This is a genomic window from Serratia sp. TSA_105.2 (genome assembly GCF_052692115.1).
Genome location: NZ_JBQZFT010000009.1, coordinates 1 through 57,005 on the forward strand (window position 1 = coordinate 1; position 57,005 = coordinate 57,005).

The 57,005-nt window shown below is 60.8% G+C and carries 53 protein-coding genes (1 of these 53 running past the window's edge); 25 read left to right on the forward strand and 28 right to left on the reverse strand.

Features of this window, described 5'->3' with window-relative positions; genetic code table 11:
* Positions 1-96 precede the first annotated feature (96 nt).
* A complete protein-coding gene (locus tag ACUTSC_RS20525; protein WP_443003496.1) occupies positions 97-1,365 on the reverse strand; it encodes a cytosine deaminase in 1,269 nt (422 codons plus the stop codon).
* Between the two features lie 303 nt (positions 1,366-1,668).
* Between ACUTSC_RS20525 and nirB the strand changes: the two genes are divergently transcribed.
* Genes nirB through cysG form a run of 4 tightly spaced genes read left to right on the forward strand, consistent with a single transcriptional unit; the run spans position 1,669 to position 6,812 of the window.
* Positions 1,669-4,218, forward strand: coding sequence for a nitrite reductase large subunit NirB (gene nirB / locus ACUTSC_RS20530; RefSeq protein WP_197773645.1), 2,550 nt, complete (start codon positions 1,669-1,671; stop codon positions 4,216-4,218).
* Positions 4,215-4,541: a nitrite reductase small subunit NirD gene (gene nirD, locus ACUTSC_RS20535; RefSeq protein ID WP_019456155.1), complete on the forward strand. Its 327-nt coding sequence runs from the start codon at positions 4,215-4,217 to the stop codon at positions 4,539-4,541. Before nirB ends, nirD begins: the two co-directional genes overlap by 4 nt.
* Before the next feature lie 16 nt (positions 4,542-4,557).
* Complete coding sequence (gene nirC, locus ACUTSC_RS20540; protein ID WP_197768519.1) at positions 4,558-5,358, forward strand: nitrite transporter NirC; 801 nt, start codon at positions 4,558-4,560, stop codon at positions 5,356-5,358.
* A 50-nt stretch (positions 5,359-5,408) separates the two neighbouring features.
* Positions 5,409-6,812, forward strand: a complete 1,404-nt coding sequence (cysG, locus tag ACUTSC_RS20545) for a siroheme synthase CysG (RefSeq protein ID WP_197768520.1) — start codon at positions 5,409-5,411, stop codon at positions 6,810-6,812.
* Positions 6,813-6,863: 51 nt separating this feature from the next.
* Here cysG and trpS read toward each other — a convergent pair whose 3' ends face one another.
* The 12 genes from trpS to pilM all read right to left on the reverse strand — a co-directional run bounded on the left by trpS (position 6,864) and on the right by pilM (position 16,890).
* Positions 6,864-7,871: a tryptophan--tRNA ligase gene (gene trpS / locus ACUTSC_RS20550; protein WP_063991688.1), complete on the reverse strand. Its 1,008-nt coding sequence runs from the start codon at positions 7,869-7,871 to the stop codon at positions 6,864-6,866.
* A gap of 2 nt (positions 7,872-7,873) precedes the next feature.
* Entirely contained in the window at positions 7,874-8,572 is a 699-nt protein-coding gene (locus ACUTSC_RS20555) for a phosphoglycolate phosphatase (protein WP_004930322.1), read from the reverse strand.
* Positions 8,565-9,242, reverse strand: coding sequence for a ribulose-phosphate 3-epimerase (gene rpe / locus ACUTSC_RS20560; protein ID WP_004930320.1), 678 nt, complete (start codon positions 9,240-9,242; stop codon positions 8,565-8,567). The genes ACUTSC_RS20555 and rpe overlap by 8 nt, the downstream gene beginning before the upstream one ends.
* A 50-nt stretch (positions 9,243-9,292) precedes the next feature.
* Positions 9,293-10,105 (reverse strand): adenine-specific DNA-methyltransferase, encoded by an 813-nt coding sequence (gene dam / locus ACUTSC_RS20565; RefSeq protein ID WP_063991690.1) that lies wholly within the window; start codon positions 10,103-10,105, stop codon positions 9,293-9,295.
* A gap of 84 nt (positions 10,106-10,189) precedes the next feature.
* Positions 10,190-11,203, reverse strand: coding sequence for an SPOR domain-containing protein (locus tag ACUTSC_RS20570; protein ID WP_197768521.1), 1,014 nt, complete (start codon positions 11,201-11,203; stop codon positions 10,190-10,192).
* 156 nt (positions 11,204-11,359) lie between these two features.
* A complete protein-coding gene (aroB, locus tag ACUTSC_RS20575; RefSeq protein WP_197768522.1) occupies positions 11,360-12,460 on the reverse strand; it encodes a 3-dehydroquinate synthase in 1,101 nt (366 codons plus the stop codon).
* A gap of 106 nt (positions 12,461-12,566) precedes the next feature.
* Positions 12,567-13,088, reverse strand: coding sequence for a shikimate kinase AroK (aroK, locus tag ACUTSC_RS20580; protein ID WP_004391482.1), 522 nt, complete (start codon positions 13,086-13,088; stop codon positions 12,567-12,569).
* A gap of 349 nt (positions 13,089-13,437) precedes the next feature.
* Complete coding sequence (gene hofQ, locus ACUTSC_RS20585) at positions 13,438-14,682, reverse strand: DNA uptake porin HofQ (protein ID WP_197768523.1); 1,245 nt, start codon at positions 14,680-14,682, stop codon at positions 13,438-13,440.
* Positions 14,679-15,038: a HofP DNA utilization family protein gene (locus ACUTSC_RS20590; protein WP_197768524.1), complete on the reverse strand. Its 360-nt coding sequence runs from the start codon at positions 15,036-15,038 to the stop codon at positions 14,679-14,681. The genes hofQ and ACUTSC_RS20590 overlap by 4 nt, the downstream gene beginning before the upstream one ends.
* Complete coding sequence (locus ACUTSC_RS20595; RefSeq protein ID WP_197768525.1) at positions 15,031-15,525, reverse strand: hypothetical protein; 495 nt, start codon at positions 15,523-15,525, stop codon at positions 15,031-15,033. Before ACUTSC_RS20595 ends, ACUTSC_RS20590 begins: the two co-directional genes overlap by 8 nt.
* Positions 15,518-16,057, reverse strand: coding sequence for a PilN domain-containing protein (locus ACUTSC_RS20600; protein ID WP_445653531.1), 540 nt, complete (start codon positions 16,055-16,057; stop codon positions 15,518-15,520). The genes ACUTSC_RS20595 and ACUTSC_RS20600 overlap by 8 nt, the downstream gene beginning before the upstream one ends.
* Positions 16,057-16,890: a pilus assembly protein PilM gene (pilM, locus tag ACUTSC_RS20605; RefSeq protein WP_197773642.1), complete on the reverse strand. Its 834-nt coding sequence runs from the start codon at positions 16,888-16,890 to the stop codon at positions 16,057-16,059. Before pilM ends, ACUTSC_RS20600 begins: the two co-directional genes overlap by 1 nt.
* Before the next feature lie 121 nt (positions 16,891-17,011).
* Between pilM and mrcA the strand changes: the two genes are divergently transcribed.
* Positions 17,012-19,570, forward strand: a complete 2,559-nt coding sequence (mrcA, locus tag ACUTSC_RS20610) for a peptidoglycan glycosyltransferase/peptidoglycan DD-transpeptidase MrcA (protein WP_197768528.1) — start codon at positions 17,012-17,014, stop codon at positions 19,568-19,570.
* A gap of 51 nt (positions 19,571-19,621) precedes the next feature.
* Here mrcA and nudE read toward each other — a convergent pair whose 3' ends face one another.
* Positions 19,622-20,176 (reverse strand): ADP compounds hydrolase NudE, encoded by a 555-nt coding sequence (gene nudE, locus ACUTSC_RS20615; RefSeq protein ID WP_015379304.1) that lies wholly within the window; start codon positions 20,174-20,176, stop codon positions 19,622-19,624.
* Between the two features lie 445 nt (positions 20,177-20,621).
* On the opposite strand from nudE, the gene ACUTSC_RS20620 reads away from it, so the two are divergent.
* From ACUTSC_RS20620 to ACUTSC_RS20650, 7 genes are all read left to right on the forward strand, one after another.
* Positions 20,622-22,757 (forward strand): intracellular growth attenuator family protein, encoded by a 2,136-nt coding sequence (locus ACUTSC_RS20620; protein ID WP_443003482.1) that lies wholly within the window; start codon positions 20,622-20,624, stop codon positions 22,755-22,757.
* 98 nt (positions 22,758-22,855) lie between these two features.
* Positions 22,856-23,536: a GMP/IMP nucleotidase gene (yrfG, locus tag ACUTSC_RS20625; RefSeq protein ID WP_197768530.1), complete on the forward strand. Its 681-nt coding sequence runs from the start codon at positions 22,856-22,858 to the stop codon at positions 23,534-23,536.
* Complete coding sequence (gene hslR / locus ACUTSC_RS20630) at positions 23,533-23,940, forward strand: ribosome-associated heat shock protein Hsp15 (RefSeq protein WP_015379306.1); 408 nt, start codon at positions 23,533-23,535, stop codon at positions 23,938-23,940. Before yrfG ends, hslR begins: the two co-directional genes overlap by 4 nt.
* 25 nt (positions 23,941-23,965) lie before the next feature.
* Positions 23,966-24,844 (forward strand): Hsp33 family molecular chaperone HslO, encoded by an 879-nt coding sequence (gene hslO / locus ACUTSC_RS20635; protein ID WP_063991700.1) that lies wholly within the window; start codon positions 23,966-23,968, stop codon positions 24,842-24,844.
* Positions 24,845-25,038: 194 nt separating this feature from the next.
* A complete protein-coding gene (gene pckA / locus ACUTSC_RS20640; RefSeq protein ID WP_015379308.1) occupies positions 25,039-26,658 on the forward strand; it encodes a phosphoenolpyruvate carboxykinase (ATP) in 1,620 nt (539 codons plus the stop codon).
* A 126-nt stretch (positions 26,659-26,784) separates the two neighbouring features.
* A complete protein-coding gene (locus tag ACUTSC_RS20645) occupies positions 26,785-27,048 on the forward strand; it encodes a FitA-like ribbon-helix-helix domain-containing protein (protein ID WP_004930730.1) in 264 nt (87 codons plus the stop codon).
* On the forward strand, positions 27,045-27,524 hold the full coding sequence (locus tag ACUTSC_RS20650) for a type II toxin-antitoxin system VapC family toxin (RefSeq protein WP_197768531.1): 480 nt from the start codon (positions 27,045-27,047) through the stop codon (positions 27,522-27,524). Before ACUTSC_RS20645 ends, ACUTSC_RS20650 begins: the two co-directional genes overlap by 4 nt.
* A 34-nt stretch (positions 27,525-27,558) precedes the next feature.
* On the opposite strand, the gene envZ is transcribed toward ACUTSC_RS20650, so the two are convergent.
* The 4 genes from envZ to cbpA form a co-directional block, all read right to left on the reverse strand.
* Positions 27,559-28,929, reverse strand: a complete 1,371-nt coding sequence (gene envZ / locus ACUTSC_RS20655; RefSeq protein WP_038881686.1) for a two-component system sensor histidine kinase EnvZ — start codon at positions 28,927-28,929, stop codon at positions 27,559-27,561.
* The gene (gene ompR / locus ACUTSC_RS20660) at positions 28,926-29,645 is read right to left on the reverse strand and encodes an osmolarity response regulator transcription factor OmpR (RefSeq protein WP_004709363.1); all 720 of its coding nucleotides are present in this window, start codon (positions 29,643-29,645) and stop codon (positions 28,926-28,928) included. The genes envZ and ompR overlap by 4 nt, the downstream gene beginning before the upstream one ends.
* Positions 29,646-29,902: 257 nt before the next feature.
* Positions 29,903-30,208 carry a chaperone modulator CbpM gene (locus ACUTSC_RS20665; protein ID WP_197768532.1) on the reverse strand — a complete coding sequence of 102 codons (306 nt, stop codon included), beginning with the start codon at positions 30,206-30,208 and terminating at the stop codon, positions 29,903-29,905.
* Positions 30,209-30,213: 5 nt separating this feature from the next.
* Positions 30,214-31,176 (reverse strand): curved DNA-binding protein, encoded by a 963-nt coding sequence (gene cbpA, locus ACUTSC_RS20670; RefSeq protein WP_197768533.1) that lies wholly within the window; start codon positions 31,174-31,176, stop codon positions 30,214-30,216.
* A 230-nt stretch (positions 31,177-31,406) separates the two neighbouring features.
* On the opposite strand from cbpA, the gene greB reads away from it, so the two are divergent.
* The 5 genes from greB to ACUTSC_RS20695 all read left to right on the forward strand — a co-directional run bounded on the left by greB (position 31,407) and on the right by ACUTSC_RS20695 (position 37,820).
* Complete coding sequence (greB, locus tag ACUTSC_RS20675) at positions 31,407-31,880, forward strand: transcription elongation factor GreB (RefSeq protein WP_038878177.1); 474 nt, start codon at positions 31,407-31,409, stop codon at positions 31,878-31,880.
* Between the two features lie 158 nt (positions 31,881-32,038).
* Positions 32,039-34,372, forward strand: a complete 2,334-nt coding sequence (locus ACUTSC_RS20680) for a Tex-like N-terminal domain-containing protein (protein WP_197768534.1) — start codon at positions 32,039-32,041, stop codon at positions 34,370-34,372.
* Between the two features lie 606 nt (positions 34,373-34,978).
* The gene (feoA, locus tag ACUTSC_RS20685) at positions 34,979-35,203 is read left to right on the forward strand and encodes a ferrous iron transporter A (RefSeq protein WP_025304553.1); all 225 of its coding nucleotides are present in this window, start codon (positions 34,979-34,981) and stop codon (positions 35,201-35,203) included.
* Positions 35,204-35,265: 62 nt separating this feature from the next.
* Positions 35,266-37,581 carry a Fe(2+) transporter permease subunit FeoB gene (feoB, locus tag ACUTSC_RS20690; protein ID WP_197773636.1) on the forward strand — a complete coding sequence of 772 codons (2,316 nt, stop codon included), beginning with the start codon at positions 35,266-35,268 and terminating at the stop codon, positions 37,579-37,581.
* Positions 37,581-37,820, forward strand: a complete 240-nt coding sequence (locus ACUTSC_RS20695) for a FeoC-like transcriptional regulator (protein WP_197768536.1) — start codon at positions 37,581-37,583, stop codon at positions 37,818-37,820. Before feoB ends, ACUTSC_RS20695 begins: the two co-directional genes overlap by 1 nt.
* A 43-nt stretch (positions 37,821-37,863) precedes the next feature.
* Here ACUTSC_RS20695 and ACUTSC_RS20700 read toward each other — a convergent pair whose 3' ends face one another.
* Both ACUTSC_RS20700 and bioH read right to left on the reverse strand, forming a co-directional pair.
* Complete coding sequence (locus ACUTSC_RS20700) at positions 37,864-38,148, reverse strand: YdgH/BhsA/McbA-like domain containing protein (RefSeq protein WP_004930765.1); 285 nt, start codon at positions 38,146-38,148, stop codon at positions 37,864-37,866.
* Between the two features lie 270 nt (positions 38,149-38,418).
* The gene (gene bioH, locus ACUTSC_RS20705) at positions 38,419-39,189 is read right to left on the reverse strand and encodes a pimeloyl-ACP methyl ester esterase BioH (protein WP_063991706.1); all 771 of its coding nucleotides are present in this window, start codon (positions 39,187-39,189) and stop codon (positions 38,419-38,421) included.
* A 40-nt stretch (positions 39,190-39,229) separates the two neighbouring features.
* On the opposite strand from bioH, the gene gntX reads away from it, so the two are divergent.
* Positions 39,230-39,913, forward strand: a complete 684-nt coding sequence (gene gntX, locus ACUTSC_RS20710) for a DNA utilization protein GntX (protein WP_445653532.1) — start codon at positions 39,230-39,232, stop codon at positions 39,911-39,913.
* Positions 39,914-39,971: 58 nt separating this feature from the next.
* Positions 39,972-40,547: a Fe-S biogenesis protein NfuA gene (gene nfuA, locus ACUTSC_RS20715; protein WP_025304558.1), complete on the forward strand. Its 576-nt coding sequence runs from the start codon at positions 39,972-39,974 to the stop codon at positions 40,545-40,547.
* 68 nt (positions 40,548-40,615) lie between these two features.
* On the opposite strand, the gene malQ is transcribed toward nfuA, so the two are convergent.
* Together malQ and malP are read right to left on the reverse strand one after the other, a co-directional pair.
* The gene (gene malQ / locus ACUTSC_RS20720) at positions 40,616-42,706 is read right to left on the reverse strand and encodes a 4-alpha-glucanotransferase (protein ID WP_197768538.1); all 2,091 of its coding nucleotides are present in this window, start codon (positions 42,704-42,706) and stop codon (positions 40,616-40,618) included.
* Positions 42,707-42,715: 9 nt separating this feature from the next.
* Entirely contained in the window at positions 42,716-45,121 is a 2,406-nt protein-coding gene (malP, locus tag ACUTSC_RS20725) for a maltodextrin phosphorylase (protein ID WP_197768539.1), read from the reverse strand.
* A 460-nt stretch (positions 45,122-45,581) separates the two neighbouring features.
* On the opposite strand from malP, the gene malT reads away from it, so the two are divergent.
* A complete protein-coding gene (gene malT, locus ACUTSC_RS20730) occupies positions 45,582-48,296 on the forward strand; it encodes an HTH-type transcriptional regulator MalT (protein ID WP_197768540.1) in 2,715 nt (904 codons plus the stop codon).
* A gap of 3 nt (positions 48,297-48,299) precedes the next feature.
* On the opposite strand, the gene ACUTSC_RS20735 is transcribed toward malT, so the two are convergent.
* The 6 genes from ACUTSC_RS20735 to ulaA are packed head-to-tail and all read right to left on the reverse strand — an operon-like array spanning position 48,300 to position 52,722.
* Positions 48,300-48,986: an L-ribulose-5-phosphate 4-epimerase gene (locus ACUTSC_RS20735; protein WP_197768589.1), complete on the reverse strand. Its 687-nt coding sequence runs from the start codon at positions 48,984-48,986 to the stop codon at positions 48,300-48,302.
* Between the two features lie 4 nt (positions 48,987-48,990).
* Positions 48,991-49,845 (reverse strand): L-ribulose-5-phosphate 3-epimerase, encoded by an 855-nt coding sequence (locus tag ACUTSC_RS20740; RefSeq protein ID WP_197768541.1) that lies wholly within the window; start codon positions 49,843-49,845, stop codon positions 48,991-48,993.
* A 9-nt stretch (positions 49,846-49,854) separates the two neighbouring features.
* Positions 49,855-50,511: a 3-dehydro-L-gulonate-6-phosphate decarboxylase gene (locus ACUTSC_RS20745; RefSeq protein WP_197768542.1), complete on the reverse strand. Its 657-nt coding sequence runs from the start codon at positions 50,509-50,511 to the stop codon at positions 49,855-49,857.
* 12 nt (positions 50,512-50,523) lie between these two features.
* The gene (ulaC, locus tag ACUTSC_RS20750; RefSeq protein WP_197768543.1) at positions 50,524-50,991 is read right to left on the reverse strand and encodes a PTS ascorbate transporter subunit IIA; all 468 of its coding nucleotides are present in this window, start codon (positions 50,989-50,991) and stop codon (positions 50,524-50,526) included.
* A 10-nt stretch (positions 50,992-51,001) separates the two neighbouring features.
* Positions 51,002-51,310 (reverse strand): PTS ascorbate transporter subunit IIB, encoded by a 309-nt coding sequence (gene ulaB, locus ACUTSC_RS20755; RefSeq protein WP_047729673.1) that lies wholly within the window; start codon positions 51,308-51,310, stop codon positions 51,002-51,004.
* Between the two features lie 14 nt (positions 51,311-51,324).
* A complete protein-coding gene (gene ulaA / locus ACUTSC_RS20760) occupies positions 51,325-52,722 on the reverse strand; it encodes a PTS ascorbate transporter subunit IIC (protein ID WP_197768544.1) in 1,398 nt (465 codons plus the stop codon).
* 354 nt (positions 52,723-53,076) lie between these two features.
* Between ulaA and ulaG the strand changes: the two genes are divergently transcribed.
* From ulaG to ACUTSC_RS20785, 5 genes are all read left to right on the forward strand, one after another.
* Complete coding sequence (gene ulaG, locus ACUTSC_RS20765; RefSeq protein ID WP_073532364.1) at positions 53,077-54,141, forward strand: L-ascorbate 6-phosphate lactonase; 1,065 nt, start codon at positions 53,077-53,079, stop codon at positions 54,139-54,141.
* A 112-nt stretch (positions 54,142-54,253) separates the two neighbouring features.
* Entirely contained in the window at positions 54,254-55,009 is a 756-nt protein-coding gene (gene ulaR / locus ACUTSC_RS20770) for an HTH-type transcriptional regulator UlaR (RefSeq protein WP_197768545.1), read from the forward strand.
* A gap of 84 nt (positions 55,010-55,093) precedes the next feature.
* On the forward strand, positions 55,094-55,420 hold the full coding sequence (gene glpE, locus ACUTSC_RS20775) for a thiosulfate sulfurtransferase GlpE (RefSeq protein ID WP_004930790.1): 327 nt from the start codon (positions 55,094-55,096) through the stop codon (positions 55,418-55,420).
* A 171-nt stretch (positions 55,421-55,591) separates the two neighbouring features.
* Positions 55,592-56,428, forward strand: coding sequence for a rhomboid family intramembrane serine protease GlpG (glpG, locus tag ACUTSC_RS20780; RefSeq protein WP_197768546.1), 837 nt, complete (start codon positions 55,592-55,594; stop codon positions 56,426-56,428).
* Between the two features lie 50 nt (positions 56,429-56,478).
* A protein-coding gene (locus tag ACUTSC_RS20785) for a DeoR/GlpR family transcriptional regulator (RefSeq protein ID WP_004930797.1) crosses the window boundary here: on the forward strand, positions 56,479-57,005 show its 5' portion. It continues 232 nt past the right edge of the window; the window shows 527 of its 759 coding nt (coding positions 1-527); its start codon is at positions 56,479-56,481; its stop codon lies beyond the right edge, outside the window.

The following is a 57,005-nucleotide window of genomic DNA, read 5'->3' on the forward strand; positions in this document are numbered from 1 at the left end:
GGCAGTAAAAAAGAAGCCGCAACGTTATACGTTGCGGCTTCCTCAAAAGCTTAACTGACAAGCATTACGCCCGCAAGGCGCCCTTTTTTTTGCGCCTTAGCGCCGAAAATCCACCGTCTCATCCTGCTGCAAATGCAGCGTGGTTTCCGCCGGCCGCGTTTCGGCGATCACCGCCCCCTGGCGAATCGAATAACGCACCGGCGTCTGGCGGCGCACCGCGTCGAAGCCGCTTTCCGCCGGCAGGATCACCAGGTTGGCGCTGTTGCCGGCCGCCAGGCCGTAGTCGCTCAGGTTAAGGGTACGCGCGCTGTGGTGGGTGATCAGCTTCAGCCCATCGTCGATCTGGCCATAGCCCATCAGCTGGCACACGTGCAGCCCCATATGCAGCACCTGCAGCATGTTGGCGGTGCCGAGCGGGTACCAGGGATCGAACACGTCGTCATGGCCGAAGCAGACGTTGATCTCTGCCTCCAGCATCTCCTTCACCCGCGTCACGCCACGCCGTTTCGGGTAGCTGTCGAAACGCCCCTGCAGGTGAATGTTCACCAGCGGGTTGGCGACGAAGTTGATGCCGGACATTTTCAGCAGGCGGAACAGCCGCGAGGCGTAAGCGCCGTTGTAAGAGTGCATCGCCGTGGTGTGACTGGCAGTGACTTTCGCCCCCATCTCCAGCTTCAGCGCCAGCGCCGCCACGGTCTCGACGAAGCGCGATTGCTCGTCGTCGATTTCATCGCAGTGCACGTCCACCAGCCGATCGTATTTTTGCGCCAGCGCGAACGCCTTATGCAGCGACTCCACGCCGTATTCGCGGGTGAATTCGAAGTGCGGAATGGCGCCCACCACGTCGGCCCCCAGCCGCAGCGCCTCTTCAAGCAGCGCTTCGCCGTTGGGATAGGAAAGGATCCCCTCCTGCGGGAAGGCGACGATCTGCAGCGTCACCCAGGGCGCCACCTCCCGTTTCACCTCCAGCATGGCACGCAGCGCGGTCAGCGTGGGATCGGAAACGTCGACGTGGGTGCGCACATACTGCACGCCATTGGCGATCTGCCACTTGAGCGTTTGCCAGGCGCGCTGTTTGACGTCCTCATGGGTCAGCAACGCTTTGCGTTCGGCCCAGCGCTCAATGCCCTCGAACAGCGTGCCGGACTGGTTCCAGGCCGGCTGGCCGGCGGTTTGCGTGGTATCCAGGTGAATATGCGGTTCGACGAACGCCGGCACTGCCAACCCGCCCTGCGCATCCAACACGTCGCTGCGCCACTCCTGGCCTTCCGGCTGCGGCACCAGATGCGCGATGCGCCCCTGCTCGATCGCCAGTTGCCACAACCCTTCATGCCCGCTTAAACGCAGGTTGTCGATAAACTTCAATGGACGTTTCGCCACCTTTCACCTCTGCCGTTGCACTGGTTTTCTTCATCATACTGGCAGCGGATCGCGCTGACAAAGTCGCCGTTGCCTGCCTACCCCCAACGTTTACTCCCTGCGGGGTAGTTTGCAGGCAAACTGACTCGCTTCAGCTAAAGGTGAATAAAATCCGCAACTTATCAAAAAACGTGAAAAATCATCCATATACCACGTTAGAGGTATATGAGGGTGTGATTGATTTGCATCAATAAATTGCCCATTGGGAGAGATAAGGTAAGCCTAGGAAACCAGAATTTTGAGGCAATAATGAGCAGAGTCAAACTTGCCGTCGTCGGCAATGGCATGGTCGGCCACCGGTTCATCGAAGATCTGTTGGATAAAGCAGACAAAGACCAATTCGAAATCACCGTATTTTGCGAAGAGCCGCGCATCGCTTACGATCGCGTGCATCTTTCCTCCTACTTCTCGCACCACACCGCCGAAGAGCTGTCGCTGGTGCGCGAAGGCTTTTACGAAAAACACGGCGTGAAGGTGCTGATCGGCGAACGCGCTATCACCATCAATCGCGACGAGAAAGTGATCCACTCCAACACCGGCCGCACCGTCTATTACGACAAGCTGATCATGGCCACCGGCTCCTATCCGTGGATCCCGCCGATTAAAGGCTCGGATAGCCAGGACTGCTTCGTTTACCGCACTATCGAAGACCTGAACGCCATCGAAGCCTGCGCGCGCCGCAGCAAACGCGGTGCGGTAGTCGGCGGCGGGCTGTTGGGGCTGGAAGCCGCCGGCGCGCTGAAAAGCCTGGGGGTGGAAACGCACGTGATCGAGTTCGCTCCGGTGCTGATGGCCGAACAGCTCGACCCGATGGGCGGTGACCAGCTGCGCCGCAAGATCGAGCGCATGGGCGTCAAGGTACACACCGGCAAAAATACCCAGGAGATCGTCAACGGAGGCGACACGGCGCGCAAAACCATGCATTTCGCCGACGGTAGCCTGCTGGAAGTGGATTTCATCGTGTTCTCCACCGGCATCCGCGCCCAGGACAAGCTGGCGCGTCAGTGCGGGCTGGAGATTGGCCGCCGCGGCGGCATCGCCATCAACGACAGCTGCCAGACGTCGGATCCGGACGTCTACGCCATCGGTGAGTGCGCTGCCTGGCGCGGTCGCACCTTCGGCCTGGTGGCGCCGGGTTACAAAATGGCGCAGGTGGCCGTCGATCACCTGCTGGGCCGCGAAAACGGCTTCCAGGGCGCCGACATGAGCGCCAAGCTGAAGCTGCTGGGCGTGGACGTCGGCGGCATCGGCGATGCCCACGGCCGCACCGAGGGCGCCCGCAGCTACGTTTATCTGGATGAAAGCAAAGAAGTCTACAAACGCATCGTGGTCAGCGCCGACAACAAAACCCTGCTCGGCGCGGTGCTGGTGGGCGACACCAGCGATTACGGCAACCTGCTGCAGCTGGCGCTGAACGGCATCGAGCTGCCGGAAAACCCGGACGGCCTGATCCTGCCGGCCCACGCGGGCAGCAAACCGGCCATCGGCGTGGATTCGCTGCCGGAAAGCGCGCAGATCTGCTCCTGCTTCGACGTCAGCAAAGGCGACATCATTCAGGCGGTCAACAAAGGCTGCCACACCGTAGCGGCGCTGAAGGCCGAAACCAAAGCCGGCACCGGCTGCGGCGGCTGCATCCCGCTGCTCACCCAGGTGCTGAACGCCGAGCTGAGCAAGCAAGGCATCGAGGTCAACCATCACCTGTGCGAACACTTCGCCTACTCGCGCCAGGAGCTGTTCCACCTGATCCGCGTCGAAGGCATCAAGTCGTTCGAGGCGCTGCTGGCTAAATACGGCAAAGGCTACGGCTGCGAAGTGTGTAAACCGACCGTCGGCTCGCTGCTGGCCTCGTGCTGGAACGAGTACATCCTCAAGCCGCAGCATACGCCGCTGCAAGATACCAACGACAACTTCCTCGGCAATATTCAGAAAGACGGTACCTACTCGGTGATCCCGCGCTCCGCCGGCGGCGAAATCACCCCGGACGGCCTGCTGGCCATCGGCCAGATCGCCAAGGAATACAACCTCTACACCAAAATGACCGGTTCACAGCGCATCGGCATGTTCGGCGCGCAGAAAGACGACCTGCCGGCCATCTGGCGCAAGCTGCTCGCCGCCGGCTTTGAAACCGGCCACGCTTACGCCAAGGCGCTGCGCATGGCGAAAACCTGCGTCGGCAGCACCTGGTGCCGCTACGGCGTCGGCGACAGCGTCGGCTTCGGCGTCACGCTGGAGCATCGCTACAAAGGCATCCGCACCCCGCACAAAATGAAGTTCGGCGTCTCGGGCTGTACCCGTGAATGCGCCGAAGCGCAGGGCAAGGACGTTGGCATCATCGCCACCGAGAACGGCTGGAACCTGTACGTCTGCGGCAACGGCGGCATGAAACCGCGCCACGCCGACCTGCTGGCCGCCGACCTCGATCGCGAGACGCTGGTGCGCTACCTCGACCGCTTCATGATGTTCTATATCCGCACCGCCGATAAGCTGCAGCGCACCTCGGTGTGGCTGGAGAGCCTGGAAGGCGGCATCGATTATCTGCGCAAGGTGATCGTCGACGACAAGCTCGGCATCAACGACCAACTGGAAGCGGAGATCGCCCGCCTGCGCGATGCGGTGATTTGCGAGTGGAAAGAGACCGTCGAGCATCCGGAAACGCAGCTGCGCTTCGCCCACTTCATCAACAGCCCGCTGCGCGATCCGAATGTGCAAGTGGTGGCCGAACGCGACCAGCACCGCCCGGCGCGCCCTGACGAACGCATTCCCGTCACCCTGATCGATACCGAGGAGAGCCACGCATGAGCCAGTGGATTACCGTTTGTCCCGTCGCCGACATTCTGCCCGGCACCGGCGTGTGCGCCCTGATCGGCGATCGGCAGGTGGCGGTGTTCCGCCCCTATGCCGACGAGCAGGTGTTCGCCATCAGCAATATCGACCCGTTCGCCCAGGCCAGCGTGCTGTCGCGCGGCCTCATCGCCGAGCATCAGGGCGAGCTGTGGGTCGCCAGCCCGCTGAAGAAACAGCATTTCCGCCTGTACGACGGCCACTGTCTGGAAGACGACAGCCGTTCCGTCGCCAGCTTCGCCAGCCGGGTGGTCGACGGCATCGTGCAAGTCGCGGCATAACCTTTCGGGAGGCAACATGTTTACCGACACGATCAGCAAATGCGCCGCCAACGCGGCGCGCATCGTCCGCCTGGCGAAGGAGAGCCCGCTCGGCTTCTGGATCAGCTCGGCGATGGCCGGCGCCTACGTCGGCCTCGGCATCATCCTGATCTTCACCCTCGGCAACCTGGTCGACCCAAGCGTACGGCCGCTGGTGATGGGCGCCACCTTCGGCATCGCGCTGACGCTGGTGATCATCGCCGGTTCCGAGCTGTTCACCGGCCATACGATGTTCCTGACGCTTGGCGTCAAGGCAGGCACCATCCGCCAGAGCCAGATGTGGGCGGTATTGCCGCAAACCTGGCTCGGCAACCTGCTCGGCTCGGTGCTGGTGGCGCTGATGTATTACTACGGCGGCGGCAGCCTGCTGCCGGTGGATACCAGCCTGGTGCACAGCGCCGCGCTGGCGAAAACCACCGCGCCGGCCGAAGTGCTGTTCTTCAAGGGGGTGCTGTGCAACTGGCTGGTTTGCTTGGCGATTTGGATGGCGATCCGCGTAGAAGGCGCCGCCAAGTTCATCGCCATTTGGTGGTGCCTGCTGGCCTTTATCGCCTCGGGTTACGAACACTCCGTCGCCAACATGACGCTGTTCGCCCTCTCCTGGTTCGGCAACCACAGCGAGGCCTATACCCTCGCCGGCATCGGCCACAACCTGCTTTGGGTGACGCTGGGCAATATCCTGTCCGGCTCGGTGCTGATGGGTCTGGGGTATTGGTACGCTACGCCGCGCGCCGAACGCCCGCAGGCGGCGAAAGCCGCCGCACGTCAGACCGCCTGAGTTTTCGGGGGCGCATTTCGCCCCCACACTGATTACCCCGAGGAGTGCCGATGGACTACCTGCCGATTTTCTGCCAACTGCAACATAAAGCCTGCCTGCTGGTGGGCGGCGGCGAGATCGCCGAACGCAAGGCGCGCCTGCTGCTGGACGCCGGCGCGGCGCTGACCGTCAACGCCCTGGCATTCAGCCCGCAGTTCCACCAGTGGGCGGCAGAAGGCCTGCTGACGCTGATCGAGGGCGAATTCAGCCCGGCCCTGCTGGCGGAAAAATGGTTGGTGATCGCCGCTACCGACCGGCTGGAAGTCAACGCACTGGTGTACCAGTGCGCCAACCAGCAACGGGTGTTCTGCAACGTGGTGGACGATCCGAAACGCGCCAGCTTTATCATGCCGTCTATCATCGATCGGTCACCGATCATGGTCGCAGTGTCCTCCGGCGGCAAAGCGCCGGTGCTGGCGCGGCTGCTGCGCGAGAAGCTGGAAGCGATGCTGCCGCAGCACCTCGGCAAGCTGGCCCAGTTGGGTGGCTCACTGCGGCAGCGGGTAAAACAACGCTTCAGCAGCCTCGGCGCGCGCCGTCGCTTCTGGGAACGGTTATTCGCCCACGATCGGCTGGCGCAGTCGCTGGCCAACGACGACGCCGCGCTGGCCGAACGCCAACTCGAGCAGCTGTTCAGCGAACAGCCGGAAGATCGCGGTGAAGTGGTACTGGTGGGCGCCGGGCCGGGCGATGCCGGCTTGCTGACGCTGAAAGGGCTGCAACAGATCCAGCAGGCCGACGTGGTGGTTTACGACCGGCTGGTCTCCGAAGAGATCATGACGCTGGTGCGCCGCGACGCCGAGCGTATCTTCGTCGGCAAACGCGCCGGCCACCACTGCGTGCCGCAGGAGCAGATCAACCAAATCCTGCTGCAGCAGGCGCAGCAAGGCAAACGCGTGGTGCGCCTGAAGGGGGGCGATCCCTTTATCTTCGGCCGCGGCGGCGAAGAGCTGGAGACGCTGGCAGACGCCAACGTGCCGTTCTCGGTGGTGCCGGGCATCACCGCCGCCTCCGGCTGTTCCGCCTACAGCGGCATCCCGCTCACCCACCGCGACCATGCACAGAGCGTGCGCCTGGTGACCGGGCACGCCAAGGCCGACGGTGGATTGGATTGGGCGACGCTGGCCGCCGGGCAACAGACGCTGGTGTTCTACATGGGGCTATCTCAAGCGGCGGAAATCCAGCGCCAGCTGATCGCACACGGCCTGCCGGCCGCCACGCCAGTGGCGCTGGTGGAAAACGGCACCTCTTGCCGCCAGCGGGTGATCGAAGGCAAGCTCTGTCAACTGGGCGCCTTGTCACTACAGGCCGCCAGCCCCAGCCTGATCGTCGTCGGCAGCGTGGTCAGCCTGCGCAGCAAGCTCAACTGGTTCGCCAGCGAGGCATCGCCCGCCGGCCTGGCACAAATGGCGTGATACCGACGTAAAAAAAGCGGCCTTTGGCCGCTTTTTCTATTCGCGCTGGCGTTACGCCTGCGGCGGCACGAAACCGACGGCCTGATAGACCTTCGCCAGGGTTTCCTGCGCGCGTGCGCGGGCCTTGGCGGCGCCGTCGCGCATCACCTGCTGCAGATAGGCTTCGTCGTTGCGGAAGCGGTGGTAGCGCTCCTGCAGCTCACCCAGCATGCCGGAGACGGCGTCCGCCACCGCACCTTTCAGGTGGCCGTACATCTGGCCTTCGAACTCGGCTTCCAGCTGCGCGATGCTCTTGCCGGTCACGCCGGCAAGGATATCCAGCAGGTTGGAGACGCCCGCCTTGTTGACCACATCGTAACGCACGACAGGCGGCTCTTCCGAGTCGGTCATTGCGCGTTTGATCTTCTTGGTCACCGCTTTCGGATCTTCCAGCAGGCCGATCACGTTGTTGCGGTTGTCGTCCGACTTGGACATCTTCTTGGTCGGCTCCTGCAGCGACATCACCCGCGCCCCGGATTTAGGAATAAACGGCTCCGGCACTTTGAACACGTCGCCGTACAGCGCGTTGAAACGCTGCCCCACGTCGCGGCTCAGTTCCAGGTGCTGCTTCTGGTCTTCGCCCACCGGCACCTGGTTGGTTTGATACAGCAGGATATCCGCCGCCATCAGCACCGGATAGCTGAACAGCCCGGCGTTGATATTCTCCGCGTAGCGCGCGGATTTGTCCTTGAACTGCGTCATGCGGCTCAGTTCGCCGAAATAGGTGTAGCAGTTCAGCACCCAGCTCAGCTGCGTGTGCTCAGGTACGTGCGACTGCACGAAGATGGTGCTTTTTTCCGGATCGATGCCACAGGCCAGGTACAGCGCCAGCGTATCCAGCGTGGCCTTGCGCAGCTTCTCGGCGTCCTGGCGCACGGTGATGGCATGCAGATCGACGATGCAGTAGATGCAGTCGTAGTCGTCTTGCATCTGCACCCACTGACGCAGCGCACCCATGTAGTTGCCGATGGTCAGTTCGCCGGACGGCTGCGCGCCGCTAAATACGATGGGCTTACTCATGTTTAAATTTCCTGATTCTCTAAAGATGACAGCCCAAGAGCGGGCAACAAATCGGCGAAGCGCTCCAACACCCGATCGGGGTGGCTCAGGGCGATCGATTCGCCGTAGTTATAACCGTAGGTAAAGCCGACGCTTGGGCAACCGGCGCCCTGCGCGGCTTGAATATCGTTGCGCGAATCGCCGACGAACAGCAGCTCATGCGCCCGCAACCCCAGCTTGCCGAGCACCAGGTACAACGGCGCCGGGTGCGGTTTCTTTTCCGTCACGTCGTCGCCGCCGATCACCAGCGAGAAATAGTCGCCAATGCCCAACGATGCCAGCAGCGGCGCCACGAACGGCGTCGGCTTATTGGTCACCAACGCCATCGGGTAACCGTGCGCGGCCAGTCGGGCCAGCGTCTCCTGCACCTGCGGGAACAGGCGGCTGCCGCTGTCGACGGTCTGCGCGTAGAAATGGTCGAAGCGTTCACGCAGCCGGCTGCACTGCTCCGGCGTGCCTTCCGCTTCCGCCCAGCGCAGCGCGCGCTGCACCAGCACGTCGGCGCCGTTGCCGATCCAGGTGCCAACCCGTTCTTCACCCGCCTGCGGCAAGCCCGTCTCTTCCAGCGCCATATCGATGGCGGCCGCCAGGCCCGGCGCGCTGTCGACCAGCGTGCCGTCCAGATCAAAGGCCAATGCGCGGATCGCGCCGAAATCAGCCATGAGTAACCTTCGCCAGCTCGCTGCGCATCTCGTCGATCACCTTGCGGTAGTCCGGCTGGCCAAAGATGGCGGAACCGGCGACGAACATATCGGCGCCTGCGGCGGCGATTTCGGCAATATTATCCACCTTCACGCCGCCGTCGACTTCCAGGCGGATATCGCGACCGCTGTCGTCGATCAGCTTGCGCACCTGGCGCAGCTTGTCCAGGGTACCGTGGATGAACGACTGGCCGCCGAAGCCCGGGTTGACCGACATCAGCAGGATCACGTCGATTTTATCCATCACGTAATCGAGATAGCTCAGCGGCGTGGCCGGGTTGAACACCAGGCCGGCTTTACAGCCGTGCTCTTTGATCAGCTGAATGGTGCGATCGACATGCTCGGAAGCTTCGGGGTGGAAAGAGATATAAGACGCGCCGGCCTTGGCGAAATCAGGCACGATGCGATCCACCGGCTTGACCATCAGGTGCACGTCAATCGGCGCAGTAATGCCGTAGTTGCGCAGCGCTTCGCACACCATCGGACCGATGGTCAGATTGGGCACGTAGTGGTTGTCCATCACGTCGAAGTGCACCACGTCACCGCCTGCGGCCAGCACGTTAGCGGTATCTTCACCTAACCGGGCAAAATCTGCCGACAGAATGGACGGGGCAATCAAAAACTTTTTCATCCGCTTCTCCAAACGTAGGGTCGAGTTGTTATGCGCCGGGGTGCCCCGGCTTAGCGATACAGCGCCAAAAGCTCGTTCACTTTGCTGCGGCCGAGAATGTTGCGGCTGATTGTGCGGCGCGCTTTCACCACATACAGCGCAGCATTCTGGTACCAGTCGCGCGTCAGCTCGGTATCGTGATTGGAGATCAATACCGGTACCTGACTCTCTACCGAGAGCTGGTGCGCCAATTTCGCCAGGCTTTGCTGATCGGCGATGCTGAAGCTGTTGGTGTGGTAAGCGGTGAAATTCGCCGTCGCCGACAGCGGCGCATAAGGCGGATCGCAATACACCACGGCACCGGCCACGGCCTTCGCCATGGTATCGCGGTAATGCTCGCAGACAAAAGTGGCATTGCGCGATTTTTCGGCAAACCAGTAGAGCTCTTCTTCCGGGAAGTACGGTTTCTTGTACCGGCCAAACGGCACGTTGAACTCGCCGCGCAGGTTATAGCGGCACAGGCCGTTATAGCAGTGGCGGTTCAGGTACAGGAACAGCAGCGCCCGGCGGTAAGGCTCGGTGCTAGTATTGAACTCTTCTCGCAGCAGGTAAAACTGATCCGAGTTATTGAATTCATCGGCGAAAAGCGTGCGGGCATCGCGCACGAAGTCATCCGTGCGCAGCTTAACGATGTTATACAGGTTGATAAGATCGCTATTGATGTCGGCGAGAATGTAGGCGTCGTAATCCGTATTCAGAAAGACGGATCCCGCACCCACGAAGGGCTCGATTAAGCAGTCTCCCGCCGGCAGATGGCGACGAATCTCATCTACCAGCGGGTATTTTCCACCAGCCCATTTTAAAAAAGCGCGGTTTTTCTTCATGCCGTCAATTAGCTACTTATACAATTCAGAGCGGCGGATTGTACTCTGTTTCAGACAGCACATCAGCGCACAAATTTAAATGATTTATTTTTTAAGATCTTGCTGCACTTGGTGTACAGGTCGGACCCACGGTTTTTTCGCCTGCACATCCGCCGGCAACGAAGCAATGGCGCGCTTCGCTTCCGCAGAAGACGCATAGTTGCCGCTCACCAGCACGAACCACGGCTTGCCGTCACGTTTGGTAGCGTACACCAGGTAGTTCTGCAACTTCTGCTGCTTGGCATAGGCGTTCAGCGTATCGGAACGCGAAGCGCTGCTCAGTTGCAAGGTATAGTGGCTACCCGGTGCAGACTGCAGCGAACTGCCGCTGCTGCTGACCGCTCCCGCTTTCGCGGTGGAAGACGGCTTGGCCGGCGGCGTATACACCGTAGTCGGTGATTTATGCTGCGTCGCGGTCGGTTTGGTGGCGGCGGTTTTCGCCGGCGTTTTATGCTGTTGCGGCGCGGTGCCCTGCACAGGACGCGTCGCTTCACGCGCCGCGGCGCCGCTCATCACCGTCGCCGGTGCGGTCGGCAGCGTCGACGCTGCGCCGGTCATGCCCTGGGTCGCGGCATCCACCTGCCCCTGCTGCTGCGACAGCGCGTCCGCCATGTTGCCCGGCAGATCGACGCGCTGCTGCGCACCGCCTTGCTGAGGCTGAGTTTGCGCTTCGGTCGGCGTGCCGGAAATCGGCGGAACGCTGACGTTCTGCGGTTGCTGTGGCTGAGTCGCGCTCACGCCATTGTTGTCGTGGGTATCCGTGGTGCCGCCCGGCACGCCGTTGTTGGCGGTAGTCAGCGACGAAGAACCGGACAGGTTAATATCGCGGGCCGCGCCGTTTTGCGCAGCGCTCTCCTGAGCCGCCTCATGCTTGGTTGGCGCCTTCAAGGCGGAACCGATGCCGATAATCAGCAGCAACAGCACCAAAATGCCGATGCCAATCATCAAATGCTGGCGCGAAACGGCGAAGCGCGGCGCGGCGGCCGGCTTGCGCGAACGCGTAGGACGACGATCGCTGCTATCAGGTCTGAGATCGTCTTCCGGTTTAAACTCGTCCATCTGAAACCCTCCAACTAGAGGCAAAAGCCCACCACCGTAGACCTACCGTGGCACGGGCAGATTAACCCGATGATGGCAAAGCGACACCCGTCGTGCTCTGCTCACTGTATTAATATAGATGCAAATGGCGGCTAAGCCACTGTTACTTGGTCCGATTTAATTACGCTGCTGCTCAGGCAGACAGGCGGCGATCGACGCCAGCACCAGCTCATGCCCTACGCCGCCGCGCACTTCCGCCGCACCGATCGCGGCCGGCAGCACCAGACGCAGTTCACCCGCCAGCACTTTCTTGTCGCGCAACATGTGCGGCAGATAGGATTCCGGCGTCATTTCCTGCGGCCCGCAGACCGGCAAGCCGGCGCGCAGCAGCAGCGCTTTGATGCGTTCGATATCTTCAACCGAGAACTGGCCGAGACGGTGTGCGGTTTCCGCCGCCATCACCATGCCTGCAGCCACCGCTTCGCCGTGCAGCCATACGCCGTAGCCCATTTCGGCTTCGATGGCATGGCCGTAAGTATGGCCCAGATTCAGCAAGGCGCGCAGGCCGCTTTCGCGTTCGTCGGCGGCCACGACCTCAGCCTTCAGTTCGCAGCAGCGGCGGATACAGTAGGCCAATGCCTGCATATCCAACGCCATCAGCGCATCAATGTTATTTTCCAGCCAGACGAAGAACTCGCGATCGAGAATGATCCCGTATTTAATGACTTCAGCCAGGCCGGAAGAGAGTTCACGCGTCGGCAACGTTTTCAGGCAATCCAGATCAACCACCACCGAAGCGGGTTGATAGAAAGCACCGATCATGTTTTTGCCGAGCGGGTGGTTGACGGCGGTCTTGCCGCCTACGGAAGAGTCCACCTGCGACAACAGCGTGGTGGGAACCTGAATGAAGCGCACGCCGCGTTGGTAGCACGCGGCGGCAAAGCCGGTCAGATCGCCGACAACGCCGCCGCCGAGGGCGATCAGCGTGGTATCGCGCCCGTGCGGTTTTTCCAGCAGCGCCGAAAATACCTGCTCCAACACCGCCAGAGATTTGTACTGCTCACCATCGGGAAGGATCACCTGATCCACCACGACGCCACCCTGCTCCAGCACCTGCCGGACACGCTCCAGATAAAGCGGCGCCAGGGTCTGGTTGGTGACCAACATCGCTTGCTCACCCGCCTTCAACGGCATAAAAGAAGCCGGATCGTTAAACAATCCGGCGGCGATGGTAATCGGGTAGCTGCGCTCCCCAAGCGTTACAGTAATTCTCTCCATGTCGCGCTCAGTTCTCTGTATGGTGCGGCGGTGGTTGATCCCCGCAACAGCGGGGAACACAAATCAGTTTTCCGCATTGGCCGACGGCGAACGCGAAAATCGGCAATCAGTTGCTTTCCAGCATGTTGATGATCTGGTTGGCAACCACTTTAGCGCTCTGATCGTCGGTGCGGATGGTGACATCGGCAATCTCTTCATACAACGGATTGCGCTCTTTCGCCAAGGCTTCCAGCACTTCACGCGGCGGAGAATCAACCTGCAGCAGCGGGCGCTTTTTATCACGCTGGGTACGAGCCAGTTGTTTCTCGATCGTGGTTTCCAGATAGACCACCACACCGCGCGCGGACAGACGGTTGCGCGTTTCGCGCGACTTCACCGAACCACCGCCGGTCGCCAACACAATCCCTTGTTTTTCCGTCAGTTCATTAATGACTTTTTCTTCACGATCGCGGAAACCTTCTTCCCCTTCCACGTCGAATACCCAGCCCACGTCAGCTCCGGTACGTCGCTCAATTTCTTGATCGGAGTCGAAGAACTCCATATTGAGTTGCTGAGCTAACTGACGGCCAATAGTGCTTTTGCCGGCACCCATAGGCCCAACCAGAAAGATATTGCGTTTCTCTGCCATGTTTTTCGGTATTACTAAGACAATTCGTTAATGTTAACCCGCCCCGCCAATCAAATCAGCGGCGGGACCTAAACTGAAACCTCATGAGCGATAGTGCGAGATCAGACGAAAAATTATCTCAACACTCTTGGTAGTTTGGCAACCGAATAAATCGCAATCCACGCCGCGGGAGGGAAACCATATGTTTTTAACGGCGTCTTGACGCTAACAAAAAACCTCGGTGCTCAATTCGGTAACCCTTGTAAGCTAAATCGGCCGCAGCGTCAAACGCAGATCCCCCCAAGGGGATAAAAAAGTGTATCTGCTCATCAACTTTAGGAGATTTGCCGTCCGGCTGACAAGCAGCCGCTTATCCCTTAATCAGGGTCGGCGTAATGAAGATCACCAGCTCGCGTTTTTTCTGTTGTGTGCCGCTTTGTCGGAACAAGCCTCCCAATAACGGCGCATCCCCCAATCCCGGCACCTTGTCCGCCGTCTTGCCGCTATGCCGTTGAAAAATGCCGCCGAGCACCAGGGTTTCACCGCTCTTCACCGTGATCTGCGTCTTAATCTCCTGTTTATCGATGGTCAATGCCTCCCCCGCCCCGCGGCTGATGGCGCGCCCCGGCATATTTTGGCTGATGTGCAAGGTCAGCGTGATACGCCCGTCCGGCAACACTTTCGGCGTCACCTCCATACCCAGCACCGCCTCTTTGAACTCGATGGCGGTCGCACCGCTGGCGCCGCTCGACACTTCGTAAGGGATCTCGGTTCCCTGCTTGATGCTGGCGGTTTGCAGGTGCGCCGTCAGCAAACGCGGGCTGGCGATGATCTCCACCTGATTCTCCTGCTCCAGCGCCGTCAGCTCGAGGCTCAGCAAACGCCCGCTGATGCGCGCCAGATGGAAACCGGCGTTCACCGCGCTGCGCTCCAGCGGCAGGTTGACGCCGAGATTGCCCGGCCGCAGCGGCTGCGCCGGCCTGTCGTCGGCCGCCAATCCCCAACGCACGCCGAGTTCACGCAGGCTTTCGCTGTTGATGGTCACGATATGCGCCGCCAGCTGCACCTGTGCCAGCGGCGCGTCCATTTCCGTCACCCGTTTTTTCAACTGCGCCAGGATTGGCGCCGTGTCGCGCAGCAGCAGCGTATTGGTGCGCTTATCCGCCAGCACGCTGCCCCGCTCGCTGAGCAAGGCACCGCGTTGGGCATTGAGGCTTTCAGCAATCTCCGCCGCATCGCCGTTCTGTAACGTCAGGGTCAGGCTGTGTAGCGGTTGCCGCTGCGCCAGCGCCTCTCGCTGTTGCCTTTTTTCCTGCGCGTCCGGCTCCGGCGAGATCAGCATCACGTTGCCCTCCCGCGTCATCGTCAGCTTGCCCATGCGCAGGGTCAGCGCCAGCGCCTGAGACCAGGGCACATTCTCCAGCCGCAGCGTCAGGTTGCCGCTCACGCCGGGCGCGGCGATCAGGTTCATCTGCCGATAATCCGCCAGCGCCTGCAGGATGATCGTGACCGGCGCATCCTGAAACTCCAGCGAAATAACCTGTTTATCCTGCGCCTGCGAGGCGCCAAGCGCCAGGCACCACAGCGCCATGCCCAGTCCAGCGCGTCCTTTCATGGTTTGCCATCCTTGTTGTCCATCATCAGAGAGATGTCGCCCTGGCTCGCCGGGCAATCCGGTTCGGCCGCCAGCGCCGTTAACGTCAGGCTGCGCGCCTGCACCTGCGTCACCTGCCAGCGCTCGGCCAGCACCCGCTGCGGCGGCCGCAGGCGTAACCATTGCCCCGCCGGCGTCACCACCCAGCCATAGCGCAGCGTCGGTTGCCCAATGACGCCTTTCAGTCGCCAGCCCGCCGGCGATGCCGTCGTTTGGGCACAAACAGGCAACGGAGGCGGCGCAAACGGGTCGCGCGGTTCAGCGCATAAGGCCCATGGCCATAGCAGCCACCACCAGCGGCCGGGTCTTTTACTCATCGGCCTGCTCCTCGGTGGCATCCTGCAAAACCAACCGCGCCGTCATGCCAAGGGGCGGTGTCTCCACGCTCAGTTGCTCGAGGCGTAAATCGGCGGGCAGCGCCTCCAGCAGCACCAGCAAACCGGCGTAGTCAATGCGCAAGCTCAGCGTTTGCCGCGGCGGTTTTTCCTGCCGCTGCCAGCGTAGCAAAGCGCCTCCTGCCCGTTGCAGCACGCTCGCCAGATCGCCGGTGGTGGTCGGCGGAAGCGCCGCCGCCGGGATAGCGCTTTCCGGCGCCTCGTCCAGTTGGCGTTGCACCATGGCGATCTGTTGCAACTGGCGCTGTTGCCGCTCCGCCGCGCTTTCCCGCTGACGCCATTCGTCCTGCAGCAGCCAACCGCCGCCCAACAGCGCCAGCGTGCCGATGCCCAGCCCTTGCGACAGCAGCAATAGCCAGCCCGGCAAGCTCAGCCAGAGGCGCAGCCCGGATGACAAACGGCTATCCATCACGCCCCCACTGCGCCGCCAGATGAAAGGAGTACAGGTCGACTTCGCGTTGCGCCACCTCAGCCAAACGCAGCCGAGGCATCGCAGGCATCCCCGCCAGCTGCCGTTCGAACTGCGTGATGGCCGCAGGAGAGCGGCTCAATCCACGCAGCCGCAGGCCGTTCACCGCATCGCTGTCCAACGCCGTGAGCCACAGCGGTGGAGGGATACTGGAGGACAATTGCTGCAGCAGCTGCAAATAACGCCGGTTGTGTTGTGCGTTGCTCGCCTGCCGTTCGGCGCGGGCGCGGTGCAGCACTCGTTGCGCCCGCTCTTGCTGCTGCTGACGGGCGAGCAACGTCAATGCCGCCAGCTCTTCATCCAGCATCGCCAGCCGCGCCTGCCGCTGCGCCTGTTGGTGACGCAACTGACCGGCGACCAGGAACAGTGCCAGCAGCAGCGCCGTTACCTGCAACAGCAGCACGCCCAGCCAGAAATAGCCGCACCGACGATCGCGGCGCTGGCGCCAGGGCATAAAGTTGACCTGATACATCAGCGATCCTCCTCACGCAGCGCCAGACCACCGGCCAACGCGAACGCCGAAGGATGCGCAGGCAACGGCGGACGCAGTTGCGTGAAGGCGCTGAGCGGCGACCAGGTAAGGCAACCGGCGGGCAAGGCTCCCACCAGTACGCTGCCGGCATAGACCGGCCGATCGTCGCCCGCCGGCATCTGGGCTTGCAGCGCCCGCAGCGCCTGCGCGTCATCGTCGCCCGGCGCCAGGCCAAAGGCGAATGCGCCGTCGGCCGGCGCCACCCACAGCCATTCTCGTTCGAGACGGTGCATAAGCCCCGCGGCGGGCGGCACGCCTGCCGCCATCGCCATCATCCGCAGCGCACAGGGGGTGATATCGACCGCTTGGGGATACAGGCCGGCCTGGCGCAGACAATGCAGCCATTGCTGCAGCTCCTGCCGCCGCGCGGCGGTCAACAGCAGCGCCGCCTCATCCGCCGGTGCGGCGCGATAGTCGAGCGCCAGCGTCTGGCCGTCGAGCGGAAACTGCTTCAAACCGTGGCCACCGATATAGTCGCTGCGTTCCGGCTCGCGCAGCCGCGCGTCCGGCCGCGCCATGCGCTGCTGCAACACGCGCTGCGCCGGTAGGGCAATGCGTAAGGAAATATGTCGCGGCAGTTGGACGCGCCATTGCCGCAGCGCCTGGATCAGGAATTCGGAAGGTTCCAGACAGCCGTCACGTAAAACCGCCTGCGGCAGCGCCTGCTGCCACCAGTGGCGCAACTGCCAGCCGTTGCGGCGGCGTTGGACCGCCATCGCCCGCACGCAGTCGATTTGTATATCCAGCCCCACCTGCCATGCTTGAGGGAACATGTTTCGCAAGCCTCCATAACATCAGATGATAAAAGAACATATCCATGTCGCAGGCTTGCCTTTATACTACCGCGCGGTTGTTTATAAACTGCCCAAATGACTTAGAAATGGGAAATCTCAGGTGAAGTTCGTAAAGTATTTACTAATCCTTGCAGTATGTTGCATCGTGCTGGGAGCAGCCTCGATTTTCGGCTTGTACAAATATGTCGAGCCGCAGCTGCCCGACGTCGCAACGCTGAAAGATGTGCGGCTGCAGATACCGATGCAGGTCTACAGCGCCGATGGCGAACTGATCGCCCAATACGGCGAGAAGCGCCGCATTCCGCTGAAACTGGATCAAATTCCGCCGGTGATGGTGCACGCATTCATCGCCACCGAAGACAGCCGCTTCTATGATCACCACGGCGTCGATCCGGTCGGCATCTTCCGTGCCGCCTCCATCGCGTTGGTCTCCGGCCACGCTTCGCAGGGGGCCAGTACCATTACCCAACAGCTGGCGCGTAACTTCTTCTTAAGCCCGGAACGCACCCTGATGCGTAAAATCAAGGAAGCCTTCCTGGCGGTACGCATCGAGCAAATGCTCACCAAGGATGAAATCCTTGAGCTGTATCTGAACAAGATCTATCTGGGTTACCGCGCCTACGGCGTGGGCGCCGCCGCGCAGGTCTATTTCGGCAAAGACGTCAGCCAACTGACCCTGAGCGAGATGGCGACCATCGCCGGCCTGCCGAAAGCGCCGTCTACCTTCAACCCGCTCTATTCGCACGATCGCGCCGTTGCCCGTCGCAACGTGGTGCTGTCGCGCATGCTGGACGAACACTACATCACGCAGGCGCAGTACGATCAGGCGCGTTCCGAAGATCTGGTCGCCAATTACCATGCGCCGGAAATCAGCTTCTCCGCGCCGTATCTCTCCGAGATGGTGCGTCAGGAGATGATCAAGCGCTACGGTGAAAACGCCTATACCGACGGTTACAAGGTTTACACCACCGTCACCAAACGGCTGCAGCTGGCGGCGCAGGAGTCGGTGCGCAACAACGTGCTGGCCTATGACATGCGCCACGGCTACCGCGGCCCGTCCAACGTATTGTGGAAAGTCGGCGAAGCGGCCTGGGATCGCAAACAGATTGTCGATTCGCTGAAAAACCTGCCGAACTACGGCCCGCTGGTACCGGCGGTGATCACCGCCGCCAACCCGCAGGAAGCGACGGCGATGCTGGCCGACGGCAGCAGCATTGCCCTGCCGATGGCGACCATGCGCTGGGCGCGGCCATACCGTTCTGACACTCAGCAAGGCCCAACGCCGAAACGCGTCACCGACGTGGTGCAGGCCGGCCAGCAGGTGTGGGTGCGTAAAGTGAACGAGGCCTGGTGGCTGTCGCAGGTGCCGGACGTCAACTCGGCGCTGGTCTCGATCAACCCGAACGACGGCGCGGTGAAAGCGCTGGTCGGCGGCTTCGATTTCAACCAGAGCAAGTTCAACCGCGTCACGCAGGCTCTGCGCCAGGTCGGATCGAACATCAAACCGTTCCTGTACACCGCCGCGATGGATAAAGGCCTGACGCTGGCCACTATTCTGAACGACTTGCCGATTACCCGTTGGGATGCCGGCGCCGGCACCGATTGGCGGCCGAAGAACTCGCCGCCGACCTACGACGGCCCGATTCGCCTGCGGCAGGGGCTGGGGCAATCGAAGAACGTGGTGATGGTGCGCGCGATGCGCGCGATGGGCGTTGACTACGCGGCGGAATATCTGCAGCGCTTCGGCTTCCCGGCGCAGAATATCGTGCATACCGAATCGCTGGCGCTGGGTTCCGCCTCCTTCACCCCGATGCAGCTGGTGCGCGGCTACGCGGTGCTGGCGAACGGTGGTTACCTGGTCGACCCGTACTTCATCACCAAGATTGAAGACGACAACGGCAATACGGTGTTCGAAGCCAAACCGAAAGTGGTGTGCAGCAGCTGTAACCTGCCGGTGATCTACGGCGACACCCACCGTTCGGCGGTGCTGTCCGACGACAACATCGAAAACGTCGCCACCTCGCAGGAAGGCAACAACAGCACGGTGCCGATGCCGCAGTTGGAGCAGGTCACCCCGGCTCAGGTGCAACAGGACGGCGACCAACAGTTTGCGCCGCACGTCATCAGCACACCGCTGGCCTTCCTGATCCACGACGCGCTGAACAGCAACATCTTCGGCGAACCGGGTTGGATGGGTACCGCCTGGCGCGCAGGGCGCGATCTGAAACGTCATGATATCGGCGGCAAAACCGGTACCACCAACAGTTCCAAGGACGCCTGGTTCTCCGGCTATGGCCCAGATACCGTGACCTCAGTGTGGATCGGTTTCGACGATCACCGCCGCGACCTGGGCCGTTCGACGGTATCCGGCGCCATCCCGGATCAGATTTCCGGCGGCGAAGGCGGTGCCAAGAGCGCCCAGCCGGCGTGGGACGACTTCATGAAGACCGCGCTGGAAGGCATTCCAGAGCAGAAAGTCACGCCGCCGCCGGGCATCATCAGCGTCACCATCGACAAAAGCAGCGGCAAGCTCTCTGGCGGCGGCGGCGGCAGCCGTTCCGAGTACTTCATCGAGGGCACTCAGCCGACGGACTACCCATCGCGCGATACCGGCACCACGTTGACCGATCCGGGCGGTGAAAGCCACGAGCTGTTCTGATCGAAAAGGGCCAGAGAAATCTGGCCCTTTTTTTATTCGGCGCGAAGCGTATCAGCGCGAAGCGCGCAAAAACGCCTCGGAAAGGAACAGCGCGCTGACGTTGCGCGCCTCACGAAAATCCGGCTCCGCCAGCAGCGCCATCATGTTGGCGATCGGCCAGCGCACCTGCGGCAAGGGCTCCGGCTCATCCCCTTCCAGGCTCTGCGGGTAGAGATCGTGCGCCAGCACAATATTCATTTTGCTGGAAAAATAGGATGGCGCCATCGTCAGCTTGCTGAGAAAATCAAAGCGCTTCGCGCCGTATCCCACCTCTTCCATCAGCTCGCGATTGGCCGCCTCCAGCACGCCCTCACCGGGATCGATCAGCCCTTTCGGGAACCCCAGCTCATAGGATTCGGTGCCCACCGCATATTCGCGGATCAGCAGCAGGTCATCGCCAATCACCGGCACGATCATCACCGCTTCGCGATCCGAAGGCCGCATGCGCTCATACACCCGCCGAACCCCGTTGCTGAATTCCAAATCGACCGACTCGACGTTGAACAAACGCGAACGCGCGACCGTTTCCACTTTCAGAATTTTAGGTTTTTGCAGGTGTTTATCCATGATTGCCTCAAAGAGGTTACCCAGGCGTGGACGGGGCAACCGAAATAATGATTGGCGTAACGCACGGCTCGTTGGCGCTCAAACGCTGACCAAATTCGATCCTGATCACATTGTGCGTTAAGGGCAAGCTCCGCCGCAACGAGCATGAACAGTAATTTACTTTCTTTTAACAAGCGTAGCCAGCGGCCGGCGTTTTTCCGTACTGATTCAGCAAACAGCGTGCAAGAAAATAGGATAATACCGATATCGACGGCAGAGGCCGGTTGCTAGTATCACGCAGGCAAGAATCAGTGATAAAATGGCCTTGCGTCATGAAGGAATGAGATCCAGAGCGAGAATCTGTTTGTTCCCTCATTAGTTCTGGGTGCCTCCTGGCGGTTTACTCCGTATAATATTCACCTTTTCATCAGGTTGGCGAAATTCACGGGTGTGAGATGGGGATTGCATGAGCACAATAGTGTTGATATTGGCCTTAGTGCTTGTCTGCCTGATTGCCGCCGGCCTGTACCTATGGTTCAAGGCGCGTAACCCATCGGCGCTGGCGCACGCGTTGCCATTTATCAAGCCTGCCCACCGCAAGCTGACCGACGAAGAGCGCGCCGCGGTCGAGTTCTATCTCAATCAGCAAAACAAGCTGAGCAACAAGCTGTTGCCCGGTGGCGGCGCTACGCTGCCCGCGGCCAAACTGGCGCTCACCCCGCAAAGCGATAACGTTTATCCCGTCACGCACGCCATTACCCGCTACGGGCTGGCCAGCGACGATCCCAATAAATGGCGCTATTATCTCGACGCTGAAGAGGTGCATCTGCCGCCGTTTTGGGAACCCTATATCACCGCCGACAACCATGTGGAAGTGATCAGAACCCAGACGCTGCCGCTGGTGATTTCGCTCAACGGGCACTCGCTGAAAGATCATATTCACGACCGGCCACAGCCGCCGGTGGTGGCCGCCACGCCGACCAAAAACGCGTCCATCCGCAAGGAAGAGAGCGAGCATGTCGAGCTGGTCAATATTCGCAAGGAAACGCCGGAAGAGCATGCGCTGAACCGGCCGAACGGCATCCGTGAAGCCGTCATCATCTCCGCCGCGCTGCTGCTGCTGTTCTTCAGCCTGATAAGCCCGGTGCTGGTGATCCCCTGGATGATTTTCGTGGCGGTGCTGATGATCGCCTGGGGATGCTGGAACCTGTTCCGCCGTCCGGCGTCACGCGAGCTGAAAGAGATCCACTGTCTGCGCGGCACGCCGAAGCGCTGGGGCCTGTTCGGCGAATCCGACCAGGGGCAGATCAGCAACATTTCGCTCGGCATCATCGATCTTATCTACCCGCCGCATTGGCAGCCGTACCTGACGCAGGACCTGGGCAAGACCACCGATGTGGACGTCTACCTCAATCGGCAGGTGGTGCGTCAGGGGCGCTTCCTCTCGCTGCATGACGAAGTGAAAAACTTCCCGCTGCAGCAGTGGGGCCGCAACGCGGTGCTGGTCGCCAGCTCGGCGCTGGTGCTGCTGTTGCTGCTGATCTATATCCCGCTCAACCTGCCGCTGACCCTCAGCATGGCCTGGTTGCAGGGCGCGCAAAAAGTGGAAGTGACCAGCGTGCAAGCACTGGAAGCCACGCCGCTGCGGATCGGCGATACGCTGAAAGTACGCGGCAGCGGCATGTGCTATGTGCCGCCGCCGGCCAACGGTGGCGGCGCCGTCAATTTTGCGCCGTTCGACTGCTCCGGCATTTACTGGAACAACGCCGCCCCGCTGCCGCAGCCGGAATCGGAAGTCATAGACAAAGCGACGGCCCTGCTGGCCACGGTCAACAGCCAGCTGCATCCGAGCGGCGCCGATCAGAAGGTCAACCCGCAGCTGGCCAGCGCCATCGAGAAATCCGGCATGATCCTGTTGGATGACTTCTCTGATATCGTTTTGAAAACACAGGATTTGTGCCAGGCAGAAAACGACTGCGTGCGGTTGAAGAACGCCTTGGTCAACCTAGGCAACGCCAAAAACTGGAGCGGCCTGGTGAAACGCGCCAGGTCCGGCGCGCTGCAAGGCGTCAACGTCCTGCTGCGCCCGGTGAGCGCCGAGTCGCTGGAAAGCCTGACCAAAGTGGCCACGTCATCGTTCATCTTCAATGAAACGCGCCTGGCCGCCGCGGCGCTCAACAGCCCGCCGCCGGGCGGTTTCCTGATCCGCAGTGACGAAGGCCGCCAGTTGGTCAGCCACCCGCAGCCGTCGGTGCCGCAGAGCGAATATAACGCCCTCGACCAGTGGAATGAGCTGCAGCGTCTTTCCACTCTGCTGCTGCATACCCCGTTCCAGGCGCAGGGGGTGATCACCAGCCTCAGCGTCGATGCCAACGGCACCCGCCACGTGGCGCTGCACAGCGAACCGGACATGATCACCCTGTGGCGCTACCTCGGTACCAGCCTGCTGTTGCTGGCGGTGGTCGTCAGCCTGGGCTATAACGCCTGGCGGCTGGTGCAGCGTCGGCGCATCAATCAGCACCGCGTCGCCGATATCCAGCGTTACTACGACAGCTGCTTCAATCCGCAGCTCAATCCGATGTCGATGCGGCCGATGGCCTGAACCTGACGCCGGGGCCTCCGCCCTGTCATCTGCTTATGCTACGCTAACGCTATTATTCTCATCTGCGGACCGCCCGCCGGTCCGCCCGTGGAGTTTTTATGGTTCCCGAGTTTGATTGGCCGCAGATCGATACCGTGCTGCTGGATATGGACGGCACCTTGCTGGATCTGGAGTTCGACAGCCACTTTTGGCTCAGCCTGGTGCCGCAGGCGCTGAGCGAAAGGCGCGCCATTCCGTTCGACGAAGCCCGCAATATCATTGAGCGGGAATATCAGGCGGTGCAGCACACCATGAACTGGTATTGCTTCGATTACTGGAGCGAGCGGTTGGATCTGGATATCTACCGCATGACCAGCGAAGTCGGCAGCCGCGCCCGGCTGCGCGAAGACACCGAACCGTTTTTACAGGCGCTGCGCGACGCCGGTCTGCAAACCATTTTGCTGACCAACGCCCATCCGCACAGCCTGGCGGTGAAAATCGAGCATACCGGCCTCGATCGGCACCTTGATTTATTGTTTTCCACCCACACATTTGGTTATCCGAAAGAAGATCAGCGTCTGTGGCAGGCGGTTCAACAGCACACCGGATTCAATCCGCAGCGCACGCTGTTCGTCGACGACGGCGAGCCGATCCTCGACGCGGCGCGCACTTTCGGCATTCGTTACTGCCTGGGCGTGCAAAACCCGGACTCCAGTACGGCGGAGAAAAGCTTCCAGCGCCATCCGTCGATGCGCGACTATCGCCTGCTGATACCGGCGCTGGCCAAGGGGGAAGCATGAAGGAAAAAGCGACGCGCGACGACGCGGTCCGGCTGGATAAGTGGCTCTGGGCCGCACGCTTCTATAAGACCCGCGCGCTGGCGCGCGAAATGATCGACGGCGGCAAGGTGCATTACAACGGCCAGCGCGGCAAGCCGAGCAAGATTGTCGAACTCAACGCCGAGCTCAAACTGCGGCAGGGCAACGAAGAACGTACGGTGATCGTGCTGGCGCTGACCAGCCAACGCCGCGGCGCCGGCGAGGCGCAGCAAATGTATCAGGAAACCGAAGCCAGCATCGCCAACCGCGAAAAGATGGCGCTGGCGCGCAAGATGAACGCGTTGACCATGCCGCATCCGGACCGTCGTCCGGACAAAAAGGAGCGGCGCGACCTGATGAAATTTAAATTTGGTGAGCCGGAATAACCCCTCACCGCAATGAGAGAAGATTATGTCCAACCATGACCAATTGCACCGTTACCTGTTTGAAAACTACGCGGTGCGCGGCGAGCTGGTTACCGTCAGCGAAACCTATCAGCAGATCCTGAACAACCACGACTACCCGGCGCCGGTACAGAAGCTTCTGGGCGAACTGCTGGTCGCCACCAGTCTGCTGACCGCGACCCTGAAGTTCGACGGCGACATCACCGTGCAGCTGCAAGGCGACGGCCCGCTGAAGCTGGCGGTGATCAACGGCAACAACCGCCAGGAGATGCGCGGCGTTGCACGCACCCAGGCGCCTATCGCCGACGACAGCACCTTGCATCAGATGATCGGCAACGGCGTCATGGTCATCACCATTTCCCCGACGGAAGGCGAGCGCTATCAGGGCGTGGTCGGCCTGGAAGGTGAAACCCTGGCCGAATGCCTGGAAGCCTACTTCCGCCAGTCCGAGCAGTTGCCAACCCGCCTGTTCATCCGCACCGGCGAAGCGGAAGGCAACGCTGCGGCGGCCGGTATGCTGCTGCAGGTGCTGCCGGCGCAGGACGGCCACCTCGATGATTTCGATCATCTGGTGCAACTGACCAACACGGTAAAAAGCGAAGAGCTGTTCGGCCTGCCGGCCAACGAAGTGCTGTACCGCCTGTATCACCAGGAAGAAGTCACCCTGTACGAACCACAGAACGTGCAGTTCCGTTGCACCTGTTCGCGCCAGCGCTGCGCCGACGCGCTGCTGACCCTGCCGACCGACGAAGTGGCGGACATGCTGGAGCAGGACGGCAATATCGACATGCACTGCGACTACTGTGGCAGCCACTATGTCTTTGACCCGGTTGATGTTGCCGCGTTGTATGCGGGTAACACCGGCGAAAGCGACCAGTTGCACTAAGTTACACCTCTTCGGCGGGCGCGCCCGGCGCCCGCCAACGCCCGCCGTTTGCACGTTTGCTTTTTTCCGTGTGCTATCTCTCAGATCGTAACGAAATACCGCCTAAAACGTTAAATATTTGATACCCATCGCGGTTACGCACCGTTAGATCCCTACAATTGCCGCCAGAAATTCTGTGACCAAGGAGTAGTAACATGCGCGTTAAAGGTATAACCCCTCAGGATCTGGCCGCTTACGGCATTCACGACGTTAGCGAAATCGTTCACAACCCGAGCTATGAACTGCTGTTTAAGGAAGAAACAGACCCATCTCTGGAAGGTTTTGAGCGTGGGGTAGTCACCAAGCTGGGTGCCGTCTCCGTCGATACCGGCATCTTTACCGGCCGCTCGCCGAAAGACAAATACATCGTCCGCGACGACATCACCCGCGATACCGTGTGGTGGGCCGATCAGGGCAAAGGCAAAAACGACAACAAACCCCTCAGCCCGGAAGTGTGGGCCGATCTGAAACACCTGGTCACCGAACAACTGTCCGGCAAGCGCCTGTTCGTGGTGGATACCTTCTGCGGCGCCAACGCCGACTCGCGCCTGAAAGTGCGCTTCATCACCGAGGTGGCCTGGCAGGCGCACTTCGTGAAAAACATGTTCATCCGCCCAAGCGACGAAGAGCTGGCTGACTTCGAGCCGGACTTCGTGGTGATGAACGGCGCCAAATGCACCAATCCGAACTGGCAACAGCAAGGCCTGAACTCGGAGAACTTCGTCGCCTTCAACCTGACCGAGCGCATGCAGCTGATCGGCGGCACCTGGTACGGCGGCGAAATGAAGAAAGGCATGTTCTCGATGATGAACTACCTGCTGCCGCTGAAAGGCATCGCCTCGATGCACTGCTCGGCCAACGTGGGCGAGAAAGGCGACGTGGCGGTGTTCTTCGGCCTGTCAGGTACCGGCAAGACCACCCTCTCCACCGATCCTAAGCGTCAGCTGATCGGCGATGACGAGCACGGCTGGGACGACGACGGCGTGTTCAACTTCGAAGGCGGCTGCTACGCCAAGACCATCAAGCTGTCTGAAGAAGCCGAGCCGGACATCTACCACGCCATCAAACGCGACGCGCTGCTGGAAAACGTCACCGTGCTGGCCGACGGCAGCATCGACTTCAACGACGGTTCGAAAACCGAGAACACCCGCGTTTCTTATCCGATCTATCATATCCAGAACATCGTCAAGCCGGTGTCCAAGGCGGGTCACGCCACCAAGGTGATCTTCCTGACCGCCGATGCCTTCGGCGTGCTGCCGCCGGTATCGCGTCTGACCGCCAACCAGACTCAGTACCACTTCCTGTCCGGCTTCACCGCCAAGCTGGCCGGCACCGAGCGCGGCGTAACCGAACCGACGCCAACCTTCTCCGCCTGCTTCGGCGCCGCATTCCTGTCGCTGCACCCGACGCAGTACGCCGAAGTGCTGGTGAAACGCATGCAGGCCGCCGGCGCCCAGGCTTATCTGGTCAACACGGGCTGGAACGGTACCGGCAAGCGCATCTCGATCAAAGATACGCGCGGCATCATCGACGCCATCCTGAGCGGTGAAATCGACAAGGCGGAAACCGTCACCCTGCCGATCTTCGATCTGGCGATGCCGACCGCGCTGCCGGGCGTAAACCCGGAGATCCTCGATCCGCGCAATACCTACGCCAGCCTCGAGCAGTGGCAGGAAAAAGCGCAGGATCTGGCCGAGCGCTTCATCACCAACTTCGACAAATACACCGACACGCCTGCGGGCGCCGCGCTGGTCAGCGCCGGCCCTAAGCTGTAATTCGGTAGCGTTACCTCTTCAGCTAAGGCGCGGATCTCGCGCCTTTTTTTATTTTTATCGATTGCTTTTTAACCAGTAAGGCGAGAAAATAAGTCAATGCAATCATTGATAGCAAAGGAGGTTTCAATGGCTACTATCACCGTCAGAAATCTGGACGACGAAATCAAAGAGCTGCTGCGTATTTCAGCGGCGAAAAACGGCCATTCCATGGAAGAGGAAGCGCGCATGATCCTGAAACAGGCGCTGGTGAAAAAGCCGCCGCGCTATGGATTGGGCACCTGGATGCATCAGCACTTCGCCGAATTCGGCGGCGTCGAGCTGGAGATCCCACCGCGTGACGCAGTGCCACCACGCATCGTCACCTTTGATGATGAAGATGACAACGCATGATTATTCTCGACACCAACGTCATTTCAGAAACGCTGCGCCCCAGTCCGTACTACAACGTCATTAACTGGTTAAATGAAAAGGACAATGACGAGCTCTATCTGAGCGCCATTGTCCTGGCCGAACTGTTCAGCGGCGTCGCCTGCATGCCTGACGACAAGCGCCAGCGGGATCTCAAGCTCAAATTGGCGGACGCGATTGAATTGAAGTTCGAGGGGCAGATATTGCCGTTTGATGGGCTGTGCGCGATGCAATACGCGGAATTGACGGCAAGGAATCGGCTTCTGGGTAAAGCGATGAGCGTGCCGGATGCCCAAATCGCCGCCACCTGCCTGCATTACGGCGCGGCCCTGGCCACCCGCAATACCAAAGACTTCCTCCACTGCGGCATCGAGTTAATCGATCCGTGGCAGGCACCGACCGGCCGTCGGTTGCATGAGGATGCGGCGGAATACTACGTGATGAGCAGGAAGTCCTGACGGGGCCGCAACGACGCGGCCCGCGCCAAGAGCGTCAGGCGTTTTCTCTGGCGGTTTGATGGCCGTTGGCCGACTCTTTTTTCTCCATCGGCAACGGAATATACGCGCGGATCAATAGCCCGCCGCGCTCGCTGGTGCCGATATCCAGCTCGCCGTCGTGCGCGTCGATAATACGCTGCACTATAGCCAGCCCCAGACCGGTGCCGCTGGTGCTGCGCGCGCTGTCACCGCGTACGAACGGCTGCAACAGGTGCTTCAATTCTTCCGGCTTGATGCCCGGGCCGTCATCCTCCACCTGGAACCAGCCGCGCTGCAGCTCGCGGCCGCTGCTGACCTTGATCCAGCCGTTGCCGTAACGCGCCGCGTTCACCACCATGTTCACCGCCGCCCGCTTAATCGACAGCGGGTGCACGTTCATCATCAGCTCACCTGGCGACAGCGCGGTTTCAATCACCCGCTCATAGCCGCTCTCCGCCGCGACCACCTCGCCCAAAATGGCGTTCAGATCGCTGCTTTCGGTCGGCATCTCCTGCCCGGTGCGCAGATAATCGATGAACTGCTCGATGATGGCGTTGCACTCTTCGATGTCTTTATTGATCGACTCGGCCAGATAGCCGTCTTCGGCGCTCATCATCTCCGTCGCCAGCCGGATGCGCGTCAACGGCGTGCGCAGGTCATGGCTGACCCCGGCCATCAGCAAGGTGCGGTCATCCGCCAGCTGCTTGACGCCCGACGCCATCTGATTGAATGCGCGAGTCACCGATCGCACTTCGGAAGCGCCATACTCGCGCAGAGGCGGCGGAATGATGCCCTTGCCCACCTGCAGCGCCGCATGTTCCAGCTCCACCAGCGGGCGGTTTTGAATGCGGATAAATAGCCAGGCGCCGCCGATCGCCAGCAGCATGATCGCCAGCGTATAGCGGAACAGCGGAGAGAAGTCGCCCTGGTGGATTTCCGTCAGCGGCACACGCACCCAGATATCGGGCTGCAGCCAGGTTTTCAGCCACACCACCGGGGAATTCTTGTTCACCTCCACCCGCACATCGGTCGGCCCGCCGAGCTGCTGCGCCATCTGCTGGCTGAGGAACTGGTAGTGCTGCGCCCAGCGCAGGCCGCTCTCCTCCGCCGCCGAGTTGGTATAGAGAGAGATGCCCAGTTCGCGGTAGATCTCACGGCGGAATGCCGGCGGTACTTCCAGCAGCGTGCCGTCCTCCAGCTGCAGCCGATCGGTCATCAGCATACGCACTTCGTACGCCAATACCTTGTTGAACTGCTGCAGGCTGGGCAGGATGGCGAAGTTCAGCACCACCAGATAGGTCGTCACCAGGCTGACGAACAGCAAGGTGACGATCAACAACAGGGTTCGGGCAAACGAGCTACGCGGTGAAAAGCGCAATCGCCTCATGCCTTGCTGCCGTCCGGGACGAACACGTAGCCGAGACCCCAAACGGTCTGGATATAACGCGGATGCGCCGGATCTTCTTCAACCATGCGGCGCAGGCGAGAAATCTGCACGTCGATCGAGCGCTCCATGGCGCTGTATTCGCGGCCACGCGCCAGGTTCATCAGCTTATCGCGCGACAGCGGTTCACGCGGGTGGCTGACCAGCGCCTTCAGGACCGCGAACTCGCCGCTGGTCAACGGCATCGGTTCGTCTTCGCGGAACATCTCGCGGGTGCCGAGGTTCAGTTTGAATTTCCCGAACGCGATCACCGCCTCTTCCTGCGAAGGCGCGCCCGGCAGTTCGTTAGCCTGGCGGCGCAGCACCGCACGGATGCGAGCCAACAGCTCACGCGGGTTGAACGGTTTAGGAATGTAGTCGTCGGCGCCGATTTCCAGCCCCACGATGCGATCGACCTCTTCGCCTTTGGCGGTAACCATAATGATTGGCATCGGGTTGCTCTGGCTGCGCAGGCGGCGGCAGATGGACAGCCCATCTTCGCCCGGCAACATCAGATCGAGCACCATCAGATGGAAGGATTCACGGGTCAGCAAGCGATCCATTTGCTCAGCGTTGGCAACGCTGCGAACCTGGAAGCCCTGCTCGGTTAAATAACGTTCTAAAAGCGCGCGCAGGCGCATGTCATCATCGACAACCAGGATCTTATGATTCTCTTGCATGGTATTACTCCCAAAGGCTTTATTGCCTGACTCGAATATTGTTAGAAAACCTTGCCATTTGAGACAGCGTTTAATGGTATGTATTCTAGACGAAATTGTTACAAAGCTTATTCTTTTCCCCATTTATCAACAATTTTCATCGAATGTCGACGGGGGTTCGTCAAAATTTCGCCCTTTATCGGCGCAATGTGGGGCGGCGGCCCAATTTTACGCAATTTCGCCACCGGCGAACCGCACGGTGGCGTTTTGGCGGCGAGTCAGGAAGTCTGCAGGAAACGCGCCAGCTGCCGACGTAGCTGCCGGTTTTCTTGCTGCAGCGCATCAACTCGGTCGAGCAGCGTCAGCGCCATGGCGATCCCCGGCCAATCCAGATCCAGCTCGGCCCGCAGCCTGCGCGCACGCTGCAGATGGCTCAGCGCCAGGTAATCGAACTCCCAGCTCGGCTGCGCCGGCTCCAGCGGCACGATCACGCCCAGGCCGACGATCTCGACCAGCTCATCCTCTGAAATCTCCACCCGTTGGCACAGTTCCACCACGGTGAATGTGATCTCTTTTTTCATCATGTGCTTTACTCCCATTCCGCGCGCGGGTTGAACGCCGCCTGTTCAGCCAGTTCACGCCACAGGGCGCTGGCCTTCTCGTTCGGCTTCGGCGGCATCACTACCTTGAGAATGACATACAGATCGCCGGGCTCTTTCTTGCCTGCCAGCCCCTTGCCCTTGACCCGCAGCCGTTTGCCGCTTTGGCTGCCGGCCGGCACGGTCAGCGCGATTTTGCCGGTCAGCGTCGGCACCTCGATGCTGGCCCCCAGCGCCGCTTCCCACGGGGCGAGCGGCGCCACGATGCTCAGGTTGTGGCCGTCAATCTCGAACAGCGGATGCGGCGCGAGGCGGATGACCAGATACAGGTCGCCGTTCTGGCCGCCGCCCACGCCGGCAACGCCCTGCCCCTTGAGGCGAATGCGCTCGCCGTCGCCCACGCCGGCCGGGATTTTCACGTTCAGCGTTTTGCTGGCTTCGCTCACCTGCCGCCCCAGCTCGTCATACACCGGCAGCTTGTAAGAGATCTCGCGGCTTTGGCCATGCAGCGTTTCCTCGAGGAACAGCGGCACCTCCATCTCGAGATCCTGGCCGCGGAAGCCATGTCCGCCGTGCGAGTGCGAAGCGGAGCGATGCCCGCCCGCCGCCCGGCCGCCGAACATGCTTTCGAAGAAATCGGAGAAGTCTTGCGCGTCGGCGCCGCCGCCGTGCCATGAAGCGCTCTGCTGATAGCCGCCGTGATCGCCGCGCGCCTGGCGACCAAAGTTCGGATCGTTGCGGTGCAGCCGGATCTGATCGTACTCGGCGCGGCGCTCTTCGTCCTTCAGCACCTCATAGGCTTCGGCCAACTCCTTGAATTTGCTCTCGGCGTCGTCTTCAGTGCTCACGTCAGGGTGATATTTACGCGCCAGCCGGCGGTAGGCCGTTTTGATGGTTTTCAGATCGGCGTTGGGCTCAACGCCCATCGTTGCGTAGTAATCTTTAAATTCCATGCGGTAATACCTTCAATGTGTTGGGTTGTGCGCCAAAATTCCTTGTCTCTCTCGCCAGATATCCTCCTTTCGTCACATTCCTTTTCCGCTATCGCTAAGCATACTCCCGATTGTTAAAAGCTGCGCAAACTGAATAAAAACCGTGCGACAACGCACAGGCCCGCGCGCCATTTCTAAAGCCCCCCGCATTCACGTACACTGTGGCGGTGGCCCCATAAAGATAAATCACCATGAGAACTCAACTGATAACCCGTGAAGGGTATGACAAGCTCAAACAAGAGCTGGATTACCTCTGGCGCGAAGAACGCCCCGAGGTGACCAAGAAAGTGACCTGGGCCGCCAGCCTGGGCGACAGAAGCGAAAACGCCGACTACCAGTACAACAAGAAGCGGCTGCGCGAGATCGACCGCCGCGTCCGCTATCTGACCAAATGCCTGGAGCAGCTGAAGATCGTCGATTACTCCCCGCAGCAGGAAGGCAAGGTGTTCTTCGGCGCCTGGGTGGAAGTAGAGAACGAAGACGGCGAGACCAAACGCTTTCGCATCGTCGGTTACGACGAAATCTTTGGCCGCAAGGATTACATCTCCATCGACGCGCCAATGGCGCGCGCCCTGCTGAAAAAAGAGGTCGGGGACGTCGCCACCGTCAATACGCCGCTGGGCGAGGCGCAGTGGTACGTTAACGAGATAGACTACCCGAAGTAAGCTTTCAGCTTTTTCCGAACCGCCGCCAACGCCGCCGCCTGCGCAGTTCTCCACGCCGCGGCGGCGCGTCGGCGGCCCGCTCCACTGGCATTTTCCCCGATCAATCCGTATAACTGTCCCCCTGTTTATTCACCGTTCTCAATACAGATACCAGACCTATGAATGACCCACTGAGCCGCATTATTGCAACAGAACTGCAGGCCCGGCCGGAGCAAGTCGACTCCGCCATCCGTCTGCTGGATGAAGGTAATACCGTGCCCTTTATTGCACGCTATCGTAAGGAAGTCACCGGGGGCCTGGACGACACCCAACTGCGCCAGCTGGAAACCCGCCTGGGTTATCTGCGTGAACTGGAAGATCGTCGCCAGACCATCCTGAAGTCGATCGATGAACAGGGCAAACTGACCGAACAACTGGCGGGGGCGATCAACGCCACGCTGAGCAAGACCGAGCTCGAAGACCTCTATCTGCCGTACAAACCGAAGCGCCGCACCCGCGGTCAGATCGCCATCGAGGCCGGTCTGGAACCGCTGGCGGACGCGCTGTGGCAGGATCCGCAACAGCAGCCGGAACAGCTGGCTGAACGCTACGTCGACGCCGACAAAGGCGTGGCGGACGTCAAGGCCGCCCTCGACGGCGCGCGCTATATCCTGATGGAGCGCTTCGCCGAAGATGCCTCACTGCTGGCCAAGGTGCGCGACTACCTGTGGAAAAACGCCCATCTGGTGTCCAAAGTGGTCGAGGGCAAGGAAGAAGAAGGCGCCAAGTTCCGCGACTATTTCGATCACCACGAACCGATTTCCCAGGTGCCTTCGCACCGCGCGCTGGCGATGTTCCGCGGCCGCAACGAAGGCGTGCTGCAGCTGGCGCTGAACGCCGATCCGCAGTTTGAGGAAGCGCCGCGCGAAAGCCAGGCGGAGCTGATCATCATCAATCACCTCAACCTGCGCCTGAACAACGCCCCGGCCGACGCCTGGCGCAAGGCGGTGGTCAACTGGACCTGGCGTATCAAGGTGCTGCTTCACCTGGAAACCGAGCTGATGGGCACGGTGCGCGAGCGCGCGGAAGACGAAGCGATCAACGTTTTCGCCCGCAACATGCACGATCTGCTGATGGCCGCGCCGGCCGGCATGCGCGCCACCATGGGCCTCGATCCGGGCCTGCGCACCGGGGTGAAAGTCGCCGTGGTCGACGCGACCGGCAAGCTGGTCGCCACCGATACCGTCTACCCGCACACCGGGCAAGCGGCCAAAGCCGCCGCCATCGTCGCGGCGCTGTGCATCAAACACCACGTGGAGCTGGTGGCCATCGGCAACGGCACCGCTTCGCGTGAGACCGAGCGCTTCTATCTCGACCTGCAAAAGCAGTTCGGCGAGGTCCGGGCGCAGAAAGTGATCGTCAGCGAAGCGGGCGCGTCGGTGTACTCCGCGTCCGAACTGGCGGCGCTGGAATTCCCGGATCTCGACGTGTCGCTGCGCGGCGCGGTATCCATTGCCCGTCGCCTGCAGGATCCGCTGGCGGAGCTGGTGAAGATCGATCCGAAATCCATCGGCGTCGGCCAGTATCAGCACGACGTCAGCCAGAGCCAGTTGGCGAAGAAGCTGGACTCGGTGGTGGAAGACTGCGTGAACGCCGTCGGCGTCGATCTGAACACCGCGTCGGTGCCGCTGCTGACCCGCGTGGCCGGCCTGACGCGCATGATGGCGCAGAACATCGTCAACTGGCGCGACGAGAACGGCCGCTTCAGCAACCGTGAACAGCTGCTGAAGGTCAGCCGCCTGGGGCCGAAAGCCTTCGAACAGTGCGCCGGCTTCCTGCGTATCAACCACGGCGACAACCCGCTGGATGCCTCCACCGTTCACCCGGAAGCCTACCCGGTGGTGCAGCGCATTCTGGCCGCCACCGAGCAGGCGCTGCAGGATCTGATGGGCAATGCTTCGGCGGTGCGCAGCCTGAAAGCGGTCGATTTCACCGACGACAAGTTCGGCGTGCCGACGGTCACCGATATCCTGAAAGAGCTGGAGAAACCGGGCCGTGACCCGCGTCCGGAGTTCAAAACCGCAACCTTTGCCGAAGGCGTGGAAACCCTCAACGATCTGCAGGTGGGCATGATCCTGGAAGGGTCGGTCACCAACGTCACCAACTTCGGCGCCTTCGTGGATATCGGCGTGCATCAGGACGGCCTGGTGCACATCTCCTCGCTGGCAGACAAGTTCGTCGAAGATCCGCACACCGTGGTGAAGGCCGGCGACATCGTCAAAGTGAAGGTGATGGAGGTCGATCTGCAGCGTAAACGCATCGCGCTGAGCATGCGCCTGGATGAGCAGCCGGGCGAAGGTTCACCGCGCCGCGGCGGCAACACGCCTGCACAGACGCGCGACAACGCCAACCGTTCGGCAGGCGGCAACAAGGCCAAACCGCGCAACGCGGCGCCGGCCGGCAACAGCGCCATGGGCGACGCGCTGGCGGCGGCGTTCGGTAAGAAACGCTAAGTCGGAACCGACAGGGCGGAGCCTGCTCCGCCCTTTCCGATGAATAAAACTTGCGGCATTTCTTGACCCGCCTCAATAAACCGTCATCTTTTTATTTCCCGTTCCTGCGTAACCGCCCTCCCATTATTCAGGCAACAAAAATTCCTTCTGCAGCCATTTATTAACAACTTCGTTAACACGCATTTTTCATCTTGCGAATTGTGAGAGAAACACAAATGGTTACCGCTCGCATTACGGTGGAATAATGTTATCAAATTGCCTTTCGGTGGAAATAAATAAAGGGAAAACATCATCGATATTTGCAAATGAGAGAACTCAGCTACAAATACGTAACTGATTTAACTCGACATTCTCATTTGTTCCCACTCGCCAGCGGTGGTAAAACGTCGTTAATCAAGACAGCGCCATCAAAAACTGTCGTCGCCATAATAATTGGTTACAATACCCTTACTTTTTGTATTGAACGCGATAATGATAATTACTATTATTTGCGCTCATTTTATTGCATGACCTTATGGATGAATACCGCCGACGGCGTGGCATTTTCGCCGGCAACGTCCAATTATCATCAGCCCGATGTTCATCGGCACCCGGAAGGTTAATCACATGCAGCTTCAACCTAAACGCACGTATAAGATTGTCGGCTTTTCCGGTGAAATTGCGCCGGCCTACCGCCAGAAACTGTTATCACTCGGCATGCTGCCCGGCTCTTCATTCGACGTGGTGCGCGTCGCGCCGCTGGGCGATCCGATAGAAATTAAAACTCGCCGCGTCAGCCTGGTGCTGCGCAGGAAGGATCTGGCGCTGCTGCAGCTCGACGGCCAGCCCTGACCTCCATTTGCCGACGCGCTCTTGCGCCGGCGCTGTTCTCCTTGAAGACGACACGCTGAACTATGAAAAAACTCACCATCGGCTTAATCGGTAATCCGAACTCCGGCAAAACCACGCTGTTCAACCAACTGACCGGCGCACGCCAACGGGTCGGCAACTGGGCGGGCGTGACGGTCGAACGCAAAGAAGGCCATTTCACCACCCCGCAGTCCGACGTGCGGCTGGTCGATTTGCCCGGCACCTACTCCCTGACCACCATTTCAGAGCAAACCTCGCTCGATGAGCAGATCGCCTGCCACTACATTTTGAGCGGCGACGCCGATCTGCTGATCAACGTGGTCGACGCCTCCAATCTGGAGCGCAACCTCTACCTGACGCTGCAATTGCTGGAGCTGGGCATCCCCTGCATCGTGGCGCTGAACATGCTCGACATCGCCACAAGCCAGCATATCGATATCGACGTCGCCGCGCTGTCGGCGCGCCTCGGCTGCCCGGTAGTGCCAATGATCTCCACCCGCGCCGACGGCATCGGCGTGCTGAAACAGATGATCGACAATCATCGCATCAACGAACAGCAGGCGCTGGTGAACTATCCGCCGCTGTTGCTGAAAGCGGTCGCCACGCTGAGCGACGCCATGCCGCAAACGCTGCCGGCGGTGCAGCGCCGCTGGCTGGCATTGCAAATGCTGGAAGGCGACATCTACAGCCATCGGCTGGCCGGTCCCGCCGTCGCGCTGCTGCCTGCGGCCATTCAGGCATTGCAACAGCAGGAGCAAGAAGACCCGGCGCTGGTGATCGCCGACGCGCGCTACCAGTCTATCGCCACCCTGTGCGATGCGGTCAGCAACTCGCAGCAGGCGATGCCCAACCGCCTGACCGAGCTGCTGGATAAAGTGATCCTCAACCGCTGGCTGGGCGTGCCGATCTTCCTGCTGGTGATGTACCTGATGTTCCTGCTGGCGATCAACATCGGCGGCGCGCTGCAGCCGATCTTCGATATCGGCTCGGCGGCGATCTTCATTCAGGGCATTCAGTGGCTCGGCTACACCCTGCACTTCCCCGACTGGCTGACCGTTTTCCTGGCGCAGGGCGTCGGCGGCGGCATCAACACCGTGCTGCCGCTGGTGCCGCAGATCGGCATGATGTACCTGTTCCTGTCCTTCCTGGAGGATTCCGGCTACATGGCACGCGCGGCGTTCGTGATGGATCGCCTGATGCAGGCGCTCGGGCTGCCGGGCAAATCCTTCGTGCCGCTGATCGTCGGCTTCGGCTGCAATGTGCCGTCCATCATGGGCGCCCGGACGCTGGACGCCCAGCGCGAGCGCCTGATCACCATCATGATGGCGCCGTTTATGTCGTGCGGTGCCCGTCTGGCGATCTTTGCGGTGTTCGCCGCCGCCTTCTTCGGTCAGGACGGCGCCGGGGTGGTATTCTCGCTGTACATGCTCGGCATTGCGGTGGCGATCCTCACCGGTCTGGTGCTCAAATACACCCTCATGCGCGGCGAAGCCTCGCCGTTCGTGATGGAGCTGCCGGTCTACCATGTGCCGCACCTGAAAAGCCTGCTGCTGCAAACCTGGCAGCGGTTGAAAGGCTTCGTGTTGCGCGCCGGTAAGGTGATCGTGGTGGCCAGCATATTCATCGGCGGCCTGAACAGCTTCTCGTTCAGCGGCAAGACAGTCGACAACATCAACGACTCCGCGCTGGCCTCGGTCTCCAAAGTGCTGACGCCGCTACTGCAGCCGATGGGCGTCCACAGCGATAACTGGCAGGCCACCGTCGGCCTGGTAACCGGCGCGATGGCGAAAGAAGTGGTGGTCGGCACGCTGAATACGCTGTATACCGCCGAGCACATCAATAAAGAGGCGTTCGACGCCGCCAACTTCAACCTGCTCGATGAGCTGGGCGGCGCACTGAACGAAACCTGGGACGGCCTGAAAAACACCTTCAGCCTGAGCGTGCTCTCCAACCCGATCGAAGCCAGCAAGGGCGACGGCGAGATGGGCGTCGGCTCAATGGGCGTGATGAGCAGCAAATTCGGCTCCGGCATCTCCGCCTACAGCTATCTGATCTTCGTGCTGCTGTATGTGCCTTGCGTCTCGGTGATGGGCGCCATCGCCCGTGAATCGAGCCGCGGCTGGATGACCTTCTCTATTCTGTGGGGGCTGAACGTGGCCTACTCGCTGGCGACGCTGTTCTATCAGGTGGCCACCTTCAACCAACACCCGCAGTACAGCCTGACGGCGATCCTGGTGGTGGTGCTGGTGAATCTGCTGGTGCTGTTCGGCCTGCGAAGGGCACGCAGCCGCGTCACGGTGCGCCTGGGCAACGCCACGCCGGCGGCCTGTTGCCAGAGCGCCAAAGGGAGCTGTCACTGATGGCCGGGCTGCTGCAGGTGCGCGATGCGCTGGCGCTGCGCGGCAGCGCCCAGGCGCAGCAGCTCAGCCAATCGCTGGCGACGCCGCTGCCGCTGGTGCAGGCGATGCTGGACCGTTTGACGGCGATGGGGAAAGTGGAGCGCATCGAACAGGATGAAGGCGCCTGTCTGAGCGGCAGTTGCAAACGCTGCCCGCAGGGCCAGGGATGCAGCACGGTATTCTACCGGCTGAAGGCCTGACGATCAGGGGCGCCATGACGGGCGCCCCTCTGCCGTTCAAGGCTTATTGCTTGTCTTTGTAAACTTCGGCGATGGCGCTGAATTTACCGTGTTCACGGCCTGCCAGGATCACGTAGTATTGACCGCCCTTTTCGTCCGCCAGTTTGGACAGCTCTTCCTTGGCATCCATCGGTGACGTGGTTTCCGCCGTCGTGGTGACGGTGCCGATCTTCTCGTATTTACCCGGATTCTTATCCAGATCTTCCTTGGTCAGCAGGGTTGCCGCCATGGAGCCGAAAGACACCGAACCCAGCACTGCCGCTGCAATAATCATCTTCAATGATTTCATGACACTAACCTCTCAATGGATAATTTATCTGTTATGAAAGCCGTCAAGGATCCATGCGTAGTACCGCAGGCTGCCGCGACATCCTCAGGCCTCGTTGCTTTCCCTGACGGGGCCTGTTTCCCAGAGACGAAACGCCAAAATGAAAAGCGCCGCACGCAGTCTTTTCATTTTGCAGCCAACGCATTGACTCACTAAGTATCGAACAGCTTTGTCTTTTATCCACCCGGCGGCGTTTTTTTTAGCGCTCTATCGTGCGTTTTCCCACCGGATTCAATGTGCTGCAATAAACGCTTCGATCATCGTCACAAATTCATCGGGATGAGAAATAAACGGCGCATGGGCGGCTTTGGCCACGATCTGCGACGCAGAATTCGGCCAGGCGGTATCGAGCAGCTCGGCGACCTTGCGCGGCACCAGCCCGTCCAGATAACCGTAGATCCGCAGCAGCGGCAGCTCCAGCGCGGCCAACGGCGCACGCAGATCGGCGGTGCGCAGGATCTCCAGCCCGCCGTTCAACACCTCGACGCTCGGCGTCGGCTGGTTGAGCACCACCGCTTTCAGCTGGCGCGCATCCTGACGCGCGCTCTCGGTGCCCAGCGTTTGCAACGCCAGAAAACGCTCGACGGTGCGCTGGAAATCCAGGCTCAACTGATGCTGGAAACCGCTCAGCACGTCCGGGCGGATCCCCGGCCACTCATCGCGGGCGGCAAAGCACGGCGAGGAGGCCACGGTGATAAGCCCCTTGAGTCGCTCGGGCTGCATCAGCGCCGCCTGGCTGGCCACCAGCCCGCCGAGCGACCAACCTAGCCACCAGGCCTGCGGCGGGGCGGCCGCCAGCACGATTTCCGTCATCTGCTCCAGCGACAGGGCACCGAACCCCTGGCTGCGGCCATAACCCGGCAGATCGACCAGGTGCAGGCGAAAATGCGGCGCCAGTCGCGCCTGAATGCAACTCCACACTTCGGCGTTCAATCCCCAGCCGTGCAGCAGCACAAGATCGCGTTCGCCTTCACCTATTGTTTGCCAGTACAGCGCTGTCATGGGTTATTGTCCTTTCATGCTTATCCGTCTCGGAGGCTCTATGCTATCAATCCGCAGCCGCTGTTGGCTATGCCGACAGCCGTTGAGCCTGATGCGCCATGGCATCTGCAGCTGCTGCCTGCGCCATCTGCCGGCCCACCCGCCGTGTTGCCCGTGCTGCGGATTGCCCGCCGGAGAAACGCAAATGCCCTGCGGCCGCTGCCTGCAACGGCCACCGCCCTGGCAGCGGCTGGTGTTCGTCGGCGACTACGTTGCGCCCCTCAGCCAACTGGTAAAGAGGTTCAAGTTTCACCGCGCGCCCGAGCTGGCGCCGACGCTGGCACGCCTGATGCTGTTGCGGTGGCAGCAGGCGCGCAGAGAGCAGAATCTGAACAGACCCGATCTGATTTTAGCGGTACCCTTGCATACATCACGCTGTTGGCGCCGTGGTTATAACCAGAGCGATCTGCTGGCCCGGCCGCTGGCGCGCTGGCTGGGCTGCGTCTATCGCCCCGCGGCCTTGCGCCGGGTGCGCAAAACCGCCTTGCAACAGCGGCTGAGCGCCGGGGCACGCAGGCGCAATTTGCAGCGCGCCTTCGTCTGCACGGTATCAGTTGCCGGCCGGCATATCGCCCTGGTGGATGACGTGGTGACCACCGGCAGCACCGTCGCGGAGATCGCGGCGCTGCTGCGGCGGCAAGGCGCCGCCTCGGTGCAGATATGGTGCGTTTGCCGCACGTTGTAGTGCCACGGCAATGGGCGTATTATAACCGACTATAGAAGTCAACTATTGAGCTAATGCTATGATCCGTATAACAGATACTGCACAGGAACACTTTGCCAAACTGCTGGCAAATCAAGAAGAAGGCACCCAAATCCGCGTATTCGTGATCAACCCGGGCACGCCGACGGCCGAATGCGGTGTCTCTTATTGCCCGCCGGACGCGGTAGAAGCGACGGATACCGAACTGAAGTTCGACAAGCTGTCCGCCTATGTCGATGAGCTGAGCGCGCCGTATCTGGAAGACGCCGAAATCGACTTCGTGACCGACCAGTTGGGTTCTCAGCTGACGCTGAAAGCGCCGAACGCCAAGATGCGCAAGGTCGATGACGACGCGCCGCTGATGGAGCGCGTGGAATACGTGTTGCAGTCGCAGATCAACCCACAGCTGGCGGGCCACGGCGGCCGCGTGACGCTGATGGAGATCACCGACGACAACATGGCGATCCTGCAGTTCGGCGGCGGTTGCAACGGTTGTTCGATGGTCGACGTCACGCTGAAAGAAGGCATCGAGAAAGAGCTGCTGCAGAAGTTCCCGGAACTGAAGGGCGTGCGTGATTTGACCGAGCACCAGCGCGGCGAGCACTCCTATTACTGATCCTCGGCGCTCGCGCCGCGGTGGATAACACAATGCCGGAAGGGGAACCCGTTCCGGCATTGTCGTTTTCACCCCACCGACACCTTGCGCCGCCGTTTGTCCAAGTCCTTCAACAGCCGGTTTATCCGCGGATCGGCGAACATCTCCTCCAGCGTTTGGGTCAGCTTGCGCCGCCAGTTAGGGTACTGGTCACTGGTGCCGGGAATATTGACCGGGTCTGCCATGTCCAGCCAGTCTTCCGGCTGCAGGCCGAGCAAGGCGCTGGCGCTGTCGGCGACATAGCGCTGCAGGCCGCGGTTGAGCAGCGGGCTCATGCCGAGCAGCGCCGCCTTCTTGCCCACCTTCTGCGGCACGCAGCCATAGCGATGCAACCCGTCCAGCAGCCCTTGCTTGGCGCGTTCCCGATCGGCGAACAGCTCCCGCAGGATCTCCGCGTCCGGATAGAGCCCCAGCCGGTCGCCGAGCGTCAGATCGCCGCTCTGCCAGTAACCCCGCAGCGTCGGCAGATCGTGGGTGGTGATGGTCGCCATCGCCTGCACCGGATAGGCCTGCGGCGCGCGGAAATGATGTTCGCCGTCGCTTTCGAAGTACAGCACTTTGTAGGAATAGACGCCGCTGTCGCGCAGCTTGCCGACGATCTCCACCGGCACCGTGCCAAGATCCTCGCCGATCACCATGCAGCGGTGGCGCTGGCTTTCTAGCGCCAGCACCGCCAGCAGATCGTCCACCGGGTATTTGACGTAGGCGCCGCGATCGGCGGTTTCGCCATAAGGGATCCACCACAGCCGCAGCAGCGCCATGACGTGATCGATACGCAGCGCGCCGCAGCTGGTCATGTTGGCGCGCAAAAGATCGATGAACGGCTGATAACCGCGCGCCGCCATCACGTGCGGATCCATCGGCGGCAGGCCCCAGTTTTGCCCCAGCGGCCCCAGGATGTCCGGCGGCGCGCCGACCGACGCTTTCAGGCAGTACAGTTCGCGGTCGCACCAGGTTTCCGCTCCGCCTTCCGCCACCCCGACCGCCAAATCGCGATACAGACCAATCGGCATCTGCTGCTGCCGGCTCTGCTCAAAACACTGCGCAAACTGCGTGCCCGCCAGCCATTGCAGCCACAGGTAAAAGCGGACCGCGTCCTGATGCTCATCGCAGAACTGCCGCACCGCTTCGCTCTGCCCCCGCCGATAGCGCTCGGGCCAGGCCGGCCACCCCCACTGGCTGGCGTCTTTGGCCGCCAGATGGGCATGCAGCGCATCGAACGCCGCCTGCTGATACAGGCTGTCGCCGCCCTCAGTCACGAACTGTTCGAACGCCTGACGCTGCGCGTCGTTCGGATTGCGCGCCTGAAACAGCGGGAAAGCCAGCTTCAGCCCCGCCAGCTTCAGCTGCATCACGGCGGTGTAATCCACCCACTCCGCGGCGCGCGCCTTGGCCAACTGCTTCTGCGTCGCCGGCTTCTGCCACCAGCGCTGAGCCGCGTCGCTGCGTTGGAAATCCTCCACCGCGTTGACGTCGATATACGCCAGATTCAGCCAGCGGCGCGACGAGGGGCTGTAAGGGCTGGCGCTCTCCGGGTTGGCCGGATACAGCGCATGGATCGGATTGAGACCGACGAAGGCGCCGCCGCGCTCCCCCACCTGCTCCACCATCAGGCGCAGATCGCCGAAATCGCCGATGCCCCAGTTGCGATCGGAACGCAGCGTATACAGCTGAACGCAGGCGCCCCACAGTTTCTTGCCGGTCAGCAAGGCGTCCGGCTCGAAGCAGCGCCTCGGTGCGACGATCACTCGGCATGGCCACTGCCGTGCGCCCTGGCTCAGCGTCAATTGGTGGTAACCCGCCGGCAGATCGCCCGGCAGCGTCAGGGTCTTGCGCGCGCCGACGCGCCCCTGCAGGCATTCGCCGTCTTCACGCTGCAGCGCCCACAGGTACTCGCCTTCGCCCGCCGGAGTCAGCGCCAGCGGCGCGCCCTGATAGAACACCTTGACCGCCGGTAACGGCGATGCCGCCCCTTCCTGCGCGGCATCGGCCCGGTTCATGGCCGCCAGCAGCTTGCGCTTGGTCTCCGGTTCAATCGCCTGCCGCTTGCCGTGGGCATTGATGAAATCGGCAGCGATCCCCGCCTGCGCTGCCGCCTGATCGATACGCTTGCGATCCATTCGCTCTCCTTAACGTTTGGCTTGCCAGATGCGCTGCTGGTAATCGCGAATCGAGCGATCCGAGCTGAACATGCCGACGCGCGCGGTGTTAAGGATAGTCCGCCGCGTCCATTCGTCCCGATCGCGGTACAGTTCGTCGACCCGGCGCTGCGCCTGGCAGTACGAGGCGAAGTCCGCCAGCACCAGATAAGGATCGCCACCCTCCAGCAGGCTGTGCAGCATCATGTCGAACGCGTGCTTGTCGCCGTGGCTGAACGCGCCGCTCGCCAGCTCGTCCAAAATCGCCTTCAGGTGCTTGTCTTTCTTGCGGTAGCTGAGCGGATCGTAGCCCTTCGCCAGTATCGCCTTCACCTGCTCCACGGTATTGCCGAAGATAAAGATATTGTCTTCGCCCACCTGCTCGGCGATTTCGACGTTGGCGCCGTCCAGCGTGCCGACCGTCAGCGCACCGTTCAGCGCCAGCTTCATGTTGCCGGTGCCGGAGGCCTCTTTACCGGCGGTGGAGATCTGCTCGGAGATATCCGCCGCCGGGATCATCAGTTCGGCCACCGACACGCGGTAGTCGGGAATGAACGCCACTTTCAGGCGATCTTTCACCAACGGATCGTGATTGATCTTCTCGGCCGCCTGGTTGATCGCGTAGATGATGTTCTTCGCCAGGTAGTAGCCCGGCGCCGCCTTGGCGCCGAACAGGAAGACGCGCGGCACGATGTCCAGATTCGGGTTGTCGCGCAGCTGGCGATACAGCGACAGGATGTGCAGCAGGTTCAGGTGCTGGCGTTTGTACTCGTGCAGACGCTTGATCTGCACGTCGAAAATCGCGTCCGGGTCGAGCGTCAACCCCATCACGCCGTGCACGTAATGGGCCAGCGCCACCTTGTTGTCGCGTTTGATCTGCTGATAACGCTGGCGGAACGCCGCGTCGTCGGCGAATTTTTCCAGCCCGCGCAACGCGTCGAGATCGTTCGCCCACTCTACCTTCAGCGTCTCGTCGATCAGGCCCGACAGCGCCGGGTTGCACTGTTTCAGCCAGCGGCGCGGCGTGATGCCGTTGGTGACGTTATGGAATTTGTTCGGCCACAGCTGGTGATATTCCGGGAACAGATCTTTCACCACCAGATCCGAGTGCAGCTGCGCCACGCCGTTGACCGCAAAGCCGCTGACCACGCACAGGTTGGCCATGCGCACCTGCTTGTTGTGATGCACCGCCAGTTTGGCCCACACCGCCTCGTCGCCCGGCCAGTGCTTATCCACCTGCTTTTTGAACCTGGCGTTGATCTGTTTGATGATGGAGAAATGGCGCGGCAGCAGGCTGCGCACCAGTTTTTCATCCCAGCACTCCAGCGCTTCCGGCATCAGGGTGTGGTTGGTATAGGCGAAGGTGTTGCTGGTGATCGCCCAGGCCGCCTCCCACTCCAGCTGGTGTTCGTCCAGCAGAATGCGCAGCATTTCCGGAATGGCGATGGTCGGGTGGGTGTCGTTCAGTTGGATCACTTCGTACTTCGGCAGCTCTTCAATCTTGCGGCCGGCCTGGTGGTGCTTGCGCAAAATGTCCGCCACCGAGCAGGCGCACTGGAAATACTGCTGCATCAGGCGCAGGCGCTTGCCGGCCTGATGGTTGTCGTTCGGGTAGAGCACCTTGGTCAGCTTGTCGGCTTCTACGCCCTGCTTCTCCGCCTGCAGGAATTTGCCGTCGTTGAAATCGCTCAGATTGAACGGGTGCTGATGGGTCGCCTGCCACAGGCGCAGCGGCTGCGCCACGCCGTTGCGATACCCCAGCACCGGAAGATCCCAGGCTTCGCCGCGCAGGGTGAAGGCCGGGCGCCACAGTTCGCGGCCGTCGGCCTGCTTTTCCAGCTTGCCGCCGATGCCTACATCCACCGCCAGCGCGGCGTTGTGGCGAAACCACGGGTAACTCTCGCGCTGCCAGTTATCCGGCGCCTCTTGCTGCTGCCCATCCTGGAACGACTGGCGGAACAGCCCGTACTGGTAGTTCAGCCCATAGCCGGTGGCCGGTTGCTCCACCGTCGCCATCGAGTCGAGGAAACAGGCCGCCAAGCGCCCCAGCCCGCCGTTGCCCAGCGCCGGATCGGTTTCCTGCTCCAGCAAATCCGCCAGCTTGACGTTCTGCTCCGCCAGCGCCTGCTCGACGGTGTCGTACCAGCCCAGGTTGATCAGGTTGTTCGCCGTCAGCCGGCCGATCAGAAACTCCATCGAGATGTAGTTCACGTGGCGCAGCGGTTTGGCGCTTTTGCGCGGCGCCGGCTGTGCGGCCAACTGCTCGGCCAGCGCCGCACTGACGGCTTCCCACCATTGATGTTGCGTCATCTGCTGTGCGGAACTGAGGCCGAACCGTTGCCACTGGCGGGCAAGCGCCGCCAGAAAAGCATCCTTCTTGAGCGTAGGCTGTGACATAAGGAAAACTCTCTATCCAGTAAGTGGGTCAAATTGCCGCTATCGTGCCGGTGAGAAAGCCTGACGGCATCATCCCGCTTGGGGATTAGCTGGGGAGGAGGATTGGGGCGTAGCTGGAATTGTGATCTCAGGCACTGTTTGACTCCCTTGCAACGATGCAAAAAAGCCCGCCAACGCGTGCGGCGAGCACTGAGAACGTTAACCATGACGTTAGCACAAGTATTCGCACTGCTGAAGTTTTGTCCATGGCCGGAAATGCGATCTGCAACCGCATCGCCGCGCGCCGGCGCCAAACGTAAAAAAGTGTGATCGATAGCAACTTAACTCCAAGCCGATGCGGAAGCTTGTTGCAATACGTTTAGGGTTGGCAGAAGTTAGGGGGAGCTATTAATTACGAACCATAAAATAATTAGCGCCACTCCAATCCCGGCGGGAACCGCGATTTATACCCTGGAATACTATGCTGATCCCATCAAAACTGAGCCGCCCGGTACGGCTGCAAAATACCGTGATCCGCGATCGCCTGCTGGCCAAACTGGCCAGCGCGGGCAACTATCGCCTGACACTGGTCAATTGCCCGGCGGGATACGGGAAAACCACGCTGATCGCCCAATGGGCGGCCGGCAAGGCCGATCTGGGCTGGTATTCCCTGGATGAGAGCGATAACCAGCCGGAGCGCTTCGCCAGCTACCTGATCGCCGCGCTGCAGCAGGCCAGCGGCGGCCGCTGCGTCAAGAGCGAGGCGCTGAGCCAGAAGCATCAGTACGCCAGCCTGTCGGCGCTGTTCGCCCAGCTGTTTATCGAGCTGGCCGACTGGCACCAGCCGCTGTACCTGGTGATCGACGACTACCACCTGATCACCAACGACGCCATCCACGAAGCCATGCGCTTTTTCCTGCGCCATCAGCCGGAAAACCTGACGCTGATCCTGCTCTCGCGCACCCTGCCGCCGCTCGGCATCGCCAATCTGCGGGTGCGCGATCAGCTGCTGGAAATGGGTACGCAGCAGCTGGCGTTTACCCATCAGGAAGCCAAACAGTTCTTCGACTGCCGCCTGGCGGCGCCGATGGAACAGCAGGACAGCAGCCGCCTGTGCGACGAAGTCGAAGGCTGGGCCACCGCGCTGCAGCTGATCGCGCTGTCGGCCCGCCAGTCCGCCTCGTCGGCCCAGCTGTCGGCCAAGCGCCTTGCGGGGCTGAACGCCAGTCACCTGTCCGACTACCTGGTAGACGAAGTGCTGGATCACGTCGATGCCGATGCGCGCGCCTTCCTGCTGCGCTGTTCGGTGCTGCGCTCGATGAACGACGCGCTGATCGTGCGGCTGACCGGCGAAGACAACGGTCAGCAACGGCTGGAGGAGCTGGAACGCCAGGGGCTGTTTATCCACCGCATGGACGACACCGGCGAATGGTTCAACTTCCATCCGCTGTTCGCCTCTTTCCTGCGCCAGCGTTGCCAGTGGGAATTGGCGCTGGAGCTGCCGGGGTTGCACCGCGCCGCCGCCGAAGGCTGGCTGGCGCTGGGATATCCGGCAGAGGCCATTCACCATGCGCTGGCGGCCAGCGACGTCAGCATGCTGCGCGATATCCTGCTGCAACACGCCTGGTCGCTGTTCCACCACAGCGAACTGGCCTTGCTGGAGGAGTGCCTCAACGCGCTGCCCTATGAGCGCCTGATCCAGAACCCCAAGCTGGCGCTGCTGCAGGCCTGGCTGGCGCAGAGCCAGCACCGCTACGGCGAGGTCAACACCCTGCTGGAGCGCGCCGAGCGCACCATGCGCGAACAGAAAATCGAGATAGACCAAACGCTGCACGCCGAGTTCGACGCCCTGCGCGCCCAGGTGGCGATCAACGCCGGCAAACCGGAAGAGGCCGAACGGCTGGCGACCGAAGCGTTGAAATTCCTGCCGCTGTCCAGCTATTACAGCCGCATCGTCGCCACCTCGGTGACCGGTGAAGTGCACCACTGCAAGGGTGAGCTGGCACGCGCGCTGCCGATGATGCAGCAAACCGAGCAGATGGCGCGTCGCCATCAGGCCAACCATTACGCGCTCTGGGCGCTGCTGCAGCAGAGCGAAATCCTCATCGCCCAGGGCTTCCTGCAGGCCGCTTACGAAACCCAGGATAAGGCGTTCGAACTGATCCGCGAACAGCACCTGGAACAGCTGCCGATGCACGAGTTCCTGCTGCGCATTCGCGCGCAGATCCTATGGTCGTGGTCGCGGCTGGACGAGGCGGAAGACGCGGCGCGCACCGGGCTGAAAATCCTGGCGAACTACCAGCCACAGCAACAGCTGCAGTGCATCGCCATGCTGGCCAAATGCTCGCTGGCGCGCGGCGATCTGGACAATGCCAATACCCACCTGCAGCGCTGCGAAACCCTGCTGCACGGCGCCCACTACCATCGCGACTGGCTGACCAACACCGACAAGTCGCGGGTGATCCACTGGCAGATGACCGGCGACACCGCCGCCGCCGCCCAGTGGCTGCGCCACACCGAAAAGCCCGGCATGGCGGACAACCACTTCACGCAGGGCCAGTGGCGCAACATCGCGCGGGTGCAAATCCTGCTCGGCCAGTATGACGAGGCCGGCGTGGTGCTGGATGAGCTGAACGAGAACGCCCGCCGGCTGCGGCTGGTGAGCGATCTCAACCGCAACCTGCTGCTCAGCAACCAGCTGTACTGGCTGCAAGAGCGCAAGAGCGAAGCGCAGCAGGCGTTGATCGAAGCGCTGTCGCTGGCTAACCGCACCGGCTTTATCAGCCATTTCGTCATCGAGGGCGAAGCGATGGCGCAGCAGCTGCGCCAGCTGATCCAGCTCAACACGCTGCCTGAGCTGGAACAGCATCGCGCCCAGCGCATCCTGCGCGACATCAACCAGCATCATCGGCACAAGTTTGCGCATTTTGACGAGAACTTCGTCGATAAGCTGCTGACCCACCCGCAGGTGCCGGAGCTGATCCGCACCAGCCCGCTCACCCAGCGCGAATGGCAGGTGCTGGGGCTGATCTATTCCGGCTACAGCAACGACCAGATCGCCGGCGAGCTGGATGTGGCGGCCACCACCATCAAGACGCACATCCGCAACCTGTACCAGAAGCTCGGCGTGGCCCATCGCCAGGAAGCGGTGCAGCAGGCGCAGCAGCTGTTGAAGATGATGGGGTACGGCGCCTGAGAGTCAGCGCTGGCCGTAATAGGCGCCTGCGCCATGTTTGCGGCTGAAATGCTTTTCCAGCAGATAGTCATCGATCCGCCTTAGGCCGGGGTTAATATCCCGGCTGATCCACGCCATTTTCGCCACCTCCTCCAGTACCACGGCGTTATGCACCGCCTCATCCGGCGTCCTTCCCCAACTGAACGGGCCATGCTGATACGCCAGGATACCGGGAATGTGCAACGGTTCACGCCCTTTCAGGGTTGCTATAATCACCCGACCGGTGTTCAGCTCATATTCCCGCGCCACCTCTTCTGCCGTCAGGCCGCGGGTACAAGGAATATCGCCGGAAAAATAGTCGGCGTGGGTGGTGCCGAGCACCGGTATCGCCTCCCCCGCCTGCGCCCAGGCGGTGGCATGGGTGGAGTGCGTATGCACCACACCGCCGAGTTGAGGGAACGCCCGGTACAGCGCCAAATGCGTCGGCGTATCGGACGAAGGCCGCAGTTGCCCCTCAACAACCTCACCTCGCGCATTCACCACCACCATATCCTCAGCCCGCATCGTTTCATAAGGTACGCCGCTGGGTTTGATCACCACCAGCCCACTGGCCCGATCGATGCCGCTGACATTGCCCCAGGTATAGGTCACCAGCCCGTGCTCAGGCAACGCCATATTGGCTCGGTACACCTGACTTTTCAGTTGCTCCAGCATGCTACCTCCTTATTTCCAACCCGGCCTCGGCCATGCGTTCAACCACCCAGGCACGCGCCTCCCGCACCGCCCGCAGCGGATCGTTCGCTTTCTCGCTCCACATCTCGAGCAGATAGGGGCCACGATAGCCGCTCTGCAACAGCGTTTCGAAACAGCGTACGAAATCCACCACGCCTTCGCCGAACGGCACATCCTTAAACTCCCCCGGCCGCGTATCCTTAACGTGTACCGCCACGATATGTCCGCGCCCGGCCATGAGCTCCATCGGCACATCGTTGTCCCAGGCAGACAAGTTGCCGATATCCGGATACAGCTGAAACCACGGGTTATTCAGGTAGTGGGCATAGCCCAACGCCTTGCTGATCGAGTTCATCAGCGGATAGTCCATGATTTCCATCGCCAGCATGACCTGTGCACGGCTGGCCATCTCTACCGCCTGTACCAATCCGGCGCGGAACCGGGCGCGGGTCTGCGCAGTAGACTGCTGGTAATAAACGTCATACCCGGCCAGTTGGATCACCCGGATGCCGGTATCCTGCGCCAGCCGAATAGCTTTTCGCACGATCTCCAGTCCCCGGTCGCGCGTCGTGTCGTCTTCACTGCCCAACGGAAAACGCCGGTGGGCGCTGAGGCATAAAGAAGGGACGCGCACACCGCTCGCCGCAACGGCGCTAACCAACGCGAGCCGCTGTTCAGCGCTCCAGTCCAGCCGCGCCAGGCGGCCGTCGCTTTCATCGATCGACATTTCAACGAAATCGAATCCCAACTCCCCTGCCAGTTGCAGGCGTGTCAGCCAGTCCTCGCCCGGCGGCAACGCTTTCTCATAGATGCCCAACGGCACGGATTTGTGCAACATAACCGCTCCTCAGCCCCACCGCTGGGCGATGACACGTTTAAATTCCCGCGCCGCCGCGACCGGATCGGCGGCATCGCGAATGCTGCGCCCGGCGATAAAGACATGGATGGGAATGCCCTGGAACAGTGGCAAGTCTTCCAGCGCCAGTCCGCCGGTGACCGTCACCTTAAAACCCATCTCGCTCAGGCGACGCACCGCGCGGATATCGTCTTCGCTCCAGGATACCCCCGCCGCCTGCGCGTCACGGCTGCGGTGATACACCACCTGACCAATTCCCGCTTCACGCCACGCCTGCGCCTGTTCCCAGGTCCAGAACCCCGTCAGTTCTATCTGCACGTCACCACCGAACTCATGCGCCACCTGCAGAGCTCCCTTGGCCGTATTGATGTCGGCACAGCAGATCACCGTGATCCAATCGGCATGCGCCTCGAAGCACATTCGCGCCAGAATCTGACCCGCATCGGCGATTTTTGCGTCCGCCAACACGATGCGATCCGGATACAGCGCTTTTAAATCGCGTACGGCTCGCACACCTTCCGCCACGCACAAAATAGTGCCGACTTCGATGATGTCCACTTCGGCCGCGATCAGGCGAGTCGTGTCGTAAGCCGCAGCCATAGACAGGTTATCCAGCGCCACCTGCAACATCGGTAAATGCGTGTTCATTGTTTGTCTCCTTCAATTCGCCGCCGCAGACGTTTTGTCGATCAACGCCAATACCTCGCTCGCGCGACGACAGGCCCGCAAGCGATCGAAATTCGCCTCATCTTCAAACAGGTTCACCACTTGCATGATCCCCACCTCCTGATGCGTTTTGGCGTCCACCGCCGCCATGGTGATCAAGATGTCTATCGGATCGTTGTCCTCATCGCCGAAACACACCGGCGTTTTCAAGGTGACCAAGGCGAAGCCGGTTTTCAGCACCCCTTCCTCCGGCCGGCCGTGCGGCATCGCCAGGCCCGGCGCCAGCACGAAGTAAGGGCCGTGCCGTTCGACGCCGGCCAAAATGGCGTCGAAATAGCGGGGCTCCACCACACCGGCGGCCACCAGCAGATCGACCCCCAGCCGCACCGCCTGGCGCCAGTCGGCAGCCTCCGCCTGCAGTTGGATAGCGTTATTCTGCGCCAACGAATCGCTCAGCTTCATGACTCGCTCCTCACTGCTTCAAATCTTGCGGAAAATGCGCGCCGATGACGTCCATCAGCTTCGGGCCGAAGTCCGCCGCCGAGAGCATATTGCGCACCCCAACCACATATTTGTTGCCGCTGACGACGATTTCATCCGCGACATGGGTGGAAGCGATGATGATGTCGGCCCCGTTCAACTCGGATTTGTATTCCCCCACCGCACAGCTGTTGACCGAATGATCCACGCCCTGCTGCGTTAAAAATTGGTCGACCTTCATTTTCATGATCATGGAACTGCCTTGCCCGCAACCGCATACCGCCAGGATTCGTACCGTCATAATCTGCACTCCTATTAACGTGACGCCGGTTCAACCGATTGTTTTTCAGCATCTTCTTCCGCACGCAGGGTGCGTCCGGCGAAGAACATGTACATTAGGGCGATAACGATCACCACACCCATAAACCACAGGCCCAGACTCAGCCCCTGCATCAGCGGCGGCGCCAGAATCGACCAGTCCGCCATGCCCATCCAGGCGCTTAGCCCGGTCAGTTTGATGGCCCACACGCAGCCGAAGATCTCTATCATTCCCATCACCAGACAGATCTTCATCGCCGCGCGCCAGCCGCCGAAGTGGTTAGCGAATACGCCGATGGTGGCGTTAGAAAAGAACATGGGAATGAAACCGGGAATGATCATGATGGAAGAGCCGAGCGCCAACAGTATGCCGACGGCGATCAGTTGGCCGATGGTACCCCACATAAAACCCCACACCACGGCGTTGGGCGCGAAGCTATAAATGGCGGCACAGTCGATGGCCAGTACCGCGCCGGGGATCAGACGCTGGGATATGCCGTTAAAGGCCTCGGTCAATTCGGCGACGAACATGCGCACGCCCTGCACGATGATGAAAATCGCCACCGCGAACATCAGCCCGGTTTGCAGGATATAGATGCTCCAGTGAGTTTTACCGGCCATCGCCTGCAGAGTGTCCAGGCCGAACGAGCACAGAATGATGCCGAAAAACAGCGTCATCACGATGGCGGTGGACACGATGTTGTCATGGAAAATGTTCAGCCACCCGGGCAGCTTCAGATCTTCCACGCTGTCCTCTTTTTTACCGAGATACGGTGCGGCCTTGTATGCCAGCCACGAAGCGAACTGCTGTTGGTGCCCGATCGAGAAGCCGCTGTTTTCCGTTACCGCCTGCGTCGGTTTGAACATCATGTTGGAGGTGATGCCCCAGTACAGTGAAGCCAAGAGCGCGCTGCACAATACCGTCGTCCACATGCCGTAACCCAGAATGTAGAAAAATACCGCGATCAGCCCAACCTGCTGAAACATGATGTGGCCGGTGAGCATAATGGTACGAATACCGGTAATACGCCGCAGCAGTACGTAGAGAATGTTCAGCGCCAATGCCAGCAATACCGCGTAGCCGACCCAGCTGTAGGCGTCCCCCATACGTTCGATGGTGGCCATCATCGAAGCATAGGTGTCCGAAATCGCCCCGTTGATGCCGTATACCTCAGACAATTTCGCCACAACGGGTTTGAACGTGCCGGTCAGGATGCCGGAGCCGGCCTGCAATAACATGAAACCGATAATGGTCTTGATAGTGCCTTTGATGATGACCGCCGCGCTTTTGCGCAGCAACGTGTAACCCAGCAGTGTAACCAGCCCCAGCAGCAGCGGCGCATTGGTCATCACCTGGTTAAAAAAGACGGTGAAGATGGTGTAAAGGGTTTCCATACGGCTCTCCCGGAAAGGTTGGCGTGCAGGTAACGCCCTCACCATATCAATCACCAACAATCACAAAAAGATCATAAATGATTATTTGTGAACAACCTCGCAAGATAAAAATCAATTCCACTAACATTCAATGAATTAGGCAACACACATTTTATTACCTATTGAATTTAATAGCAGTAACCAGGAGAAACATAAGGGCCAAGGGCAGAGAAATGCGCGAATAAGGCGGCGTTAACGTGAATTAAGATCGTTGTCAGTTGAAAAAAACGATGCTAGATTCAATCAAAATAAATCACATAAGATCTTAATGTGATTACTTGTGATTTCACCATCACCGCCAATGAGGAAAGACCCATGAGTAAAGTCAACGACATCACCCGCGAGTCCTGGATATTGAACACCTTTCCCGAATGGGGCACCTGGCTGAACGAAGAGATAGAGCAGGAGGAAGTCGCGCCCGGCACCTTCGCCATGTGGTGGCTGGGCTGCACCGGCATCTGGCTCAAGTCTGAAGAAGGCGCCAACCTGTGCGTCGATTTTTGGTGCGGCACCGGCAAGCAGAGCCACGGCAATCCGCTGATGAAAACCGGCCATCAAATGCAGCGCATGGCCGGGGTGCGGAAGCTGCAGCCGAACCTGCGCACCACCCCATTCGTACTCGACCCGTTCGCCATCACCCAGCTCGACGCCGTGTTGGCCACGCACGATCACAACGATCATATCGATGTGAACGTCGCGGCGGCCGTGTTGCAGAACTGTCCAGACACCGTCCCGTTTATCGGGCCGAAAAGCTGCGTGGATATCTGGATCGGCTGGGGCGTGCCGCCAGCACGCTGCATCACCGTCAAACCTGGCGACGTGATAAAAATCAAAGACGTCGAAATTCATGCGCTGGATGCTTTCGATCGCACGGCGCTGATCACATTGCCGGTGGAACAAAAGGCCGCGGGCGTACTGCCGGACGGCATGGACCTGCGTGCGGTCAATTACCTGTTCAAAACGCCGGGCGGCAACCTTTATCACAGCGGCGATTCTCACTACTCCAACTATTACGCCAAGCACGGCAACGATCACCACATTGATGTCGCCCTCGGCTCCTACGGCGAGAACCCACGCGGCATTACCGACAAGATGACCAGCGCCGACATCTTGCGTATGGCGGAGTCGTTGAACGCCCAGGTCGTGATCCCCTTCCACCACGATATTTGGTCGAATTTCCAGGCAGATCCGCAGGAGATCCGCGTGTTGTGGGATATGAAAAAGGACCGGCTCAAGTACGGTTTCAAACCGTTTATCTGGCAAGTTGGCGGCAAGTTCATCTGGCCACAGGACAAAGACAATCTGGAATATCACTATCCGCGCGGGTTCGATGATTGTTTCACCCAGGAACCCGACCTGCCCTTCAAGTCTTTCTTGTAATCAACCGGTGTTGCATACTGATGCGCGCTTTTGAACGGCAATGATTCAAATCGTCAAACGGCGCGCATATAATCGAAGGCAACGACGTTCTTCTCACCCTGATGGAGCCCGCATGACAGAGTCCCAACGCCACAATGCCATTCTCGATCTCTTGCATCGCAAGGGGCAAATCTCCGTGGCGGACGTGATCGCGGCGTTTGACATCTCTCCGGCCACCGCGCGCCGGGACATCAACAAACTGAATGAAATTGGCAAATTGCGCAAAGTGCGCAACGGCGCCGAAGCCACGCAAACCCCGCGCCCGACCTGGACGCCGCTCAACATCCACCAGACCCAGCATCTCGACGAAAAAATGCGCATCGCGGCAGCGGCGGCGCAACTCTGTCAGCCGGGCGAAAGCGTGGTGATCAACTGCGGTTCCACTGCATTTCTGCTGGGGCGTGAAATTTGCGGCAAGCCGGTTCAGGTGATCACCAATTACCTGCCGCTGGCCAACTATCTGATCGAACAGGACCATGACAGCGTGGTGATCATGGGTGGCCAGTACAACAAAACTCAGTCGATTACCCTGGCGCCTCAGGACGGCGACGCGACTCTGTACGCCGGGCACTGGATGTTCACCAGCGGTATCAGCCTTACCGCCGAGGGTTTGTATAAAACGGATATGCTGACCGCCATGGCGGAGCAAAAGATGCTCAACTACGTCGGTAAACTGGTGGTGCTGGTCGACAGCAGCAAAGTCGGCCAACGCGCCGGCATGCTGTTTAGCCGCACCGAGCAAATCGCCATGGTGATCACAGGCCGAGCCGCCGATCCGGCGATCGTTGAACAACTGCGTCAACAAGGTGTTGAAGTCCTGCTGGTGTGACAAAACCACACCCTTGCTCTGGTCTTAAACGCCGCCGAGTTGGTTACAATAGCGGCGTCCCCCAATTACGAGGCAGTCAGCAGTATGGAACAGTTCGAAGCGATCAACGTTGAGCAGGCGTACACCCGCTGGAAAGAGGGCAGCGCCGCCCTGGTCGACATCCGCGATCCGCAAAGTTTTGAAGCCGGGCATACGCCGGGCGCCTTTCACCTCACCAACGCCACCCTGTCGGCCTTTATGCAGCAAAACGACTTCGAGCGGCCGGTGATGGTGATGTGCTACCACGGCAACAGCAGCCGCAGCGCGGCGCAGTATCTGCTGCACCAGGGGTTCGACGCGGTCTACAGCATCGACGGCGGCTTCGAGGCCTGGGCCCGTCAGTATCCGCAAGACGTGGAAACCTCTGCCTGATCCCCGCCGCCCGCCGTGCGCCGGCGGGCTTCCCCTTCATTTTTGTGCGCGTTTTCGCGGGTTTTTCGCAGATCCGTTTGCCAGCGCTCAGGATTTCGACGTTATAATCGACCGTCAGGGTCGCCGGCGAGCAAGCCGCGGCCAAAATCATTCACTTACGACGGAAGAGCAATGGTTAGAGTAATCGCCATATCCAACCCGCGCCTGGCGCTGGCCTTTGTCGACTATATGGCGACCCAGGGCATCCGGCTTGAACTGCGCAACAGCGGCGAGGCGGCGGAAATCTGGCTGGCCGACGACGGCCACCTCGAACAGGTGCAACACGAGCTGCAGCAGTTTCTGGCCGATCCGCTCAACCGCCGTTATCAGGCCGCCAGCTGGCAGACCGGCCAGACCGACGCCGGCCTGCACTATCAGAGCGAATCCTACCTGCACACCCTACGCAGCAAGGCCGGGCCGCTGACGCTCGGCGTGATGGTGCTGTGCATCGCGGTCTACATCCTGATGCAGGCGCTGGGCGACGACACCGTGATGTACTGGCTCTCCTGGCCGCAGGACAGCAGCCAATACACGCAGCTGTGGCGCTGGGTCAGCCATGCGTTCCTGCATTTCTCCCTGCTGCATATCCTGTTTAACCTGATGTGGTGGTGGTATCTCGGCGGCCAGATGGAAAAACGCCTGGGCGTCGGCAAGCTGTTCGTGCTGGCGGTGGTGTCAGCCTTCTTTAGCGGCTGGGCGCAATCGCTGTTCAGCGGCGCGCTGTTCGGCGGGCTGTCGGGCGTGGTCTATGCGCTGATGGGCTATGTGTGGCTGACGGGTGAACGGGCGCCGGAGCGCGGCCTGATGCTGCCGCGCGGCCTGATGGTGTTCTCGGTGCTGTGGCTGGTGGCCGGATATTTCGATATTTTAGGAATGTCGATCGCCAACGCGGCACACGTAGCCGGTTTAGTGTTAGGGTTATTGATGGCATTTTGGGATACGCGTCATCGCGCACACAACGAACAATAACAGCCGGGAGCTGTGCCCAGCGGGCATAGCGGGCGTTTTAGGGGATTATCGTGAAGCAAACACAGCGTCATGACGCAATTATCGAGCTGGTGCGCCTGCAGGGTTACGTCAGCACGGAAGAGCTGGTGGAACATTTTGACGTCAGCCCGCAAACGATTCGCCGCGATTTGAATGACCTGGCCGACCAGAACAAGATCCAGCGTCACCACGGCGGCGCGGCGCTGCCTTCCAGCTCGGTCAACGCTGCCTATAACGATCGCAAGGTGATGTGGTCGGAAGAGAAAGCCCGCATCGCGCAGCGCGTCGCCAGCCAGATCCCGGACGGCGCCACGCTGTTCATCGATATCGGCACCACGCCGGAAGCGGTGGCCCATGCGCTGATGAACCACAAGAACCTGCGCGTGGTCACCAACAACCTCAACGTCGCCACCCTGCTGACCGCCAAGGAAGACTTCCGCCTGATCCTGGCCGGCGGCGAAGTGCGCACCCGCGACGGCGGCATCATGGGCGAAGCCACCCTGGACTTCATCTCCCAATTCCGCCTCGATTACGGCATTCTCGGCATCAGCGGCATCGA

Excerpts from the sequence above, each read along its gene's own strand:
- ompR (WP_004709363.1), bottom strand. The coding sequence starts at position 29,645 with ATGCAAGAGAATCATAAGATCCTGGTTGTCGATGATGACATGCGCCTG.
- aroB (WP_197768522.1), bottom strand. The coding sequence starts at position 12,460 with ATGGAGAGAATTACTGTAACGCTTGGGGAGCGCAGCTACCCGATTACC.
- hslR (WP_015379306.1), top strand. The coding sequence starts at position 23,533 with ATGAAGGAAAAAGCGACGCGCGACGACGCGGTCCGGCTGGATAAGTGG.
- ACUTSC_RS20590 (WP_197768524.1), bottom strand. The coding sequence starts at position 15,038 with ATGAGTAAAAGACCCGGCCGCTGGTGGTGGCTGCTATGGCCATGGGCC.
- nirB (WP_197773645.1), top strand. The coding sequence starts at position 1,669 with ATGAGCAGAGTCAAACTTGCCGTCGTCGGCAATGGCATGGTCGGCCAC.
- ACUTSC_RS20740 (WP_197768541.1), bottom strand. The coding sequence starts at position 49,845 with ATGTTGCACAAATCCGTGCCGTTGGGCATCTATGAGAAAGCGTTGCCG.
- nudE (WP_015379304.1), bottom strand. The coding sequence starts at position 20,176 with ATGGATAAACACCTGCAAAAACCTAAAATTCTGAAAGTGGAAACGGTC.
- cysG (WP_197768520.1), top strand. The coding sequence starts at position 5,409 with ATGGACTACCTGCCGATTTTCTGCCAACTGCAACATAAAGCCTGCCTG.
- feoA (WP_025304553.1), top strand. The coding sequence starts at position 34,979 with ATGCAGCTTCAACCTAAACGCACGTATAAGATTGTCGGCTTTTCCGGT.
- hslO (WP_063991700.1), top strand. The coding sequence starts at position 23,966 with ATGTCCAACCATGACCAATTGCACCGTTACCTGTTTGAAAACTACGCG.
- ulaA (WP_197768544.1), bottom strand. The coding sequence starts at position 52,722 with ATGGAAACCCTTTACACCATCTTCACCGTCTTTTTTAACCAGGTGATG.
- ACUTSC_RS20700 (WP_004930765.1), bottom strand. The coding sequence starts at position 38,148 with ATGAAATCATTGAAGATGATTATTGCAGCGGCAGTGCTGGGTTCGGTG.
- ACUTSC_RS20555 (WP_004930322.1), bottom strand. The coding sequence starts at position 8,572 with ATGGCTGATTTCGGCGCGATCCGCGCATTGGCCTTTGATCTGGACGGC.
- cbpA (WP_197768533.1), bottom strand. The coding sequence starts at position 31,176 with ATGGAATTTAAAGATTACTACGCAACGATGGGCGTTGAGCCCAACGCC.
- ulaG (WP_073532364.1), top strand. The coding sequence starts at position 53,077 with ATGAGTAAAGTCAACGACATCACCCGCGAGTCCTGGATATTGAACACC.
- ulaR (WP_197768545.1), top strand. The coding sequence starts at position 54,254 with ATGACAGAGTCCCAACGCCACAATGCCATTCTCGATCTCTTGCATCGC.
- ACUTSC_RS20665 (WP_197768532.1), bottom strand. The coding sequence starts at position 30,208 with ATGATGAAAAAAGAGATCACATTCACCGTGGTGGAACTGTGCCAACGG.
- nfuA (WP_025304558.1), top strand. The coding sequence starts at position 39,972 with ATGATCCGTATAACAGATACTGCACAGGAACACTTTGCCAAACTGCTG.
- dam (WP_063991690.1), bottom strand. The coding sequence starts at position 10,105 with ATGAAGAAAAACCGCGCTTTTTTAAAATGGGCTGGTGGAAAATACCCG.
- ulaC (WP_197768543.1), bottom strand. The coding sequence starts at position 50,991 with ATGAAGCTGAGCGATTCGTTGGCGCAGAATAACGCTATCCAACTGCAG.
- glpE (WP_004930790.1), top strand. The coding sequence starts at position 55,094 with ATGGAACAGTTCGAAGCGATCAACGTTGAGCAGGCGTACACCCGCTGG.
- aroK (WP_004391482.1), bottom strand. The coding sequence starts at position 13,088 with ATGGCAGAGAAACGCAATATCTTTCTGGTTGGGCCTATGGGTGCCGGC.
- greB (WP_038878177.1), top strand. The coding sequence starts at position 31,407 with ATGAGAACTCAACTGATAACCCGTGAAGGGTATGACAAGCTCAAACAA.
- envZ (WP_038881686.1), bottom strand. The coding sequence starts at position 28,929 with ATGAGGCGATTGCGCTTTTCACCGCGTAGCTCGTTTGCCCGAACCCTG.
- gntX (WP_445653532.1), top strand. The coding sequence starts at position 39,230 with ATGCTATCAATCCGCAGCCGCTGTTGGCTATGCCGACAGCCGTTGAGC.
- glpG (WP_197768546.1), top strand. The coding sequence starts at position 55,592 with ATGGTTAGAGTAATCGCCATATCCAACCCGCGCCTGGCGCTGGCCTTT.
- feoB (WP_197773636.1), top strand. The coding sequence starts at position 35,266 with ATGAAAAAACTCACCATCGGCTTAATCGGTAATCCGAACTCCGGCAAA.
- ACUTSC_RS20645 (WP_004930730.1), top strand. The coding sequence starts at position 26,785 with ATGGCTACTATCACCGTCAGAAATCTGGACGACGAAATCAAAGAGCTG.
- ACUTSC_RS20570 (WP_197768521.1), bottom strand. The coding sequence starts at position 11,203 with ATGGACGAGTTTAAACCGGAAGACGATCTCAGACCTGATAGCAGCGAT.
- ACUTSC_RS20745 (WP_197768542.1), bottom strand. The coding sequence starts at position 50,511 with ATGAACACGCATTTACCGATGTTGCAGGTGGCGCTGGATAACCTGTCT.
- malT (WP_197768540.1), top strand. The coding sequence starts at position 45,582 with ATGCTGATCCCATCAAAACTGAGCCGCCCGGTACGGCTGCAAAATACC.
- pckA (WP_015379308.1), top strand. The coding sequence starts at position 25,039 with ATGCGCGTTAAAGGTATAACCCCTCAGGATCTGGCCGCTTACGGCATT.
- malP (WP_197768539.1), bottom strand. The coding sequence starts at position 45,121 with ATGTCACAGCCTACGCTCAAGAAGGATGCTTTTCTGGCGGCGCTTGCC.
- hofQ (WP_197768523.1), bottom strand. The coding sequence starts at position 14,682 with ATGAAAGGACGCGCTGGACTGGGCATGGCGCTGTGGTGCCTGGCGCTT.
- malQ (WP_197768538.1), bottom strand. The coding sequence starts at position 42,706 with ATGGATCGCAAGCGTATCGATCAGGCGGCAGCGCAGGCGGGGATCGCT.
- ACUTSC_RS20695 (WP_197768536.1), top strand. The coding sequence starts at position 37,581 with ATGGCCGGGCTGCTGCAGGTGCGCGATGCGCTGGCGCTGCGCGGCAGC.
- ACUTSC_RS20600 (WP_445653531.1), bottom strand. The coding sequence starts at position 16,057 with ATGTATCAGGTCAACTTTATGCCCTGGCGCCAGCGCCGCGATCGTCGG.
- yrfG (WP_197768530.1), top strand. The coding sequence starts at position 22,856 with ATGGTTCCCGAGTTTGATTGGCCGCAGATCGATACCGTGCTGCTGGAT.
- bioH (WP_063991706.1), bottom strand. The coding sequence starts at position 39,189 with ATGACAGCGCTGTACTGGCAAACAATAGGTGAAGGCGAACGCGATCTT.
- ACUTSC_RS20680 (WP_197768534.1), top strand. The coding sequence starts at position 32,039 with ATGAATGACCCACTGAGCCGCATTATTGCAACAGAACTGCAGGCCCGG.
- pilM (WP_197773642.1), bottom strand. The coding sequence starts at position 16,890 with ATGTTCCCTCAAGCATGGCAGGTGGGGCTGGATATACAAATCGACTGC.
- ACUTSC_RS20650 (WP_197768531.1), top strand. The coding sequence starts at position 27,045 with ATGATTATTCTCGACACCAACGTCATTTCAGAAACGCTGCGCCCCAGT.
- ACUTSC_RS20620 (WP_443003482.1), top strand. The coding sequence starts at position 20,622 with ATGAGCACAATAGTGTTGATATTGGCCTTAGTGCTTGTCTGCCTGATT.
- ACUTSC_RS20595 (WP_197768525.1), bottom strand. The coding sequence starts at position 15,525 with ATGGATAGCCGTTTGTCATCCGGGCTGCGCCTCTGGCTGAGCTTGCCG.
- nirD (WP_019456155.1), top strand. The coding sequence starts at position 4,215 with ATGAGCCAGTGGATTACCGTTTGTCCCGTCGCCGACATTCTGCCCGGC.
- rpe (WP_004930320.1), bottom strand. The coding sequence starts at position 9,242 with ATGAAAAAGTTTTTGATTGCCCCGTCCATTCTGTCGGCAGATTTTGCC.
- ulaB (WP_047729673.1), bottom strand. The coding sequence starts at position 51,310 with ATGACGGTACGAATCCTGGCGGTATGCGGTTGCGGGCAAGGCAGTTCC.
- nirC (WP_197768519.1), top strand. The coding sequence starts at position 4,558 with ATGTTTACCGACACGATCAGCAAATGCGCCGCCAACGCGGCGCGCATC.
- trpS (WP_063991688.1), bottom strand. The coding sequence starts at position 7,871 with ATGAGTAAGCCCATCGTATTTAGCGGCGCGCAGCCGTCCGGCGAACTG.